Raw genomic sequence first — 57,671 nt, 5'->3', positions numbered from 1 at the left:
TGTACTGGTTGGCGTGCTTCTCCATCGCATTGACATCAATGTTCTGGATGTTGCCGTCATCGCTTTCTTCGGCGTAACGCATGATGTCGTTGGAGATCAGCATCATCGCGTTCCACGGGCGGATACGGCCCATGACGCTGGCTTCGCTGCTGTCTTCGTTGGCGAAGTTGTAGGAGAAGTCCCATTCCTCCGAAAGGTATTTGCACAGCAAACGCCCGGCGTTGATGTGCAGCGCCTCGGACATTTCGCTGCGGTGGTCAGAAATGTTCGGCAGCACGCAGATGCCGCTGGTGAAGATCGGTTCGAACACAAACGAATGGCCGCTCTTGCCGTCGTGTTCATCCATCGGCTTGGTGTCGAACGTCTTGTTCATGTACGAGTGCTGCTGGGCCAGGCCGAACTCGGAGGCCATGCCCGAACCGGTACCGCCGCCGGCACTGAAAATCGAAAAGTACAGGCGTGACTGGTTGGCTTTGATGCCGCAGCTGTCGATCAGGTACGAGTGGATCATTTTCCAGTCGGGGCTGGAGAAACGCTGGGTGTCCTTATTAAGGATGATCTTCGCCAGGTACTGGCCGAGGATCGGCGCGTTACCGGCGCCACCCGCGTGGACTTCGGACAAGTCCATGATTTTCATTTTGCTGTAGTCGCGCAGGAAGCCGCTTTTCTCGCCCTTGCGCGAAAAACGGATGCGTCCGGCGATGTCCTTGTCGAGGTCGCCGAGCATCACCAGCGGTTCGACCAGAAACACCGGTTTGGTCGATTTGCTGGTGCCGATGCGCAGGTTGTTCTTGATCCACTGCGCCGGGCTGTAGCCCTTGTCGGCCAGACGCCGATCCGCCGGGCGGTCTTCGTTGTTGAATTCGTTGAGGTAGAACTTGCGCGCGTTGTACACCAGCTCCGCAACATCCAGGGCGATGTTGGAGCCGCAGCGACCGAGGCCGATCAGGCACACCGACGGAAATTCCTGATCGTTGTGCTGCTCGTTGTCGCCTTCCTGGTGAGGTGGGCGCGGGAACACCGAATCGCGCAGGCCGTCGAGGTTGTCGAGGATGCGGTCGGTGTTGGTTTCAGTGAAATACAGGTATTGCTGGGTCGACAGCGGGCGCGAGGGAACCGATGGCCTGGACGGTGAAGCGCTGTTGGCGGCAGGGTTCAGCGTCAGATCGGATACCGCCGTGGCGGGCTTGTTGTTAGAAGTCATTGCGCCATGCACCTGGACTGGGTTGGTTCGCCGACCAGTGCCGGTGAACCTCACGGAATAGGATCTCGCGTCTTTTGCGCGAATTAGGCCCGAGCGCCAGGGTGTTGGCCTGGGGTGATCGCTGGGCGGAATCCTTTCCTGATCGTTGATGAATCGGCCATTATTCGGCGATCTTTAATGGAAAAGAGGCAAAATGATGTCAACGCTATCTTCGTTGGGATTTGCCGGAATCGGCCTGATGGGCTTGCCCATGTGCCGACGGTTGTTGGCCGCGGGTTACCCGCTGACCGTGTGGAATCGCAACCCGGACAAATGCGCGCCACTGGTTGAAGCTGGCGCCCGTCAAGTCGCGAGTCCCGCTGAACTGTGCGAGCACGCCGATATTGTCATGCTGTGTCTGGCCGATACCGCAGTGGTCCGTGAGGTGGTGTTTGGCGCTGGCGGTGTCGCTGAAGGGGCGAGAAAAGCTCAGTTACTGGTGGATTTTTCCAGCCTCGAACCGACCGCGACCCGGGAAATGGCCGCCGAGCTGGCCGAAAAAACCGGCATGCACTGGCTCGATTCGCCGGTGTCCGGCGGCGTGGTCGGTGCCGAAACCGGCAGCCTGGCGATCATGGTCGGCGGTGCGGCGGAGCATCTTGAACGGGTGCGCCCGGTGTTGCTCACTCTCGGTCAGCGCGTCACGCACATGGGCGGCATTGGTGCCGGCCAGGTGACCAAGGCCTGCAACCAGATGATCGTCGCCTGCAATGCGCTGGTGATTGCCGAAGTGGTGGCGCTGGCTGAACAGGCAGGCGTCGATGCGCGCCTGATCGCCGAGGCGCTGGCCGGTGGCTTTGCTGATTCGAAACCGTTGCAAATCCTCGCCCCGCAAATGGCCGAGAGCCGTTTTGAGCCGATCAAGTGGCACGTGCGCACACTGCTCAAGGATCTCGACACGGCGGTGAAATTCTCTCGCGAGCAAGGCTCGGCCACACCGATCAGCGGATTGGCCGCACAACTGATGCGCCTGCATGGGGCGCAGGGTTTTTTGGCGAAGGATCCAGCGACATTGGTGCGAATGTACCGTGCGCCAGACTCAACGGATTGACCGCGTGTGAAGGCTTGCGCTGATTGATTTCTTCCAGCACCGGGCGCAATTCATCCAGCGGCACCGGGCGGCTGAGCAGGTAGCCCTGAATGAAATCGCAACCCGAGCGCTCGAGGAATTCGTATTGCTCCAGGCTTTCCACGCCTTCGGTGACCACCTGCAAATGCAGGGTGTGAGCCATGACGATGATTGCCTGAACGATTTCCATGTCGGCGGTGGCGGTGGGAATGTCGAGGATGAAAGAGCGGTCAATCTTCAGCGTATTGAGCGGCAGGCGTTTAAGGTAGGCCAGCGACGAGTAACCGGTGCCGAAGTCATCAATCGACAGCGACACGCCGAGGGCGCGGATCTGGCGCAACAGCACCAGGGTGTTGGCGATATTGCCCATCAGGGCGTTCTCGGTGACTTCCAGTTCCAGCCGCTCCGGCGCGACGCCGGCAGTGCGCAACGCGCTTTCGATTTCGTCGGCCAGTTCCTCGCGGGCCAGGTTCAACGGTGAGCAGTTCCAGGCGATTTTCAGGTCTTCGCAGCCATGGCGCGACAGCTCGCCCAGATCCTTGCAGGCCCGGCGCAGCACCCAGTTGTCCAGTTCGGCGATCAGGCCGTTGTTTTCGGCAATGCCGATAAAACGGTCCGGGGTCAGCAAGCCGTGGGTCGGATGTTGCCAGCGGATCAAGGCTTCGAGCTTGGTGACGCGGCCGGTTTTCAGCTCAAAGATCGGCTGGTAATACAGCATCAGCGCGTGATCTTCACGCAAGGCGTTACGCAATTCCTCTTCCAGTTGCAGCTCGAAGCTGGCGCGAGTCTTGAGGCTGGGACTGAAAAAGTGCAAACCGTTGCGCCCGGCGCCCTTGGATTGGTAGAGCGCGAGGTCGGCATGCTTGAGCAACTCTTCGCAAGTACTGCCATCGTGCGGAAACAGGCTGATGCCGATGCTGGTGGTCATTACCATCCGGCGCCCGGCCAGTTCAACGGGCTCTTTCATCTTGAGCATGATGCGCTGGGCCATGTTGCGCGCTTCTTCGCGGTCACGCAGGCTGATGAGGATGCAGAACTCGTCACCGCCGAACCGCGCGACCACGTCTTCCTGGCTGCGCACCGAGCTTTTGATGTGACTGGCGATGACTTTGAGCAGCGCATCACCGGCATCGTGGCCGAGGCTGTCGTTGATGCGCTTGAAGTGGTCGATGTCGAGAAACATCACCGCCAGCATGCCGCCTTCGCTGGCTTTCTGGCTGAGCTTCTCGGCGAAGAGCTGATTGAAGCCACGGCGATTGATCAGGTTGGTCAGCGCGTCGTAGTTGGCTACTTGCTGCAACGACATGCGCGCCTGATCGAGCTGGCTGAGCAGGGCGTTGACCCGGCGCAGGTCGTGTTCCTTGTTCTGCAGTTTCTTGTCGGCCATGGCGGCGCTGATGGCGCTGCCCAGAATCAGCAAGATGATCAACGCGACCGTCAGGCCCAGTTGCAGATGGCTGGTTTCCACGGCCATCGTCGGTGCGGCGCCGTCGGGCAGCACCAGTTGCAAGGCGGCCATGCCGGTGAAGTGCATGCTGATAATGCCGGCGCCGAGCATCAGCGCGGCGACGTATTTGAGCACCTGATGCGCCACGCCGCTGCCTTCACGCAGGTAGCCGGCCACCCACAACGCCGCAAAACTGGCGCCGACGGCGATCACGATCGACAGTCCGAACAGACTCGGTTGGTAATACGCCGTGGCGCTCGATTGCATGGCGGCCATGCCGACGTAATGCATGCTGGCGATCCCCAGGCCGATGACCACGGCAGTCCTCAGGCAACGCGCCAGACTCGGCTGCGCCACGCTCAGGGTGTGCATGGCCAGCGCCGAGGCGAGCAGGGCGATCAGCAGGGAAAACAGGGTGGTCGGCAGGTGGTAGTGGATCTCGATGGGGGCCTGAAATGCCAGCATGCCAATGAAATGCATGGCCCAGATCCCGCCGGCCAGGCAGGCGCCGCCGATCCAGCGCCAGACGCGTCGCGCGCCCGGGTTTTCGGCATGGCCGACCCGCTCGGCCATGTCCAGCGTGGCAAAACTGGCCGCGCACGCGACCAGATACGCCACCAGCACCAGCACGGGATCGTGGGTGCAGTTGAGTATGACCTGTCCGCTCTCCGGCAGCTCGGTAACAAACTGCAAACCAAGCCACTCCATAGCGTGCCCCGTCTCGGATTCATCGGGCCGGTGCGTTCGTCAACGCCGGCGAATGCCTGGAGTATAGAGGCCGTTTCTGGGGTGCAAGGCGTAGTGGCACATTGGCGCGAATGATTTTGACATTAGCCTCATAGCGATTGGCGCTAAGGGTCAGGCAATGCGTTCCAGAGGCAGGTCATTCCAGTGCGGCGGCAAGGGTGGCAGGCCGTGGGCGGCGCGGGCTTTATCGCAGTCGCTGTTGTGTTCGCCGTTTTCCCATGAGGCCTCGAACTCGCGGCAGGGGCTGGAGCGCTGTTCATAGATCGTGCATTGCACGGCGCTGCCGACCTCGCCCGCCAGCGATATGCAGCGCGTCGGCTTGCGGTCAGTGCCGATCATCGCTACCCGGCTCGGCGTGACTTGGGTCACCAGTTCATCGGGAACCGTACCGCCTGAGGATGAACACTCACCCCAGAAAAAAGACACGCGAAAATGGGAACAGCAGGCACCGCAATTCAGACACGGACTGGCTTCGGACATGGGCGGGGGTATCAAAGGGATTGATCGGAAGATCCGGACGGATCCGGCGGCCATTCTAGGCTTTGCCATGGCCTTGGGAAGGGGGGCGCGAAACTTTTTTTTTGTGCCAGGGTTTTGCCGCAAAGTCCCCGGTTTTCGGGGGATTGCAGACTTATCAAGGGCTTACGTTTCGTTACAGTGCGATGGGCCGATATCAGGCTGACGAATGATGACAGACAGCCCTCGCGCGGCTGACTAGATTGCAGGTTCCGGGCTCGGATGCGTTGGCAGTGAAGCCCCATAACAAGAAAGAGACGGACCCATGCAGAACTCGACCCAAGCGGCGAATGCCTGGCGCATTCTGTTCCTGCTGTTCCTCGCCAACCTGTTCAATTTCTTCGACCGCACGATCCCTGCGATCATCATCGAACCGATCCGCATGGAATGGCACCTCAGCGACTTTCAGCTCGGTATCATCGGTACCGCGTTCACCGTCGTTTACGCCATCGCCGGCCTGCCGCTGGGGCGCATGGCCGACACCGGTTCGCGCAGCAAGCTGATGGGTTGGGGCCTGGCGACTTGGAGCGCGCTGACCGCCGTCAACGGTCTGGTCGGCAGTTTCTGGAGTTTTTTGATCGTGCGCATGGGCATCGGCATTGGCGAGGCCAGTTATGCGCCGGCGGCCAACTCACTGATCGGCGACTTGTTTCCAGCGCACCGTCGGGCGCGGGCCATGGGCATTTTCATGCTTGGCCTGCCGCTGGGGCTGCTGCTGGCGTTCTTCACCATCGGTGCGATGGTCAAGGCGTTCGACAGCTGGCGGGCGCCGTTTTTCATTGCTGCGGTGCCGGGGCTGGTCCTCGCCGTTTTCATGTTTTTCATCAAAGAGCCAAAGCGCGGCGCGGCGGAAGCCGTGCAGGTCTCGCAAGAGAAGGTCGACAGGCCGATTCGCCGGGTACTCGCCGTGCCGACTTTTCTGTGGCTGGTGATGGCCGGGCTGTGTTTCAACTTCGCCACCTACGCCTGCAACTCGTTTCTGGTGCCGATGCTGCAACGTTACTTCCTGATGCCTTTGCAGGACGCGGCCGTGGCGACCGGGGTTATCGTTGGCGTGACCGGGCTGGTTGGTCTGACCCTCGGCGGCTGGATCGCCGACAAGATTCACCAGCGTTTCGCCAGTGGCCGGCTGTTGTTTGCCGCGTTCAGCCTGATTATCTCGACGCTGTGCACGGCGTGGGCGTTGCATGCCGGGCGCATTGAGATCGGCGTGTTCGTCGCAGTGTTCAGCGTTGGCTGGCTGTTCGCGTACAACTTCTACACCTGCGTGTACACGGCGATCCAGGACGTGGTCGAACCGCGTTTGCGTGCCACGGCGATGGCGTTGTTCTTCGCCGGGCTGTATCTGCTCGGCGGTGGTCTGGGGCCGGTGGTGGTCGGTGGGCTGTCGGATCACTTCGCCCACACGGCGATGTTGTCGGCGGGGGCTGAGCAGATGACCGAGGCGTTCAAGGCTGTCGGGCTGCATGACGCGATGTACCTGATTCCGGTGGCGCTGTTTTTGACCATGGTCTTTCTGTTTCTGGCCTCGCGGTGTTTTGTTCGCGATGCGCAGCGGATGAGGGATGGGTTGGTGGCGGTGGTTGAGCCAGAGGTTTCGGCGGCGACTGCTTAACGGCTATCGCGAGCAGGCTCACTCCTACAGGGGGAATGCTTTCCAACTGTAGGAGTGAGCCTGCTCGCGATAGGGTTATCAGCATCAGCTGATAAATAACTGACTTACAAAAAGGCCCGCATCGCTGCGGGCCTCCTTGTTTTTCAACGGTGGGGCGGGGCGATCAACCCGCCACCAGCACCCGAATCGCTTCCAGGCGCAAAGCCGCTTTATCCAGCATCGCCAGACCCTGTTCACGCTGTGTACGCAGCGCTTCCAGTTCGCTGTCACGTACGCTCGGGTTGACCGCTTGCAACGCGGTCAGGCGCGCCAGTTCTTCGTCGGTGTCGGCGGCCAGGCGACGACGCGCTTCGGCCACGCGCTCGGCGTGACGCGGGGCGATCTTGTCTTCACCGGCGTTGATCCGTGGCGTCAGCTGATCGCGCTGGGCCTGGATGAACTTGTTGGCGCTGGCACGCGGCACGCTTTCAAGTTGATCGTTCAGGGTTTCAAACGACACCCGTGGCGACAGGTCATTGCCATTGGCATCGAGCAGGCAGCGCAGCGCCGCCGGTGGCAAGTAGCGGCCCAGTTGCAGCGAACGCGGCGCGACCACTTCACTGACGTAAAGCAGTTCCAGCAACACGGTGCCCGGTTTCAGCGCCTTGTTCTTGATCAGCGCGACGGCGGTGTTGCCCATCGAGCCGGACAGCACCAGGTCCATGCCGCCCTGCACCATCGGGTGTTCCCAGGTGATGAACTGCATGTCTTCGCGCGACAGCGCCTGGTTACGGTCGTAGGTGATGGTCACGCCTTCGTCGTCGCCCAGCGGGAAACTGGCGTCGAGCATCTTCTCGCTCGGCTTGAGGATCAGGGCGTTTTCAGAATGGTCTTCGCTGTCGATGCCAAACGCATCGAACAGGGTTTCCATATAGATCGGCAGGGCGAACTGGTCGTCCTGCTCGAGGATCGCCTCGACCAGCGCTTCACCTTCGCCAGCGCCGCCGGAGTTTAGTTCCAGCAAACGGTCGCGACCGGTGTGCAGCTCGGCTTCCAGGCGTTCACGCTCGGCGCGCGCTTCGTCGATCAGCGCTTGCCACTCGCCGTCGTCGGCTTCTTCGAGCAGCGGCAGCAGGCGCGGGCCGAACTGATGCTGCAAGGCGTTGCCGGTCGGGCAGGTGTTGAGGAACGCATTCAGCGCTTCGTGATACCACTGGAACAGGCGCGCTTGCGGGCTGGTTTCCAGGTACGGCACGTGCAGCTCGATGATGTGCTTCTGGCCAATCCGGTCGAGGCGACCAATGCGCTGCTCGAGCAGGTCCGGGTGCGATGGCAGATCGAACAGCACCAGGTGGTGAGCGAACTGGAAGTTGCGGCCTTCGCTGCCGATTTCCGAGCAGATCAGCACCTGCGCGCCAAACTCTTCGTCGGCGAAGTAGGCGGCGGCGCGGTCACGCTCGAGGATGTTCATGCCTTCGTGGAACACCGTGGCCGGGATGCCGGAACGCACGCGCAGGGCGTCTTCCAGGTCCATCGCGGTTTCGGCATGGGCGCAGATCACCAGCACTTTGGTGCGCTTGAGCATTTTCAACTGATCGATCAGCCACTCGACACGCGGGTCGAATTTCCACCAGCGCTCTTCTTCGCTGGCGTCCGGCTGGGCCTGGAAGCTGACTTCCGGGTACAGCTCGGCGTGTTCGCCCAGCGGCAGTTCGAGGTATTCGGCCGGGCACGGCAGCGGATACGGGTGCAGCTTGCGCTCCGGGAAACCCTGCACGGCGGCGCGGGTGTTGCGGAACAGCACGCGGCCGGTGCCGTGGCGGTCGAGCAGTTCACGCACCAGGCGCGCGCTGGCTTGCGTGTCGCCATCGTTGACGGCGGTCAGCAGGGCTTCGCCTTCGTTGCCGAGGAAACCGTGAATGGTCTTGTGCGCTTCGGCCGAGAGACGGCCCTTGTCGAGCAGCTCCTGAACGGCCTCGGCCACCGGGCGATAGTTGTCGCTCTCGGCGCGGAAGGCGGCCAGGTCATGGAAACGGTTCGGGTCAAGCAGGCGCAGACGGGCGAAGTGGCTGTCCTGACCCAGTTGCTCCGGGGTGGCGGTGAGCAGCAGCACGCCCGGGATCACTTCAGCCAGTTGTTCGACCAGCGAATATTCCGCGCTGGCTTTCTCTTCGTGCCAGACCAGGTGATGCGCTTCGTCGACCACCAGCAGATCCCAGCCGGCGGCGAACAGCGCGTCCTGGGCCTTCTCATCGTCGACCAGCCATTCCAGCGCGACCAGCGCCAGTTGCGTGTCTTCGAACGGGTTGGTGGCATCGCTTTCGATGAAGCGTTCTTCGTCGAACAGCGCGACTTGCAGATTGAAGCGGCGGCGCATTTCCACCAGCCACTGGTGCTGGAGGTTTTCCGGCACCAGGATCAGCACGCGGTTGGCGCGGCCCGAAAGCAGTTGGCGATGGATCACCAGACCGGCTTCGATGGTTTTCCCCAAGCCTACTTCGTCCGCCAGCAGTACCCGCGGCGCAATGCGGTCGGCGACTTCGCGGGCAATGTGCAACTGGTGCGCGATCGGTTGCGCACGCACGCCGCCCAGGCCCCACAGCGAGGACTGCAACTGGCGGCTGGTGTGTTCAAGGGTGTTGTAGCGCAGGGAAAACCACGGCAGTGGGTCGATCTGTCCGGCGAACAGACGGTCGCTGGCCAGACGGAACTGAATGAAGTTCGACAGCTGGGTTTCCGGCAGGGTAACGGCTTCGTTCTGGGCGTTGAGGCCGTGATAAACCATCAGTCCGTCGACGTCGTCGACTTGCTGCACGGTCATCTTCCAGCCTTCGAAATGAGTAATGCTGTCGCCGGGCGAGAACCGCACGCGGGTCAGGGGCGCATTCCGTAGCGCGTACTGGCGGGTTTCGCCAGTGGCCGGGTAAAGCACGGTCAACAAGCGGCCGTCCTGTGCCAGAACGGTGCCTAAACCAAGCTCTGCTTCGCTGTCACTGATCCAGCGTTGCCCCGGTTGATACTGCTGCGCCATGCTGCCTGACTCCCACCTTGAAAAAGCGGGCTATCTTAACGGAATGCGGGCTTCAGGGCCAAAGGAATAGGAGCAGCGGCAAGCTTTTAGCTTCGAGCTGCAAGCTGAAACCGAGGCGTCATGTGTCGCTTTTTTAAAGCGGCAGGGCACCAGTCAGTGTCAACCGGGTCACAAGTTTGCGACAGGCGGCTCAAGGCGCCTGCACCCCAGCCGATAGCCTGCACACAGGAGACCCTTTATATGTTGCCACCGATGCTGCCCTTGAGCGCTGTGCCGATCACCTCCCAGCAGGATCCGATCCGCCAGCGGCCGGACATCCCGCCAGTGGTGCCGGTGCAGGAGAGCTCCAATGAAAGCACGATCGATCTGCAAAAGCGCGATCCCGAAGAGGATGGACTGTTGCTGCGCGAGGAACAGCGCCGCCAGCAGGAGCGTGATCGCCGTCGTCGTGAGGCGGATGAAGACCCCGAAGAACACCTGGCCGTGCCCGGCACCGAGTTGAACGCTGACAACACCGTGCCGGTGGTGCCGCTGATGGAAGATCAGCCACGTCAGGGGTTGTGGGTCGATATCGAGATTTGACGGCCTGCCACGGGTGGCTGGTCAGCGCGGGCGTCAGGCGGCATGATTGGCGCAGTGCTGCCGGGTGATCGGCAGTTGTGATCTCTTTTGCGATGTGCCGGATGCCATGAGCCAAGACGACAAACTGATTGATCTGAGCACCGAACGCGCCAAGCGGGTGCACGACCTCAACGAGAAGCGGCTGAACGAAGTGCGCAAGGCCTTCGAGCAGGCGATGCCGTTGGGAAAAGCCAGGAAAAAGTCGAAGAACAAGCCGAAAAAGCGCTGATCTGCCCCTGCATCCATTGATGCAGGTCAGTTGTTTCCCCTCCTTTGTTTCCCTTCGTTGCGGATATTGATCCCGGTCAATGTGTGCGCCTGTGTGTTTGCTAACTTGGCCCCATCGCAGCAAAGCAGGGGCTAGGAGGCCAGTCATGTTTTTCGATAACGTGGTGTTTGCCGGGGTGTTGACTGTAGGCCTCATGGTTCTGTTTTTTGCAGGGTTTGGATTTTTTATCTGGAAGGATGCGCATAAGCGGCGCAAGTGATTGCTTCTGGATTGATGAGCACGCAAGGCATTTTGGGGCGACTTCGGTTGCCCCTTTTTTTTGGGGCCGTGGCGGCCTTTGGGCCGACCATGCTCTTGGGGTTTGGGGTGAATATCCGTTTTTTGCGGTGCTGCGGCTGGCGGTTTCGCCCTTACGGCGAGTCACCTTTTTCAAACGCCAAAAAGGTAACCGAAAAGGCTTTGCTCCTGCGTTCGGCCCTCGCAGGCTCGGGTTCCTTCGCTGCGGGATCGATCCGGGCGCAGCGTCTCCGGTTTGCTTCGCTGCACCTCCTCCCGCTGTGTACGACTGCGTCGTACGGTCGCTGCGCTCCCACGCCCGGATCAATCCCTCCACTCAGCCTTCCGAAGTCGCCCGTGGATCAAAAGCACTCGAGCTAACGCTCATTGTTGAGTGGGGCGGCTTTGCCGCGGGCAGCTGTGCTGCTTTGCTTTTCTGTGGGAGCGAGCCTGCTCGCGAAGGCGGCCTGACAGCCGACCTGTCTCTCACTGGTGTATGCATTCCAAATGTAGGAGCGAGCCTGCTCGCGAAGGCGGTCTGACAGCCGACCTGTCTCTCACTGGTGTATGCATCCCAAATGTAGGAGTGAGCCTGCTCGCGATGGCGGCCTGACAGCCGACCTGTCTCTCACTGGTGTATGCATTCCAAATGTAGGAGCGAGCCTGCTCGCGAAGGCGGCCTGGTGGCCGGCCAATTTCTATCAAATTCACGCGATCCAACTGTAGGAGCTGCCGAAGGCTGCGATCTTTTGATCTGGCTTCTGCTTCTGCTTTTGCTCTGGCTTTTGACCTTTAGCCCCTTCGGCAGGCTTCGTTAGGGGATCGATCCGGGCGTGGGAGCGCAGCGACCGTACGACGCAGTCGTACACAGCGGGAGGAGGTGCAGCGAAGCAAACCGGAGACGCTGCGCCCGGATCGATCCCGTAACGAAGGAACCCCGAGCCCCAGCGAGCGGGCCGTACGCCGGGGCAAAGCCTTTTGGGTTACCTTTTCGGCGTTTGGAAAAGGTGACTCGCTGTAAGAGCGAAACCATAAGAAGCCGTTACCGCAGCAACGGATATACACACACACCCTGAAAACCAAAAAAAAGGCGCGATCCCAAGAATCGCGCCTCTTTCAACAACAGCAATCGATCAACTACCCAAAGCCTTCGAAGCCAGCCAAAACAACCCAGCCGACAGCGCCACAGTCGCTGGCAGGGTCAACACCCAAGCCAGCAGAATAGTCTTCACCGTACCACCTTGCAGGCCGCTCTTATTGGCAACCATGGTCCCGGCCACACCCGAAGACAACACGTGAGTGGTCGAAACCGGCAGGCTGAAAATGTTGGCCATGCCAATCAAACTGGCGGTGGTGATCTGCGCCGACATGCCCTGTGAATAGGTCATGCCCTGCTTGCCGATCTTCTCGCCGATCGTCAGCACCACGCGCTTCCAGCCAACCATGGTGCCCAGGCCCAATGCCAGGGCGACCGCCAGAATCACCCAGAACGGTGCGTATTCGGTGGTGGTGGTCAGGTCTTTGCGCAGCTTGTCCAGGTCAGCCTTTTCACGGGCTTCCAGGCCAGGCAACTTGCCGACTTTCTTCGCCGTGTCATCCAGGCAGAGCAGGTAGCGACGCACTTCGATGCGGCTTTCCGACGACAGCGAATGGTAGTCCGCTACGCCTTTAAGGGTGTGCAGCAGGGCGGAAATGGTCGGTTCGGTCTGCTGCGGATTGCAGCGGAATTTCTCCGGCAGGTCGCCTTCCACGCTCTTGCCCAGGGCCAGGAACTCACCCAGCGAATCGGCGTTGCGCTGGTAGAACTGGCTCAGGTGCAGGGTCGCATCGCGGGTGCGTTCGATCTGGTAGGTGGTGCTGTTCAGGTCGAGGACGAACTGCGCAGGCACGATACCGATCAGCACGAGCATGATCAGGCCGATGCCTTTCTGGCCATCGTTGGAGCCGTGCACGAAGCTCACGGCCATGGCCGAGATGACCAGGACCAGGCGGTTCCAGAACGGTGGGTGCTTTTTGTCGTCGATCTTGCGGCGCTGTTCCGGCGTCTTGTGCATCTTCGACAGCGGGCGCCACCATTTCAGGCCGATCAGCACCAGCGCGGCGATCAAGAAGCCGGCCATTGGCGAGAACACCAGCGAGGCGCCGATATCCATTGCCTTGCGCCAGTTCACACCGTCGGCCAGCGGGATGTCGTTGATCAGGGCGTTGGCCAGGCCGACACCGAGGATCGAGCCGATCAGTGTGTGCGAGCTGGAAGCCGGGATACCGAAGTACCAGGTGCCCAGGTTCCAGGCGATTGCCGCGGCGAGCAACGAGAACACCATCGCCAGACCATGACCGGTGTTCACATTGATCAGCAGCTCAACCGGCAGCAGATGGACAATGGCATACGCCACGCCAACTCCGCCCAGCAACACGCCGAGGAAATTGAACACACCGGAGAAGAACACCGCCAGGTGCGGCGGCATGGCTTTGGTGTAGATAACAGTGGCTACCGCGTTAGCGGTGTCATGAAATCCATTGATGAACTCGAAGGCGAGGACAAACGTCAGGGCGAGCAAGAGGCTCACAAGCACCCAAGCATCCAGTCCGCTGAATAAATCGATCATGAAGGTTTTCTGACCCGGTCGTAAGGGGGCGCGATTATGCCAGAAAAGAGTGGAAATCGATGCCCTGTCTGCTCATCGGTCACACTCTTCTTCAATTTAATTTGTTGCAGGGCGTTAAAGCCAAGGGCGCTGCATGGTTTTCTAACTAATTGATAGAAAAGAGAAAAAATGTTTTTTATGAGGTTTTTTCAGGTGCGCTGACGCCTCAAACGCTTGTCTGAAATATCTCTGAAACCTGTAGGACGGTCGCTTTCAGTCTGCGCTGTGCAGAGATTGCCGCTGCCCGCGGGTAGCGGGCGCGCAAGGCATCGTCGTTGCACCGCGCTTGTAGCGGGTGTGGACGCCAACCTTCGAAAGATGCAAAAAGCCTGCTTCAAGGCTCTTCGGCTTTGAGTTCCTTTTCGATCTTTTCGATTTCCTGCTTGAAGACCTGATCCTGAACGGTGGGGCGTTTACGCCAGGCCTTGCGTTCCGGTTCGGGCTGAGCGGCGTAGGTGGTGACTTCCCCGCCGTAAACTTCCTTGTAACGTTGTTCCTGGCGCTCAAGTTCCGCGCGCAGTTCGTCTTTCGTCACAGTGCTACCTGTATGAGTTGGGATAAAGGTCCGGTGATACGCGCTGCAACGAATTGATTTGAGCGGCCTCGACGAACTCCCGACACCTGAACAGGCATTGGGGCAATCGGCGGGGCGATCAAGACTTCCGTGTTACAGGCGGCTACGACACCAGATTAAAACTGACGCAGCATCAGCTTCCAGTTTCGGCGAGCGTTGGCGTTGTGATGATCAAGAGTGCCAGGCGCTGGCCGGGGCCGACGGCGATTGAGATCGCCTCAGCGGGTGGCAACCGCACAGTAAGGCGTGGTTGCACTGAGGTGCATTATAGCGGTCGATTCAGGAATGACTATCTTTGCCAAGTTAAAAACGGTTCTGGATGTGTGATTGTTTTGTTACTCGCAAGTTTTACGGCGAGTTGAAACGCTAACAAACTGTTAGAGGACAGCGATCAGTTTTTGGCGCCATTTAGTCGAGCAACTAAGTCCAACATCCGTTTTCTCATTGAAGTTACACAAGCGCCCTGATCGGCGGCTTGGGCCCGCTACGGGCGATTGCGATTATCGGTCGGCGGTTCGATAATCGCCCAATGTTGGCGGCTCAAGGCTTGCGCATCGGTCTGTGAGCCGTTTGTATGGCCATTGATCCGCGCCGGGTATAGGGACAAGAAATGAACGATCAAATGCGCAACTCCTTCACCTCCGTGGCGCCGCCGATTGTGGCCTCGCCAGCCAAACGCATTCAGGCCCTGACCGGCGATCCTGATTTCATGACCTCGCTGGCACGGGGACTGGCGGTTGTTCAGGCGTTTCAGGAGCGCAAGCGTCACCTGACCATCGCGCAGATCAGCCATCGCACGGAAATTCCCCGCGCCGCCGTGCGCCGTTGCCTGCACACGCTGATCAAGCTCGGTTACGCCACCACCGACGGTCGCACTTATTCATTGCTGCCCAAGGTGCTGACCCTCGGCCACGCGTATCTGTCGTCAACGCCGCTGGCGGTGTCTGCCCAGCCCTACCTCGACCGCATGAGCGAGCAACTGCACGAAGCCTGCAACATGGCCACGCTTGAGGGCGACGACATTCTCTATATCGCCCGTTCGGCGACCACCCAGCGTCTGATTTCGGTGGACCTGTCGGTGGGCGGACGCCTGCCGGCCTATTGCACGTCGATGGGGCGGATCCTGCTGGCGGCGCTGGACGATACTTCGCTCGGTGAATACCTCGAGCACGCTGAACTCGTCGCCAAGACCAGCCGCACGATTCATACCCCCGATGCCTTGCTCGAATGCCTGCAGCAAGTGCGGCAGCAAGGCTGGTGCATCGTCGATCAGGAGCTGGAACAGGGCCTGCGCTCGATTGCCGTGCCCGTCTACGATGCCTCGGGGCAAGTGGTCGCGGCGCTCAACGTCAGTACCCATGCCGGCCGGGTCAGTCGTACCGAACTGGAGCAGCGCTTTCTGCCGGGCCTGTTGAGCGCCAGTCGCGACCTCAGCGCGCAGTTGTTCGCCTGATGAAGCTGTTCGATAAACGCACAGTGTTGCGTTTATCGAATTGACGCTAAAACCCTCGGATCATTAATGTCGCGGCAGCGTCATCCGGCGTTGACCGCCCGTGTCAGCCCGGACTGCCGACCCCGATAATAATGACAAGAGGCACCACCATGCGCATTCTCCCCGACTGTCTCTGCTCTGCGCCCTGTTGCCGGCTACAGCGCAACGCCTGACCGCAACCTTCTATTCTTGTGACCGTGCCGGGCTTCGGCCGGCCGCCGTTCGACTGCGTTTTTTGCGTGGAATAAAAATAATGAACCAGCCTCAGTCCGCTGTGGGTAACTGCCTCGACGTGCAGACCTTTATCAACGCCCAACCGATCTCGCGCTATCAGTGGCGGGTGGTGATTCTGTGTTTTCTGATTGTGTTTCTCGATGGACTCGATACCGCGGCGATGGGCTTTATTGCCCCGGCGCTGTCGCAGGACTGGGGCATTGACCGTGCCAGTTTGGGACCGGTGATGAGTGCCGCGCTGATCGGCATGGTCTTCGGTGCTCTCGGTTCCGGCCCGCTGGCTGACCGCTTCGGGCGCAAAGTGGTGCTCGTCGGCGCGGTGGTGCTGTTCGGCGCCTTCAGCCTGGCGTCGGCGTACAGCACCAACGTCGAACAATTACTGGTGCTGCGCTTTCTGACCGGCCTTGGCCTCGGAGCGGGGATGCCCAACGCAACAACGCTGTTGTCGGAATACACCCCGGAGCGCAAGAAATCCCTGCTGGTGACCAGCATGTTCTGCGGCTTCAACCTGGGCATGGCCGGCGGCGGGTTCATCTCGGCGAAGCTGATTCCAGCGTTCGGCTGGCACAGCCTGTTACTGATCGGCGGGGTGCTACCACTGATGCTCGCAGTGGTGCTGCTGTTCTGGCTGCCGGAGTCGGCGCGCTATCTGGTCGTGCGCAACCGCGGCACCGATAAAGTGCGCAAGACCCTGGCGCCCATTGATCCGCTTGTGGTCGCCCAAGCCTCCAGTTTCAGCGTGCCGGAACAGCAAACCGTGAAGGCGCGCAACGTCTTCGCAGTGATCTTCTCCGGTACTTACAGCGCCGGCACCTTGCTGTTGTGGCTGACCTATTTCATGGGCCTGGTGATCGTGTACCTGCTGACCAGTTGGCTGCCTACGCTGATGCGCGACAGTGGCGCCAGCATGGAACAGTCCGCGTTCATCGGAGCGCTGTTTCAGTTCGGCGGCGTATTGAGCGCGGTCGCGGTGGGCTGGGCAATGGATCGCTTCAATCCGCACAAGGTCATCGGCATTTTCTACCTGCTGGCCGGGGTGTTTGCCTACGCCGTGGGGCAGAGCCTGGGCAACATCACGCTGTTGGCGACCCTGGTGCTGGTGGCGGGCATGTGCGTCAACGGTGCGCAATCGGCGATGCCGTCGCTGGCGGCGCGGTTTTATCCGACCCAGGGGCGGGCGACCGGGGTGTCGTGGATGCTTGGGATAGGCCGCTTCGGCGCGATTCTCGGGGCGTGGATGGGCGCGACCCTGTTGGGTCTGGGCTGGAATTTCGAGCAGGTGCTGACGGCTTTGGTGATCCCGGCCGGTTTGGCGACGGCGGCGGTGTTGGTCAAGGGCATGGTCAGTCATGCGGATGCCACCTGAATCCCCCAGCATGATCGTTCCCACGCTCTGCGTGGGAATGCCTCAACGGACGCTCTGCGTTCGGCTCTTCAGGGACGCGGAGCGTCCCGGGCTGCATTCCCACGCGGAGCGTGGGAACGATCATTGTTAGGGGAACAACAATCCGTTCGATAAACGAACACTCAGTCGATTATCGGATTGTTTGGCCAATTTCCCGCGCTTAATCTTCAGTGACTCCGGCGCTGAACCTCGCGCCTTTTTATCACTGGCGATTCAATACCAAAACGGGAGCCCGCTCCATGGCTGAGATCCTTTCGCTGCACGACGCGGTGAAGCAATTCGTCAACGACGGCGACACCGTCGCCCTCGAAGGCTTTACTCACCTGATCCCTACGGCAGCGGGTCATGAAATCATTCGTCAAGGCAAGAAAGATCTGACCCTGGTGCGGATGACGCCTGACCTGATTTACGACCAACTGATCGGCGCCGGGTGCGCGCGCAAATTGATTTTCTCCTGGGGCGGCAACCCCGGCGTGGGTTCGCTGCACCGTCTGCGCGACGCGGTCGAGAAGCAATGGCCGCAGCCGCTGGAAATCGAAGAACACAGCCACGCCGACCTCGCCAACGCCTACGTCGCCGGCGCTTCCGGCCTGCCGTTCGCGGTACTGCGTGCTTATGCCGGCTCTGATCTGCCGAAGGTCAATCCGCTGATCAAAACCGTGACCTGCCCGTTCACTGGCGAAGTGCTGGCGGCGGTGCCGTCGGTGCGCCCGGACGTCACGGTGATTCATGCGCAGAAAGCCGACCGCAAAGGCAACGTGCTGCTCTGGGGCATTCTCGGCGTGCAGAAAGAAGCCGCGCTGGCGGCCAAGCGCTGCATCGTCACGGTTGAGGAAATCGTTGACGACCTCAACTCACCGATGAACGCATGTGTGCTGCCGACCTGGGCGCTGAGCGCAGTTTGCCACGTGCCGGGCGGCGCGCATCCGTCCTACGCCCACGGTTACACCGAGCGTGACAATCGGTTTTATCAGGCGTGGGACCCGATCGCTCGCGACCGTGAGACGTTTACTGCGTGGATCAACGAATACATCCATGGCTGCGCTGACTTCAGCGAGTTCCAGGCCAAGTTGGCCGCTGCCTCGGAGGCCAAGTAATGACTTATACCACCAACGAAATGATGACCGTCGCTGCGGCCCGCCGCCTGAAAAACGGCTCGGTGTGCTTCGTCGGCATCGGCCTGCCCTCGAAAGCTGCCAACCTTGCGCGACTGACCTCGTCGCCGGACGTGGTGTTGATCTACGAATCCGGCCCGATTGGCGCCAAGCCGAGCGTACTGCCGCTGTCCATCGGTGACGGCGAGCTGGCCGAGACCGCCGACACCGTGGTGCCGACCGGTGAGATTTTTCGCTACTGGCTGCAGGGCGGGCGCATCGACGTCGGTTTTCTCGGCGCCGCGCAGGTTGACCGTTTTGGCAACATCAACACCACCGTGGTCGGCGACTATCACGCGCCGAAAGTACGCCTGCCGGGCGCCGGTGGCGCGCCGGAGATTGCCGGTTCGGCGAAAAGCGTGTTGATCATCCTCAAACAGTCGGCGCGTTCGTTTGTCGACAAACTCGATTTCATCACCTCGGTCGGTCATGGCGAGGGCGGCGATTCGCGCAAGCGTCTGAGCCTGCCGGGCGCCGGTCCGGTGGGGATTATCACCGACCTGTGCATCATGGAGCCGGAGGAGGGCACTCACGAATTTGTCGTCACTGCGCTGCATCCGGGCGTGACCCGTGAGCACGTGGTGGCCGCCACCGGTTGGGCGATTCGCTTTGCCGACACGGTTGAAACCACCGCTGAGCCGACCGAAGTCGAGCTGACAGCGCTGCGTGATCTTGAAGCGCGTACCGCTGCCGCCCACGGTCAGGCACCGGGAGAAGCATGATGCGTGACGTGTATATCTGCGACGCGATTCGCACCCCCATCGGCCGTTTCGGCGGCGGACTGTCCGCCGTGCGCGCCGACGATTTGGCCGCCGTGCCGATCAAGGCGCTGATGGAACGTAATCCATCGGTGGACTGGACGGCCATCGACGAAGTCTTTCTTGGCTGCGCCAATCAGGCCGGTGAAGATAACCGCAACGTTGCGCGAATGGCGCTGTTGCTCGCCGGCCTGCCTGCCAGTGTGCCGGGTGTGACCCTCAATCGCCTCTGCGCTTCGGGCATGGATGCGATCGGCACGGCGTTTCGCGCCATCGCCAGCGGCGAGATGGAGCTGGCGATTGCCGGCGGCGTCGAGTCGATGTCCCGCGCGCCGTTCGTGATGGGCAAGGCCGATGCGGCGTTTTCGCGCAACATGAAACTGGAAGACACCACCATCGGCTGGCGTTTCATCAATCCGCTGATGAAGGCGCAGTACGGCGTCGATGCCATGCCGCAAACCGCTGACAACGTCGCCGACGACTACCAGGTATCACGCGAGGATCAGGACGCCTTTGCCCTGCGCAGTCAGCAGCGTACCGCCGCCGCCCAGGCCGCTGGCTACTTCGCTGAAGAAATCGTTGAAGTGCGCATCGCGCATAAGAAAGGCGAAACCGTGGTCAGCCAGGACGAACATCCGCGCGCTGACACCACCCTTGAAGCGCTGAGCAAACTGAAACCGGTCAACGGCGCCGACAAAACCGTCACCGCCGGCAACGCTTCCGGGGTCAACGATGGTGCTGCTGCACTGATTCTGGCGTCGGCCGAAGCAGTAAAAAAACACGGCCTGACCGCCCGTGCCAAAGTGCTCGGCATGGCCAGCGCCGGTGTGGCGCCGCGGGTGATGGGCATCGGCCCGGTGCCGGCGGTGCGCAAGTTGACCGAACGCCTTGGCGTGGCGGTCAGCGATTTCGACGTGATCGAACTCAACGAGGCGTTTGCCAGCCAGGGTCTGGCGGTGTTGCGCGAGTTGGGTCTGGCCGACGATGCGCCACAGGTCAACCCGAACGGTGGCGCGATTGCCTTGGGCCACCCGCTGGGCATGAGCGGGGCGCGGCTGGTGCTGACAGCCCTGCATCATCTGGAAAAAACCGGTGGCAAGAAAGGTCTGGCGACCATGTGCGTCGGTGTCGGCCAAGGTCTGGCCCTGGCCATCGAACGCGTCTGACGCGCTGCGACACTATAAGAACAGAGGAAAGCGAAATGACTGACAAGCCTGGTTACCGTCGCCCACAGGCAGGCACTCAGCCTGACTACCTGCACCCGACCTATCAATCCACCAACCTGCGCTCGCCGTCCAAGCCTTTGGTGTATCTGCCTCATTCACTCTCGGAAATCACCGGGCCGACCATTGGCGCCGAGCACGTCGCCGAGAAGGACAACGACCTGACCGCCCAGCACGACGGTGAGCCGTTGGGCGAGCGCATCATTATTCATGGCCGCGTACTCGACGAAAACGGTCTGCCGGTGCCGGGTATTCTGGTGGAGATCTGGCAGGCGAACGCCGCCGGCCGCTACAACCACGCGCGCGATCTGCACGACGCGCCGCTGGACCCGAATTTTACCGGCACCGGCCGAACCGTTACCGATGCCGACGGCTGGTATCAGTTCCAGACCATCAAGCCCGGCGCCTATCCGTGGGGCAATCACCACAATGCGTGGCGCCCGGCGCACATCCATTTTTCCCTGTTCGGGCCGAGCATCCTCACGCGTCTGGTCACGCAAATGTATTTCCCCGGTGATCCGTTGCTGGCCTATGACCCAATCTACAACTGCGTGCCGGACACTTCGGCCAAGGAACGCCTGATCGCCAGTTTCGATTTGGAAAAAACCATTCCGTCCTACGCCCTCGGTTACCGCTGGGACATCGTGCTGCGCGGCCGTGATGCCACGCCGATGGAGAAATAAGATGACCCTGACTGCGACTACCTCCCACACCGTCGGGCCGTATTACCACATCGGCCTGACCTGGCTGAATCGCGAAGCCCTCGCCAACGAGCTGACCCTGGGCGAGCGCGTGGCGATCACCGGCCAGGTGGTGGACGGCAACGGCGATATCGTCAGCGACGCCATGCTTGAAGTCTGGCAGGCCAACGCCGCCGGCAAATACGACCACCCGGAAGATCAGCAAGACAAACCGCTCGACCCGAATTTCGAAGGTTTTGGCCGGATCCCTGTGGACGCCGAAGGGCGCTTCCGTTTCACCACGATCAAACCCGGCACTGTGCAAGGGCTCAAAGGCTCGACCCAGGCGCCGCATCTGGTGGTGCTGGTGTTCGCCCGGGGCCTGGTCAAGCACCTGCTGACGCGGATCTACTTTGAGGGTGAGCCGGCGAACGTGGATGACCCGTTGCTGGAATGCGTGCCGGCAGAACGTCGCCAGACCTTGCTGGCCAAAGCGGATGCTTCGGGCGTTTACCAGTGGAATGTGATTCTGCAGGGCACCGATGCCGAGACGGTGTTCTTCGATTACTAAGGTGCGCATCAGACTCTGTGGCGAGGGAGCTTGCTCCCGCTGGCTTGCGCAGCAAGCCCAAACCCGGTGAACGCGGTCATTCAAATGGGTCGCGTTCACCGGTTTTACGACTGCTTCGCAGCCGATCGGGAGCAAGCTCCCTCGCCACAAGTGTGCGGCGCCCTAGAGGATGTATCTGTGGAACGGGACTGTTGCAAAGTGTGTCTAGACTGTGACCGTCCCTTTCGAGTGAAAAGACAATGACCACCACCACTTCCCATTACACCGGCGAAGAGCGCAGCAAGCGCATCTTCGCCATTGTCGGCGCCTCGTCCGGCAATCTGGTCGAATGGTTCGACTTCTACGTCTACGCCTTCTGCGCGATCTATTTCGCCCCGGCGTTTTTCCCCTCCGATAACCCGACCGTGCAACTGGTCAACACCGCCGGTGTGTTTGCCGCTGGCTTCCTGATGCGGCCGATTGGCGGCTGGATCTTCGGCCGGGTCGCCGACAAGCACGGGCGCAAGAATTCGATGCTCATCTCGATTCTGATGATGTGCTTTGGCTCGCTGTTGATCGCCTGCCTGCCGACCTACAAGGACATTGGGGTCTGGGCGCCGGTGCTGCTGCTTTTTGCGCGTCTTTTGCAAGGGCTATCGGTAGGCGGCGAATACGGCACCACCGCAACCTACATGAGTGAGGTGGCGCTCAAGGGCCAGCGCGGCTTCTTCGCCTCGTTCCAGTACGTGACGTTAATCGGCGGACAACTGCTGGCGGTGTCGCTGGTGGTGGTGCTGCAACAGTTCCTCACCGAAGAAGACCTGCGGGCCTACGGCTGGCGGATTCCGTTTGTGGTTGGTGCGGTGGCGGCGCTGATTTCGCTGTTCCTGCGTCGTTCGCTGAAAGAAACCACCAACAAGGAAACCCGCGAACACAAAGACGCCGGCAGCATCGCGGCACTGTTTCGCGATCACAAAGCCGCGTTCATCACGGTACTCGGCTACACCGCGGGCGGCTCGCTGATTTTCTACACCTTCACTACCTACATGCAGAAATACCTGGTCAACACCGCCGGCATGCACGCCAAGACCGCCAGCTACATCATGACCGGCGCGCTGTTTCTGTACATGTGCATGCAGCCGCTGTTTGGCATGCTCGCCGACAAGATCGGCCGACGTAATTCGATGCTCTGGTTCGGCGCCCTCGGCACGCTGTTCACCGTGCCGATTCTGCTCAGTTTGAAAAGCATCAGCAGTCCGTTTCTGGCGTTCGTGCTGATTACGCTGGCGCTGGCAATTGTCAGTTTCTACACCTCGATCAGCGGATTGGTGAAAGCCGAAATGTTCCCGCCCGAGGTGCGCGCCCTCGGTGTCGGTCTGGCCTATGCGGTGGCCAATGCGATCTTTGGCGGTTCGGCGGAATTCGTCGCTCTGAGCCTGAAAAATATCGGCATGGAAAACTCGTTCTATTGGTACGTCACGGCGATGATGGCGGTGGCGTTCCTGTTCAGCCTGCGCCTGCCGAAACAGGCGGCGTATTTGCACCACGATCTCTAACCTCCAGCGCGCGGGCCGGCTTGGCCCGCGCCGGCAAGGACTGTTTATGACTCAGCGACCGGGCAATCAATTGTTCGATGCCTACTTCACCGCCCGTGATATGCGCGAGGTGTTCTGCGATCAGGGCCGCGTGCAGGCGATGCTCGACTTCGAAGCAGCGCTGGCCCGGGCCGAGGCGCGTATTGGCCTGATTCCTTCATCAGCGGTGGCACCGATTGCGGTGGCGTGCGACGCCGGTCTGTATGACTTCTCGGCGCTGGGCGAGGCGATTGCCAGCGCCGGCAACTCGGCGATTCCGCTGGTCAAGGCGTTGGGCAGACAGATTGCGTCTAGCGACGCCGAAGCCGAGCGCTATGTGCATCTGGGCGCGACCAGTCAGGACGTGATGGATTCCGGGATGGTGCTGCAATTGCGTCAGGCGTTGGCGCTGATCGAAAGCGATCTGGCGCTACTGGCCGATTCGCTGGCCACCCAGGCACAACGGTTCGCCACCACACCGTTGGCCGGGCGCACCTGGCTGCAACACGCGACGCCAGTCACTCTTGGCATGAAAATCGCCGGCTGGCTGGGCGCTGTGACGCGCAGCCGTCAGCGTCTGCGGGAACTGAAACCGCGGCTGCTGGTGCTGCAATTCGGTGGCGCCTCCGGCACGCTCGCGGCGCTGGGTGAACAGGCCTTGCCAATCGCGCAAGCCTTGGCCGAAGAGCTGCAACTGAGCCTGCCGGAACAACCGTGGCACACCCAGCGCGATCGCATCGTCGAATTCGGCGCCGTGCTTGGCCTGATCGCCGGCAGCCTCGGCAAGCTCGGCCGCGACATCAGCCTGTTGATGCAGACCGAAGCGGCGGAAGTGTTCGAGCCGGCGGCGCCGGGCAAAGGCGGGTCATCGACCATGCCGCACAAACGCAACCCGGTGGGCGCGGCAGTATTGATCGGCGCGGCGACCCGGGTGCCGGGGCTGGTGTCGACGCTGTTCAGTGCGATGCCGCAGGAACACGAGCGCAGCCTCGGTCTGTGGCATGCCGAATGGGAAACCCTGCCGGAGATTTGCTGCCTGGTCTCGGGTTCGCTGCAACAGGCGCGCTTGCTTGCCGATGGCCTGGAAGTCGACGCCGCACGCATGACCCGTAACCTCGAATTGACTCAAGGGCTGGTGCTGGCCGAAGCGGTGAGCATTGTCCTCGCACAGCGGGTGGGTCGCGACACTGCGCATCATCTGCTGGAACAGTGCTGCAAACGCGCGGTGGCCGAGCAGCGTCACTTGCGCGCGGTGCTCGGTGACGAGCCGCAAGTCACCGCCGAACTCAGCGAGGCTGAACTCGACGATCTTCTCAACCCCGCGCACTACCTCGGCCAGGCCCACGTCTGGGTCGAGCGCGCGGTGGCCGAACACAACGCTTTGACTGTCTGAAGGAGAAGGCTGTGGCTTTCGTTCACCTCGCCGATGGCGAACTGCACTACCAAATCGATGGCCCGGACGATGCGCCGGTGCTGGTGCTGTCCAACTCGCTGGGCACCGACCTGCACATGTGGGACGCGCAGATGCCGGTATTCACCGAGCATTTTCGCGTGCTGCGTTTCGACACTCGCGGCCACGGCCGATCGCTGGTCACCGAAGGGCCGTACAGCATTGAGCAACTGGGCCACGACGTGCTCGGTCTGCTCGATGCGCTGCACATCGAGCGTGCACATTTCTGCGGACTGTCGATGGGCGGGCTGATCGGCCAGTGGCTGGGAATCAACGCTGGTCATCGTCTGCACAAGCTGATCGTCTGCAACACAGCGGCGAAAATCGGCGATCCGTCGGTGTGGAATCCGCGCATCGAAACGGTATTGCGCGACGGCCCGGCGGCGATGGTCGCGTTGCGTGACGCCTCGATTGCGCGCTGGTTTACCCCGGACTTCTCGGCAGCGCATCCCGAGGCGGCGAAGAAGATTACCGACATGCTTGCCGCGACCAATCCACAAGGTTATGCGGCCAACTGCGCAGCGGTGCGCGATGCCGATTTCCGAGAACAACTGGCTTCGATCAACGTGCCATTGCTGGTGATTGCCGGCAGCGAAGATTCGGTGACGCCGCCGTCCGGTGGGCATTTCATTCGTGACCATGTGCGCGGCGCCGAGTACGCCGAGTTCTACGCGGCGCACCTGTCCAACGTGCAGGCCGGCGCCGGGTTCAGCGACCGTGTGCTGGCGTTTTTGCAGGCTCAGTGAGGAATATTTTATGGACGAAAAACAACGCTACGACGAAGGCATGCAAGTGCGCCGCGCGGTATTGGGCGATGCCCATGTCGATCGCAGCCTTACCACCCTGACCGAGTTCAACTCCGAATTCCAGGAGATGATCACCCGCCACGCCTGGGGCGATATCTGGACCCGCCCGGGCCTGCCTCGGCACACGCGCAGCCTGATCACCATCGCCATGCTGATCGGCATGAATCGCGAGGGTGAACTGAAGCTGCACCTGCGCGCGGCGGCCAACAACGGCGTGAGCCGGGGCGAGATCAAGGAAGTGATCATGCAGAGCGCGATCTACTGCGGGATTCCGGCGGCGAATGCGACGTTTCATCTGGCCGAATCGGTGTGGGATGAATTGGGTGTTGAATCCCGGGATTGATGGTGTCTGAGCTGATGCTATCGCGAGCAGGCTCACTCCTACAGGGAAACGCATTCCAAATGTAGGAGTGAGCCTGCTCGCGATAGCGGTAGTGGATGCGACAAATCAAACCGTGGCGACAATAAATATCCGCTTGAACGCAAACAACGTGCAGCCATCGCCCTCTGGCGGATAATGCTCATGCACCCGCATCAGGTAGTGATAGATAAACCGCGCCTGTTGCGCTGAATCCAGCGCCTGCATCACCGGCCGCAGCGCCGAGACCTTGACCCAGTCATACACCGGCGACTTGCCGTTCACCACTTGCAACTGCTCGGTCTCCCAAATGTCCAGCGACATGGTCAGCGGGGCGAGCAACCGGTAGTAATTCTCCAATGTCAGCAACGTCCGCGAAGCCATGCGCTGGCGTAGTTCAGGCGTGCCCAACGGCGTGCCGCCGGGGCCTGCGTCTTCCAGTGTTTCGAGCATCAAGCGATACCACAACGCGTCGCGCCAGTCCGGCATGTGCGCTGCGAGGCAACCGCCAGGATTCAGATGCCCGAGCAGGCGCGGCAGCAACGTTTCATGGCCATCGAGGAAATGCAGCACCGCGGCGGCAAACAGCAAATCCGCCGGCTGCTCCGGTTGCCAGGCCAGCAGATCGCATTGTTTCCACAGCGCCTTGATCGGCAGACCGCGGGCTTCGTCGAGCATTTGCGGCGAGCTGTCGATGCCCTGCAATTGCGCACGCGGCCAGCGCTTGGCCAATAACTGCGTGGCGATGCCTGTGCCACAGCCCAGATCGTAGATGCGCTTGGGGTTTTGCAGATCGACACGCTCGAGCAATTCGTTGACCGGGCGTTGCCTGAGTCGGGAAAACTGTTGGTACGCCTTGGCGTCCCAGTCGGGTGCTGAGGTGAGTCGGTTGATCATGAGGTGGTCCTCCAGTGATCAATGGTGTCTTCCGATGACAACCTGGTGCACAGCAGGGGGACCGACTACGAAACGGAAGCGGGAAGGGTGGGGCGCCTGAGTCCTTCAGGTCTTGGAACTCTATACGGCGCCCTGTGAGGCGCAACAAATCCAGACCAATGGCACAAATCCCCTGTAGGAGTGAGCCTGCTCGCGATAGCGTTAGGTCAATCATTGCGAATGTGACGGATCTACCGCTATCGCGAGCAGGCTCACTCCTACAGATGAAATCGTGGTTTACAGGAGGCTGATCGGGTAGCTGACGATCAACCGGTTTTCATCAAACTCGTTATTGCTGAAATCCCGGCGCAGGGTCGAGTTGCGCCATTTGACGTTGAGGTTCTTCAGCGTGCCGCTCTGCACGGTATAGCCCAGTTCTGACTCGCGGCCCCATTCCTTGCCGTCGGTGAGGGTCCCGGTGTGCACGTTGTCGCCGCTGATGTAGCGGTTCATCAGCGTCAGGCCGGGAATGCCCATGGCGGCAAAGTTGTAGTCGTGGCGCAACTGCCAGGAACGTTCCTGCGCATTGTCATAGCTGGCGTTGTAGCTATCGTTGGCCAGCGTGCCGCCGCTGGTGCCGTTGACGCGCATCCACGCGCTGTCGCCGGTGAGTTTCTGCAGGCCGACGTAGAAGGTGTTGCCGCCGTACCTGGCCGAGAACATCCCGGACCAGGTCTTGTTGTCGAGATCGCCGGCGCGGGCACTGCCATCTTCCTTGCCGTAAAAGAAGCCGAGGTTGGCGCCCAGCGTCCAGTCGCCAAGCGGCTGGCTGTGGATCAGGTTGATGTACTGCTGGCTGTAGATGTCTTTGAGTTCGGCGTTCCACAGGCCGATCTGCGTGCGTTTGTCATTGAAGACATATTCGCCGCCCTGAAAGTTGAACCGGTCAGAGGTGAACGCGGCTTTGCCGGTCATCGACATGTCGCTCATGCTGCTGTCGTCGCGCGGGCTGTTGGCGCGGAACTGGCCGCCATAAAGGGTCAGCCCGTCGATTTCCTTCGAGGTGATCTGGCCGCCGCGAAAGGTCTGCGGCAATGAACGGCCGTCGTCGGAGCGCAGAATCGGCAACACCGGCATCCACTCACCGACCTTGATTTCGGTTTCGGACAACTTTGCCTTGAAGGCAACGTTGGTGCGACCGAAGTTGTCCGCCGGACGGCCGTCGCGGTCCAGCGGCAGCAGCTGCGTGCCGCCGGTGCCCTTGCCGCCATCAAGCTTCACCGAATACAGCCCCAACACATCCATGCCGAAACCGACGGTGCCCTGGGTGAACCCGGATTTGGCGTCAAGGATGAAACTCTGCGTCCATTCCTCAGCCTTGCCTTGGGCTTTGGTCGGATTGGTGAAATTGCGGTTGATGTAGAAGTTGCGCAAGTTGAGGTTGACCTTGGCGCCTTCAACGAAACCGGCTTCTTCGGCGCTCGCTGGCAGGGCCAGACCGGCGATGGCCAATGCAACCAGGCCGGGCAATGCATAAGGCACAGGGAAAACTGTCATGGACGTGGTCTCTCTTGTTTTTCTAGGGCGAACGGCTGCGCTGTCATCGTTTTCAAGGGCGTTGACAGGGATTGCTATTAAGAGTGAAGCGGCGGCAGTCAGCCGGGCGGGGCAGGGCGCTGGAGCATGGTGTCGAACCTTGTTGTTATTGGTTTTCTGAGGCGAATGGTGCGGGGCGCGGCGATGGGGATTCAATTGGTAAAAGCGGGTTTTGGGCGGTTATCGAACGCAAGATTCAACGGAGTTTTTAGCGACTGAGATGGCCTCATCGCGAGCAGGCTCACTCCTACATTTGAAATGCGTTCCCTTGTAGGAGTGAGCCTGCTCGCGATGGCGCCGGTGCAGGCGCCATATCTTTTTTGCCAGCCAACAAAAAGCCCACCAAAAGGTGGGCTTGATGCTTTCAACCGATGATCAGAACAACTTCATCTTCGGCGCTTCTTCTTTCACCGGCTCGTTCTGCGCGGTCTGCGCATTCCAGCCGCCACCAAGAGCCTTGTACAGGTTGACCGCACTGGTCAGCTGCGCGAGGCGGTCGGTGATCAGCGCCTGTTGCGCGCTGAACAACTGACGCTGGGCATCGAGGAAGGTCAGGTTGCTGTCGACGCCGATGCGGTAGCGACGTTCGGCCAGGCGGTAGTAATCCTGGTTGGCCTGAACGAAGTCACGCTGCGCTTGCAATTGCTCGGTGTAGGTCTGACGTGCGGCCAGGCCGTCGGCGACTTCCTGGAAGGCCGTTTGGATGGACTTCTCGTAGTTCGCCACGCCGATGTCCTTCTGGATCTTGGCGTAGTCGAGGCTGGCGCGCAGGCTGCCGGCGTTGAAAATCGGCAGGTTGATCTGCGGCTGGAACAGCCACGTTCCCGAGCCACCCTTGAACAGACCGGACAGGTCCGGGCTCAGCGTGCCCGCGTTGGCGGTCAGGCTGATGCTCGGGAAAAACGCGGCACGGGCTGCGCCGATATTGGCGTTAGCCGCTTTCAGGTTGTGCTCGGCTTGCAGAATGTCCGGACGACGTTGCAGCAGATCCGAAGGCAGACCGGCCGGCACGTCGCTGAGCAGATCGTCCGACAACGGTTTGGCCGCTTGCAGGTTGGCTGGAATGCCGGTGCCGAGCAGCAGGGTCAGGCTGTTTTCGTCTTGCGCCACCTGGCGGGTATACCGCGCCAGTTGCGCCCGGGCGTTTTCCACCGAGGTTCGCGATTGCGCCAGATCCAGCGCCGAGGCCACACCGACTTCGTTGCTGCGGCTGGTCAGCTTGTAGCTTTCTTCGAAGGCACCGAGGGTGTCCTGGGTCAGCTTGAGCAGTTCCTTGTCCGCTTGCCAGGTCAGGTAAGCGTTGGCGACGCTGGCGACCAGACTGATCTGGGTGCTGCGCCGCGCTTCTTCGGTGGCGAAGTATTGCTGCAGCGCTTGCTCGCTCAGGCTACGAACGCGACCGAACAGGTCGAGCTCGTAGGCGCTGACACCCACGGTCGCCGAGTAGGAACTGCTGATGCTCGACTCGCCGGTTTGCGAGGCGCGGGCCGGCAGGCGCTGGCGGCTGCCGGAACCGTTCGCCGACACCGCCGGGAACAGGTCGGCACGCTGGATGCGGTACTGCGCCGCGTAGGCGTCGATGTTCAGCGCCGCGACACGCAGGTCGCGGTTGTTTTCCAGTGCGACCTGAATCAATTGCTGCAGCGCCGGGTCATGGAAAAACTGCTGCCAGCCCTGTTCGGCAGCGGCTTGTGCCGGTGCCTGGGTCGGCGAATACGCCGGCCCTTGTGGGTACTGGCCTGCGACCGGAGCCTCAGGCTGCTGATAATCAGGTATCAGCGAGCAACCGCTCAGCACGAAGGCGGCGACTGCGATGGAGAGTAGCGACTTGCTCATTGGCCAGCCTCTTTAGGAGTTTCTTGAGTGTCATCCACGTGGGCGTTTTTACGTTGGCCCATGGACGAAACCGTGACAAAGAACAGTGGGACCCAGAAGATCGCCAGGATCGTGGCCGTGAGCATACCGCCAATCACGCCCGTACCGATCGCATGTTGACTGCCTGAGCCGGCGCCGGTGGAGATCGCCAGCGGTACAACACCGAGGACGAAGGCCAGCGACGTCATGATGATCGGACGCAGACGCATGCGGCAGGCTTCGATAGCCGCCTCACGCAGGGTGCGTCCCTGCTCGTGCAATTCCTTGGCGAATTCGACAATCAGAATGGCGTTTTTAGCCGCCAGACCGATGGTCGTCAACAGGCCCACCTGGAAGTACACGTCGTTGGACAGGCCGCGCAGACTGGTGGCCATCAAGGCACCGATGATCCCCAGCGGTACCACGAGCATGACCGCGATCGGAATCGACCAGCTCTCGTACAGCGCCGCCAGGCACAGGAACACCATCAGCAGCGACAGGGCGTACAGCGCTGGCGCTTGCGAGCCGGACAGACGCTCCTCGTAGGACAGACCGGTCCAGGAGATACCGACACCGGCCGGCAGCTTCTTGGCAATCGCCTCGACTTCGGCCATCGCTTCACCGGTGGAGTAGCCCGGCGCCGGAGCCCCGAGAATCTCGACTGCTTCTACACCGTTGTAGCGCGCCAGTTTCGGTGAGCCGTAGACCCATTCGCCCTTGGCAAACGCCGAGAACGGAACCATGGTGCCGTCGGCGTTACGCACGTACCACTTCTTCAGGTCTTCGGGGCTCATGCGCGAGTCCGGCTGGCCCTGCACGTACACTTTCTTCACGCGACCACGGTCGATGAAGTCGTTGACGTAGCTACTGCCCAGCGCGATCGACAGGGTGTTGTTGATATCGCTGATGGTGATGCCGAGGGCGCTGGCCTTCTCGTCGTCGATTTCCAGCTGGAACTGCGGCTCGTCGTTCAGGCCGTTCGGCCGCACCTGCGTCAGCACCTTGCTCTGTGCTGCCATGCCGAGGAACTGGTTGCGTGCCTCCATCAGTTTTTCGTGGCCGATACCGGCGCGGTCCTGCAGGAACACGTCGAAACCGGTGGCGTTACCCAATTCCAGTACCGCTGGCGGGGCGAAGGCAAACACCATCGCATCGCGGAAACTGAAGAAGTGTTGCTGGGCACGGGCCGCGAGCTTGAACACGCTGTTGTCAGCGTTACGCTCGCCCCACGGCTTGAGCATGATGAACGCCATACCCGAACTCTGACCACGGCCGGCGAAGTTGAAGCCGGTCACGGTGAACACCGACGCCACCGCGTCCGCCTCACCGCCGTCCTTGTTGGGACGCAGCAGATACTCACGCATTTCATCCACGACCACCTGCGTGCGCTCGGCACTCGAACCTGCCGGGGTCTGCACCTGAGCGAACAGAACGCCCTGGTCCTCTTCTGGAAGGAACGCGGTCGGGATGCGGGTGAACAGCCAGATCATGCCGACCACGATCAACAGATAAGCCAGCAGGTACGGCACCTTGCGGGTCAGCATGTTGCCGACGCCACGCTCGTAACTCTGCACGCCACGGTCGAAGTTGCGGTTGAACCAGCCGAAGAAACCTTTCTTCGGGGTGCCATGTTCGCCTTTCGGAATCGGCTTGAGCATGGTCGCGCACAGCGCCGGGGTGAAGATCAGGGCAACCAGTACCGACAGGGCCATGGCCGAAACGATGGTGATCGAGAACTGCTTGTAAATCACCCCGGTGGAGCCGCTGAAGAACGCCATCGGCAGCAGTACCGCCGACAGCACCAGGGCGATACCGACCAGGGCTCCCTGGATCTGGCCCATGGATTTTTTCGTGGCTTCCTTCGGTGACAAGCCTTCTTCGCTCATCACCCGTTCGACGTTTTCCACCACAACGATGGCGTCGTCCACCAGCAGACCGATGGCCAGCACCATGCCGAACATGGTCAGGGTGTTGATGCTGAAACCGGCGGCGGCGAGGATGCCGAACGTACCGAGCAATACCACCGGCACGGTCATCGTGGTGATGACGGTGGCGCGGAAGTTCTGCAGGAACAGGAACATCACCAGGAACACCAGTGCGATCGCTTCGACCAGCGTGTGCACCACGCCTTTGATCGACTCGGTCACCACTGGCGTGGTGTCGTACGGGAACACCACTTCCATGCCTTGCGGGAAGAACGGCTTGAGGCTGTCGATGGTGTTACGCAGGGCCTTGGCCGTGTCGAGAGCGTTGGCGCCGTTGGCCAGTTTCACCGCCAGACCGGACGCCGGGCTGCCGTTGAACTGGGCGCTGATCGCGTAGTTTTCACCACCGAGACCGACCTCAGCCACGTCTTTGAGGCGAACCTGCGAGCCGTCCTTGTTGACCTTGAGCAGGATTTCCTTGAACTGCTCGGCTGTCTGCAGACGGGTCTTGCCGATGATCGTCGCGTTCAGTTGCTGGCCCTTGACGGCAGGCAAGCCACCGAGCTGACCGGATGAAACCTGAACGTTCTGCGCCGCGATGGCGGTTCTGACGTCGACCGGGGTCAGGTTGAAGTTGTTCAACTTGGCCGGGTCCAGCCAGATGCGCATCGCGTACTGGGCACCGAAGACCTGGAAGTCACCGACACCGGCGGTGCGCGAGATCGGGTCCTGCATGTTCGACACGATGTAGTTGGACAGGTCGTCCTTGGTCATGCTGCCGTCACGCGATACCACGCCGATCACCAGCAGGAAGTTTTTCACTGCCTTGGTCACGCGGATACCTTGCTGCTGCACTTCCTGGGGCAACAGCGGGGTGGCCAGGTTCAGCTTGTTCTGGACCTGGACCTGCGCGGTGTCGGAGTTGGTACCTTGCTCGAAGGTCGCGGTGATGGTCATGCTGCCGTCGGAGTTACTTTCCGAGGACACATAACGCAGGTTGTCGATACCGTTGAGTTGCTGCTCGATCACTTGCACCACGGTGTCCTGCACGGTTTGCGCGGACGCACCCGGGTAGGTCACGGAGATCGCAATGGCCGGCGGTGCAATGCTCGGGTATTGGTTGATCGGCAATTTCAGGATCGAAAGCGCGCCGACCAGCATGATCACCAGGGCTATTACCCAGGCGAAAATCGGACGGTCGATGAAGAATTTTGACATGAGTTACTCCCCTTGGCCGCCGGCGGCTTTATCAGCTGCCTGAGCGGGGGCCGGGTTCTTGGTGCCGACGTTGGTCGCTTCGGTCGCTTTGACCTCAACGCCCGGTTTGACGTACTGCAAGCCCTCGGTGATCAGACGATCGCCGGCCTTCAGGCCGTCTTCGATCAGCCACTGGCTACCGACGGTGCGGCTGGCCTTGAGCTGACGCAACTCGACCTTGTTGTCGGCGCCGACGACCAGTGCGGTCGGGGTGCCTTTGAGGTCGCGGGTCACGCCTTGCTGAGGCGCGAGGATCGCGGCGCTGTTAACACCGGCCTGCAACTGGGCGTGCACAAACATGCCCGGCAGCAGGGTGTGATCCGGGTTCGGGAACACCGCGCGCAAAGTCACCGAACCGGTGGTCTGGTCAACCGAGACTTCGGAGAACTCCAGCTTGCCGTCGAGCTTGTACTGACTGCCGTCTTCCAGAGTCAGCTTGACCTTGGCGGCGTTGTCGCCAGCCTTTTGCAGACGGCCGCTTTCCAGTTCACGGCGCAGTTCCAGCAATTCGACCGACGACTGGGTGACGTCGACGTAGATCGGATCGAGCTGCTGGATCACGGCCATGGCATCGGCCTGGCCGTTGCTGACCAGCGCGCCTTCGGTCACCGAAGAGCGGCCGATACGACCGGAAATCGGCGCATAAACCTTGGTGTAACGGACATTGATCTGCGCACTCTGCAGTGACGCTTCCGACTCCATCCGATTGGCCACGGCAGTGTCGTATTCCTGACGGCTGACGGCTTGTTCATCGACCAGTTGCTTATAGCGGTCGGAAATCGACTTGGTCGAACGCAGGTTGGCTTCGGCGCTTTTCAGGGTCGCTTCATAGACCGACGGATCGATCTGATACAGCTGCTGGCCGGCTTTGACGTCGCCGCCTTCCTTGAACAGACGCTTGAGAATGATGCCGTTGACCTGCGGACGCACTTCGGCGATGCGGAACGCACTGGTGCGGCCCGGCAGTTGCGAGGTGAGCGTGAAAGCTTGTGGTTGCAGAGTGACGACGCCGACCTGAGGAGGCGGAGCGGCCGGGGCCGCTTCTTCCTTTTTACATCCGCTGAGCAGCGATGCCAGGGCGACGGCAGTGACCAGGGCGGTAACAGCTGGCTTGAATTGCATGTAGATCCTCGGGTCAGGCGCGCGAAAAGCGCACAAGAAGTGTGGAAAAGTAAAAATCGGGCACCGGGTGGATAAGTAGCTTGCTAAGGAATATACTTACGTTCATGGTTGTTTGTAAATACCTGCGCCGCGTACCCACCCTGTTACAAAAGTCGTCGCAAGGTTTGAAATTGTAGGCCGGGGAGTCGATTCATGAGAGATCGCCCCCTCTTTATTCAGCGGATATTCAGCCATCCCTGAAACGTCCTGTTTGAGGTTTTACTGCCATGGTCCGTCGTACCAAAGAGGAAGCTCAAGAAACCCGCAGCCAGATTCTGGAAGCGGCTGAGAAGGCCTTTTATGAAAGGGGGGTCGCCCGCACCACCCTGGCGGACATCGCGACCCTGGCCGGTGTCACGCGTGGTGCCATCTACTGGCATTTCAGCAACAAGGCCGATCTGGTTCAGGCCATGCTCGACAGTCTGCATGAGCCGCTGGATGAATTGGCCAAGGCCAGTGAAAGCGAGGACGAACTCGATCCATTGGGCTGTATGCGCAAATTGCTGATTCATTTGTTTCATCAAGTTGCGCTGGACCCGAAAACCCGGCGCATCAACGAAATTCTGTTTCATAAATGCGAGTTCACCGATGAAATGTGCGATCTGCGCCAGCAGCGCCGGACAGCCAGCCTCGACTGCAATGTGCGCATCGGCCTGACCCTGCGCAATGCGGTGAATCGCGGCCAGTTGCCGGCAGATCTCGACACCGCCCGCGCGGCCATCAGTATTCACGCCTACATCGATGGCCTTCTATATGGCTGGCTGCTGGCACCGGACGGCTTTGACCTGCATGCAGAAGCTGAACGCTGGGTCGACACCGGGCTGGACATGCTGCGCCTGAGCCCCAGCCTGCGCAAATGAAACAAAATGCGCAATTGGCCATGGGGATGTCAATCAGCCGGCATGGCCATTGATCGCGGCGCAGAGTTTAAACGTAGCGAGCCAGGCATTTTGTAGGGAAATTGTGTCGTTGTTGTGAAGCCGTGTTTCGCCGCTTGCCCTCATCCTCCGGCAACAACAAAAAGCCCCCGACTCTCACAAGTCGGGGGCTTTGGCGTTTCCAGGGTATGGCTTACAGCGTCGGATAGTCGATATAACCCACCGGACCCTTGCCGTAGAAGGTTTCCGGATGCGGCTCATTGAGCGGCGCATCAGCCTTCAGGCGTGCCGGCAGATCCGGGTTGGCAATGAACGGCACGCCGAACGCCACTGCGTCAGCCTTGCCTGCGGCCAGCCAGGCGTTGGCGCTTTCTTTGGTGAATTTTTCGTTGGCGATGTAAGGGCCACCGAACGCTTCTTTCAGCTGTGGGCCGAGGCTGTCGGCGCCTTCTTTCTCGCGCGAGCAGATGAAGGCGATACCGCGCTTGCCCAGTTCACGGGCGACGTAAGTGAAGGTCTCGGCGATGTTGTCATCGCCCATGTCGTGGGAATCGGCACGCGGTGCCAGGTGCACACCGACGCGGCCGGCGCCCCAGACTTCAATGGCGGCATCCGTCACTTCCAGCAGCAGGCGCGCACGGTTTTCCAGCGAGCCGCCGTAGTGGTCGGTGCGCTGGTTAGTGCTGCTTTGCAGGAACTGATCGAGCAGATAACCGTTGGCGCCGTGGATTTCCACGCCGTCGAAACCGGCGGCCTTGGCGTTCTCTGCACCGGTGCGGTAGGCGTCGACGATGTCGGCGATTTCAGCGGTTTCCAGGGCGCGCGGCGTCGGATAGTCGGCCAGTGGGCGCACCAGGCTGACGTGGCCCTTTGGCTGGATGGCGCTCGGCGCGACTGGTGTTTCACCGTTGAGATACGACGGGTGGGAGATGCGGCCGACATGCCACAGTTGCAGGAAGATCTTGCCGCCGGCAGCGTGAATCGCCTTGGTGACGTTGGCCCAGCCACGCACTTGATCGTTGGACCAGATGCCCGGGGTGTCCGGGTAGCCGACGCCCATCGGCGTTACCGATGTGGCTTCGCTGAGGATCAGACCGGCCGAGGCGCGTTGTACGTAGTATTCAGCCATCAGCGCGTTGGGAACGCGGCCTTCGTCGGCGCGGCAGCGGGTCAGCGGGGCCATGATGATGCGGTTGCTCAGCTCGATGTCGCCGAGTTTGATGGGATCGAAAATAGTCGCCATGTCTATAAGCCTCTTGAAGGGAAGTTGATCAGTTGGAAGCAGGGGCCAGCTCGGCATTGCCGTTCTGGCGGAAGGTAATCAGGGTCACCAGCAGCGCGAGCACGGCCAGCGCGGCGGCTGCGAGCGGCACGCGGGTCAGGCCGTAGCCGTGGGCGATGACGCTGCCACCGACCCAAGCGCCGAGGGCGTTGCCGACGTTGAAAGCGCCGATGTTCAGGGTCGAGACCAGATTGGGTGCAGCTTTGCCGAAGGTCACCACGTTGACTTGCAGCGCCGGCACGGCGGCGAAACACGCGGTGGCCCAGAGGAACAGGGTGATTTCAGTCGGGATCAGCGCAACGCTGGTCCAGCTCAGCACGGTGGAGACCACGGCCATGGCAATGAACACGCCGATCAGCGTGGCGGCCATGCCTTTGTCCGCGAGCTTGCCGCCGATGATGTTGCCGACGGTCAGGCCCAGGCCGATCAGCATCAGCGTCCAGGTCACGCCACTCGGCGAGACGCCGGTGACTTCGCCGAGCAGCGGCGCAACGTAAGTGAACAGGGTGAACACCGAGGCGGCGAACAGCGCGGTCATGCTCAGCGACAGCCAGATGCCGGCGCCTTTGAGTGCGGCGAGTTCGGCGCGCATGTCGAGCTTTTCTTCGTCACGCTTGGCCGGCAGGAAACGGATCAGGCCGATCAGCGCGATCACGCCGATAACGGTGACTGCCCAGAAGGTCGAGCGCCAACCGGCTTCCTGACCCAACGCCGTGCCCAGCGGTACGCCCAACACGTTGGCCAGAGTCAGGCCGGTGAACATCAAGGCCACCGCCGAAGCACGTTTGTTCGGCGCGACCAGACCGGCCGCCACCACTGAACCGATGCCGAAGAACGCGCCGTGACACAGTGCGGTGACCACGCGAGCGAACATCAGCACGTTGTAATCGCTGGCGATGGCGCAGAGCAGGTTGCCAACAATAAAGATGCCCATCAACGCCACCAGCGCGGCCTTGCGCGGCAGCTTCGCAGTGGCCAGCGCCATGAACGGTGCGCCGATGGCCACGCCAAGGGCGTAACCGGTAACCAGCCAGCCGGCACCGGGAATCGACACACCGAGGTCGGTCGCCACATCGGGCAGCAGGCCCATGATGACGAATTCGGTGGTGCCGATGGCGAAGGCGCTCAGGGCCAGGATGAGGAGCGAGAGGGGCATGCGGGTTTCCTTGTCGGCTGGCTGACGTTAAGGGTCAGAGCTCTTTACTGAGGGTGGTGAGAAACGCCTGGATAACGTCCTCGTTACGTCTGAAAAAATGCCACTGCCCGGCCTTCTGGCTGCTGATCAGCCCGGCCCGTTGCAGCGTTGCCAAGTGCGCCGACACGGTCGATTGCGACAGGCCGCAGCGTTGATCGATCTGTCCGGCGCAGATGCCGTATTCGTGGTTGTGCAACTGCTCGGGAAATTCGGCTTTGGGATTCTTCAGCCAGTTGAGGATGTCTCGCCGTACTGGGTGCGCCAGGGCTTTTATTATTTCGTCGAGGTCGAGGTTCATGGCTTGGGCTCGTGTTGGCAGTGGCGATATATCGCGATGAGGCGAACTTTAAATCGTTAGATCGCGATATACCAATATGAAATCGGTCTGACGAGCTTATAAATCGCTATATCGGGTTATAACGATATTGAGGTGATAGCGGGGCGGACGCAGTGCTAAGCTGCGCCCCATGAACTATCTCGCACATTTGCACCTCGGTGGCCAGCGCCCCGGCCAGCTGCTCGGCAGCCTGTATGGCGACTTCGTCAAAGGGCGCCTGCAAGGGCAGTTTGCCCCGGAGATCGAGGCAGCGATTCAACTGCATCGGCGCATTGACGTGTTCACCGACCGTCACCCGTTGGTGGACATCGCCCTGGGACGTTTTTCGCAGACCCGGCGACGCTACGCCGGGATCGTCCTCGATGTGTTTTTCGATCACTGCCTGGCGCGGGATTGGTCGAGCTATGCCGATCGGCCACTGGAGCTGTTCACCGCTGACGTGTATCAGGTGCTGTCCCGCGAACGGCAACTGCCCGAACGGCTGGCGAAGATCGCGCCGCACATGGTTGCCAACGACTGGCTGGGGTCGTATCGCGAATTTGAAGTGCTGGAACAGGTGCTGCGTGGAATCTCGCGACGGTTGACCAGGCCTGAAGAGCTGGCGGGCGCGATGGAGGAATTGCGGCGCTTGTATGAACCGCTGAGCGAAGACTTCAGTTTGTTCTACCCGCAGCTACAGGATTTCGCACAAAACGCGAAACCACCGAAAATCTAATTGTAGGAGTGAGCCTGCTCGCGATAGCGGTCTGTCAGTCACAGTTGCATCGACTGATAGACCGCTATCGCGAGCAGGCTCACTCCCACAAGGGATCTGTGTTTCAGGCAGCGATTGCCGGGCGTATCGGCGCTTGTCGGGTGTCGGGAACCGATCCAAACAACGCCTTCTGCACCGCCTGCTGCGCCTCGAACGCCAGCGCTGCACGCTCACGACCCTGACACGCGATCGGTTTGAGCAAATGTACTTCGACATCGCCGCAATCGTTGCTGAACAACCGCATCAAATGCGAGAGCAAATCATCGTCGCCAATGAACGGCGCCAGCCCATCGATTTCGCCATCACGCAGATAACGGATCGCTACCGGTTGCAGCAACACCTCTGAATCAATCGCGGCCGACAGCAAGCGACCATGAAAAGTGCGCAGCGAGCGGCCGTCGGTGGTGGTGCCTTCGGGGAACATCAGCAAGGCGTGATCGGTTTGCAGGTGACGGGTCATCTGTTTGCGGATCAACTGGCTGTCGCCGGCGCCGCGACGGATGAACAGGCTGCCGGCCTTGGCCGCGAGCCAGCCGGCCACCGGCCAGGTGCGCACTTCGGCCTTGGACAGAAACGACAGCGGCGTGAGCATGCCCAGCAGCGGAATGTCGGTCCACGACACGTGATTGCTGACCCACAGCATCGGCTGTTTCGGCAGCTCGCCATGCACCGTCACGCGAAAGGGCAGGGCGTTGCTCAGGCGTGCCATGAAGAAGCGCGACCAGCGCTGGCGACGTTCCATCGAGTGTGCCAGACCGATCCGTTCGAACACACCGAAGACGCTGGCCATGGTCAGCCCCAGCGTCACCACCAGCAGCACTCGCGCGATTCGCGCGTACACCCGCAGCCGGCTCATCACACGGCCGCCTTGAAGTGCTTGGCGTAGCGCGGGCAGAGTTCGTCGCGCTTGAGCAGGATGAACACGTCGGCGACCTGGAAGTCTTCGTCCCAGCACGGCTCGCCGCAGATCTTCGCGCCCAGGCGCATGTAGGCCTTGAGCAGCGGCGGCATTTCCGCGATCACGTTCGATGGAATATCCAGTGTCGGCAGCGGTTTTTTTGGCTCGGCACGCAGGTGTTCGGTGCACAGATAACGCTCGCGCAGACGCTGCATGATCGCGTGGGCCTGAATGCCGCCGTCCTGCATCGGAATGCTCGCGCAGCCCATCAAATAGCTGTAGCCACCTTGATTGAGCACTTCGGCCAATTCGCCCCAGAGCACAGCGATAGTGCCGCCGTTGCGATAGGCCGGGTCGACGCAGGTGCGGCCGATCTCCAGGATCGGGCCTTGCAGATGCGCGAGGCCGTGCAGGCTGAATTCCTCTTCGCTGTAAAACTTGCCGAGGCTGCTGGCGGCGGTGTGATCGAGCAGACGCGTGGTCGCCACCAGGCGCCCGGTATTCAGGTCACGCACGCCGATGTGGCTGCAGTGAACATCATAATCATCCATGTCCAGACCCAGCTCCGCGCCTTTGAGTTTGGCGTTGAACTCGCCGCTAAAGACGTTGAAGCGCAGGGCCTGGGCTTGCTGCAAAGCCTGGGCGCCGATCAGGCGTTCGGCTTGCAGGCGGCGTTCATTGCCGGTGTCGCTGATGCGGGCGATTTGCGTCATGTGAATCTCCGTACGGGCCTTGAACCCGTCGTGGGTTGCAGCCGATCGACTTTCTTTATGCAGCCGTGTTGTGCAAAGTCAGGCTATGTAGCCCCGGTGTCATCGCCATGAACGTTCGGTGATGCTTATATGACAGCCCAAAAGGAGCCGCTTATGCCCTGGCCAGATTTGCTGCACAGCCGTGAACGCTTGCCCGCTGTTGCTGACTTGGCGGAGGGTTTTGCGACGTTGTTGCAGACGTTGGGCAGCGTCACGCCTTTCGAATTGGCGGTCGCGGGCGGACGGCGCATGGCGACGCCAGGGCTGGCGTTTCTGGTCGGTTATCAGGCAGCGTTGCGCATGTTGTGGCCGAGCGCGCCGCTGAGCCTGGGTGCCTTGTGTGCGACCGAACAGCGCAGCCTGCGCCCGGCGGACATGCAGACGCGGTTGAGCGATTTGCGCTTGAGCGGGCGCAAGGATTTCGTCACCGCTGGCGATGCGGCGGACTGGCTGCTGATTGCAGCGCGCAGCGAATCACCCGGCGAAGCGCCGCGCCTGAGTCTGGCGGTGGTCTATCCCGGCGAGCCTGGCGTGAAGGTGGAAAAGCTGCCGGCGTTGCCGTTGATGCCCGACATCAGCCATGGGCGGCTGCACCTCGATGGCGCGCTGTGCGAATTGCTCGCCGGCGATGGCTGGGACGCTTACGTCAAACCGTTTCGAACCCTTGAGGATGTTTACGTGCTCAGTGCCATGACCGCGTGGTTGTACGGTGTCGGCCAGGACAGCGACTGGCCGCAGACGCTGCAACTGCGTTTGCTGGCGCTGCTGGCCGGGTGTGCCGAGGCCAGTCGGCAACCGCCGAACAATCCGGCCGGGCATGTGCTTTTGGGTGGGTTGTTTGCGCAGTTCGAAGCGCTCAAGGGCGAAGTTGATCAGGCGCTGGCCGAGGGCCCGGCGGAGTGGGCGCAGATGTGGCAGCGGGACGAGGGGGTGATGCAGTTGGCGGCGGGGGCTCGGGCCAAGCGGTTGGCCAAGGCCTTGGCGGTGATCTGAAGGGCCGCATCGCGAGCAGGCTCACTCCTACAGGGGACCGCATTTCTTCAGTTGAAATGCGATGAACCGTAGGAGTGAGCCTGCTCGCGATAGCAATATATGAAACGCCACCAACCTGTCATGAATCCCGCCTAATCTCAGCAGACCCACCCCCGAGCCCCCACCATGTTCAAAGGCCTGTCGCTGTTCCTGCTGCTGATCAGCCTCACCGCCCAGGCCGAACAATGGCCCGGCAAGCAATGGTCGGCCGGTCCGCAGATCACTGCCGTTACCGATCTGGAAAACTACGCCTTCCCAACCCGTGACGAATCCACCCGCCAAGGCATCCGCACTGACGCCTTGCTGATCATCCGCGACGGCCAGATTATCTACGAACGCTACGCCGGCCCGACCACCGAACAGACCCCGCACCTGACCTGGTCGATCAGCAAAAGCCTGTTGGCTACCGTCCTCGGTATGGCTTACGGCGAAGGCCTGTTCAAACTCGACGATCCTGCGCTGAAATTCTACCCGGCGCTGGAAAAACACCCGGCGATTACCCTCGGCCATCTGCTGAATTGGGCCTCTGGTCTGGACTGGCAGGAAGACTACGAATACGCCCCGCTAAAATCCTCGGTGGTGGCGATGCTCTACACCCGCGGCCATCGCGACATGGCCGGATTTACCGCCGAGCACGACGCCTACGCGGCGCCAGGGCAAGCTTTCCGTTATTCCAGCGGCGACAGCAATTTGCTCGCCGCCGCGCTGAAAACCATGGTTGGCCCGCAGCGTTATCCGGACTATCTGTGGACAGCGCTGTTTGAGCCGCTGGGCATTCGCCACGCCGTTTGGGAAACCGATGCAAACGGCACTTTTGTCGCTTCGTCCTATGCCTATCTAACTGCACGTGATCTGGCGCGGGTCGGTCTGTTGATGGCGCGAGGCGGACGCTGGAACGAGCGACAATTGCTGCCCAAGGATTGGGTCGCGCTAAACCTCAAACCTTTTGCCGGTTACAAGGCGCATCAGGACGAAGCCGTGCCCGGCGGCCATTGGTGGCTCAATCGTCCTGTCGAGGGCGCATCATCACCGTGGCCCGACGCACCGCCCGACGCCTTCGCCGCCCTCGGCCATTGGGGCCAGGCGCTGTATGTGATTCCCAGCGAGAAACTGGTAGTTGTGCGTTACGGCGATGATCGTGACGGCAGCTATAACCACAACGAACTGCTCAAACGCGTGTTGCAGGCGGTGCGGCCATGAAGCGGTTTCTGTTGCTGCTGCTGGTGGCGCTGCTCGGCTGGAGCTTTTATGAGCGCGAGAACCTTTGGGCCTTCCCGGACATCATCAGCGCCTACACCGCCAAGGAATATTGCTCGTGCCGTTATGTGATGAACAACGACGCCGAGTATTGCCGTGGCTACGTGAAGCAATGGCTGCCCATCAGCAGCTTCAGCGATGAAGCGTCCAGCAAAACCGTCAGCGTCAGTGGCATGGGCCGCAGCAACAACGCGCAGTGGCTGAGCGAACGGCAAGGCTGCCGCCTTAATCCGTGATTGGGAAAGTACCCTCCCCTGTGGCGAGGGAGCTTGCTCCCGCTGGACTGCGAAGCGGGCCCGAAACCATACAACTCGGCGTGTCAGATAAAACCTTTGCATAAGCTTTTCGACTGCTGCGCAGCCGAGCGGGAGCAAGCTCCCTCGCCACAGGGAAATCACCAGAAGATCTGAAAGTTTGCAATAACGCTTCAGGCGGTTAAGGTTCGTGCAGGTTTATCACCCCCACGAGTCTTCAATGTTCAACCGCTCCCTCGATAAGATTTGCGCCAGTCTGCTGCTGGCCGCCGCTGCCTTACCGGCACACGCCAATTGGTATCTGGACGGCGAGTCTTCACGGCTGTCATTCGTCAGCACGAAAAACGCCAACGTGTCCGAAGTGCAGCGCTTTCTGGTGCTGCACGGCAAAGTCGACCCCAACGGTCGCGCCGAAGTCGAAGTCGAGCTGGACTCGATCAACAGCGGCATCCCGTTGCGCGATGAGCGCATGCGCAAGGAGCTGTTCCAGATCGAGCAATTCCCCGACGCAACCATCACCACCCAGATCGACCTGCGTCCGATCAACGATCTGGCCCCCGGTGCGCAGCTGGAATTGCGCCTGCCGCTGACCGTCAATCTGCACGGCAAACAGCACGAGTACCCGGCCGAGTTGCTGGCTACGCGCCTGGATGATCGGCGCTTTCAAGTGGTGACGCTGGAGCCGCTGGTGATCAATGCCGAGGATTTCGACCTCGCGCCAGGTTTGGAGAGTCTGCGTAAACTGGCCGGGCTGTCGGCCATCAGTCTGTCGGTGCCGGTGGGTGCGGTGCTGATCTTCACGGCGCGCTGACGTGCGCGGTGCAGTGTTCCCTTGGCGCGACGGCAACCGTTTCGAATTGCTGATCGACGGCCCGCAGTTTTTTCCGCGAATGCTCGAGCACATCGCGGGCGCCAAAGAGCAGATCGAACTGGAGCTGTACCTGGTCGAGGCCGGCGCCTGTGCCGACACCATTGTCCAGGCGCTGGTGCTGGCGGCCGAGCGCGGTGTGCGCGTGCGTTGCCTGTTCGATGATTACGGCAGCCTGGCGTTCACCCTCACATTGCGTCAGCGCTTGATGCAGGCAGGGGTGGAGCTGCGTTTCTACAATCGCTTGAGCTGGCGGCGCTGGGTCGGCAACTTCTATCGTGACCACCGCAAGTTGTTGCTGGTCGATCAATGCCTGGCGGTGGTGGGCGGCACGGGTGTCACTGACGAGTTCTGGACGCCGGGCTTTGATGTCAGCGAGTGGCACGAAGTGATGGTCGAGATCCGCGGCCCGTTGGTGATCGACTGGCAATTGCTGTTTGATCGGCAATGGATCGCCAACCGTTATCGCCGCGCCTGGCGCCCGGCCGCGCATTTCGGCTTGCCGCGTCTGCCGCGCGTGCCGGAAAAGGGCGAGGGCATGGGCCGTGTTGCCTACGCCGACGCCCGCCAGCACCGTGACATTCTGCAATCGCTGTCGCGTGCCTTGAACAGCGGCCAGCAGCGCATCTGGATGGCCACGCCGTATTTCCTGCCGACCTGGAACGTCCGCCGCTCCCTGCGCAAAGCGGCTGCGCGCGGTGTCGATGTGCGGCTGCTGCTGACCGGGCCGCGCACCGATCATCCGTCGGTGCGTTACGCCGGCCATCGTTATTACCCGCGCTTGCTCAAGGCCGGAGTGCAGATCTTTGAATACCAGCCGTGCTTTCTGCACTTGAAAATGGTGTTGGTGGACGATTGGGTGAGCATCGGTTCCTGCAACTTCGATCACTGGAACCTGCGCTTCAATCTGGAGGCGAATCTGGAGGCGCTGGACCCGGCGTTGACGTCAGCGGTCGAGGCGAGCTTTGTGAAGGATTTCGGCTTGAGTCAGCTGGTGAGTCTGGAGGAATGGCAACGCCGGCCGTTGTGGCGGCGGGTCAAGCAGCGCCTGTGGGGGTGGGTGGATCGGTTGGTGGTGAATATCCTCGACCGCCGCGGTTAGAGCAAGATCAAAAGATCGCAGCCTTCGGCAGCTCCTACAATGGCATGGTGTTCACCCTGTAGGGGCTGCCGAAGGCTGCGATCTTGATCGTTCCCATGCTCCGCGTGGGAATGCCTCTAGGGACGCTCCGCGTCCAGTGACGCGGAGCGTCACGGGCTGCATTCCCACGCAGAGCGTGGGGAACGATCAACGTGGGAGCAGGGTTACAGCAGTTCGAAGCTCTGCTGCGTCACCGCCTGCGAATCCAGGCCGATCTGCACGTTGAACTTGCCAGGCTCGGCCGCGTACTTGAGCTGAGCGTTGTAGAACTTCAGGTCATCCTCGGTGATGGTGAAGTGCACGACTTTCTGTTCGCCGGCCTTGAGCATGATTTTCTGGAAGTTCTTCAGTTCCTTGACCGGGCGGATCATCGAACCGGTAACGTCCTGAATGTACAACTGCACCACGGTTTCGCCATCACGCTTGCCGGTGTTCTTGACCATGACGCTGGCGTCGAGCTTGCCGGTGGCGTTCAGGGTGGTCGACGACAGCGCCATGTCGCTCAGGGTGAAGGTGGTGTAGCTCAAGCCATAACCGAATGGAAACAGCGGGCCGGTCGTGTCATCGAAATACTGTGAGGTGTAGTTGCCCGGCTTGCCCGGGGTGAACGGCCGGCCAATGCTCAGGTGATTGTAGTAAGTCGGAATCTGGCCCACGGAGCGCGGGAAGGTCACCGGCAGTTTGCCCGACGGGTTGTAGTCACCGAACAGCACATCGGCAATGGCGTTGCCGCCCTCGGTGCCGCTGAACCAGGTTTCCAGAATGGCGTCGGCGGACTGGTTCTCTTCAAGAATGGTCAGCGGGCGGCCATTCATCAACACCAGCACCAGCGGCTTGCCGGTGGCTTTCAGCGCGCGGATCAGCTCGCGCTGAGTTTCCGGAATGTTCAGGTCGGTGCGGCTGGAGGATTCGTGGGACATGCCACGGGACTCGCCAACGGCAGCCACGATCACGTCAGCGTCTTTCGCGGCTTTCACTGCTTCGTCGATCAGCACGCTGGCCGGGCGCGGGTCATCGACGACTTCCGGCGCGTCGAAATTGAGGAAGTTCAGGTAGTCGAGGACCTTCTTGTCGCCGGTGATGTTGGCGCCACGGGCGTAGATCAGGTTGGCCTTGTCGCCGATCAGCGAACGCATGCCATCAAACAGCGTGACCGATTGTGCCGGGCGACCGGCGGCCGCCCAACTGCCCATCATGTCGATCGGCGCTTTGGCCAACGGGCCGACCAGCGCGACTTTCGCGGTTTTCTTCAGCGGCAGGGTTTCATTCTGGTTCTTCAGCAAGACCATGCTGCGACGCGCTACCTCGCGCGCTTCGGCGCGGTGCAGGCGGCTTTCGGCGTAGGTGTCGGCCGGATCATCCGCAGCCTTGCCGATGCGCAGGTACGGGTCCTTGAACAGGCCCATGTCGTACTTGGCTGCGAGCACCTCGCGCACGGCGTTGTCGATGTCCTTCTGCTCGATGTCACCGGACTTGAGCAGCCCCGGCAATTCTTTGCCATAGAGGGTGTCGTTCATGCTCATGTCGATGCCGGCCTTGATCGCCAGCTTCGCCGCTTCCCGACCGTCGCGCGCTACGCCGTGCTTGATCAGTTCAAAGATGGCGCCGTGGTCGCTGACCGCCAGGCCCTTGAAGCCCCAATCCCTGCGCAACAGGTCGTTCATCAGCCAGGTGTTTGCCGTGGCCGGAATGCCGTTGATCGAGTTCAACGCCACCATCACGCCACCGGCGCCGGCATCGATCGCGGCGCGGTAGGGCGGCAGATAATCCTGGTACATCTTCACCGGGCTCATGTCGACGGTGTTGTAGTCGCGACCGCCTTCAACCGCGCCGTACAGGGCGAAGTGCTTGACGCTGGCCATGATGCTGTCGGCCGCGCTCGGGGTCTGGCCCTGATAGGCCTTGACCATGACGCTGGCAATGCGCGAGGTCAGGTAGGTGTCTTCACCAAAACCTTCGGAACTGCGGCCCCAGCGCGGATCGCGGGATATATCGACCATCGGCGCAAAGGTGATGTCGAGGCTGTCGGCGGCGGCTTCTTTGGCGGCAACACGACCGGACTGGCCGATGGCGTCCATGTCCCAGCTCGACGCGAGGGCCAGCGGAATCGGGAAAATCGTACGGTGACCGTGGATCACGTCGTACGCAAAAAACATCGGGATCTTCAGGCGACTGCGCATGGCAGCGTCCTGCATCGGACGGTTTTCGGCACGGGTGATCGAGTTGAAGGTACCGCCGATGTTGCCGGCGGCAATTTCCTTGCGGATCAGCTCGCGGGGCATTTCCGGGCCGATGCTGATCAGGCGCAACTGGCCGATTTTTTCATCGAGGGTCATCTGCTTCATCAAGTTGCTGATGAAGGCGTCCTTGTTTTCCAGAGGAACCGGGGTCGTGGCGGCCAGTACCTGATGACTGGCCAGGCTGACGAGCAGGCCCAGCAAACACAGCTTCTTCATGAATTTCTTCTCAAGGGCCCAAACGGTGATGTAACACCGGCCAGCCAAAATGTAGGGAGCGACTATTGTTGTTCGGGTGCCGGCGCAAAATAGCCGAGCCAAAAACCACCGCCGACAGCGGCGGGGTGAACGTGAAGGGCACTTTTTAGCCCATTCACCCGTCGCATGCCAGTGGCGGCGCCGATTATGCCCCAACCGCCGGCCGGGAATGTCCAGCGCTCGGTTTTTAAATCAAATGTGCCATGGAGCATTACTGCAATGACTATCAGTCCAACCAATCGTTCACGGTTACAGATCGCGACTTTGCTGGTGTTCGCCACGCTGTTGACCGCGTGCGGCATCAACAATATCCCGACCCTCGACGAACAGGCGAAAGCCGCGTGGGGCCAGGTGCAGAACCAGTATCAGCGCCGTGCCGACCTGATCCCCAATCTGGTGGAAACCGTGAAAGGCTATGCGGCACATGAGCAGGAGACCCTGACCGCAGTGATCGAAGCCCGGGCCAAGGCGACCTCGATTCAGGTCGATGCCAGCACCCTCGACAATCCCGAGAAGCTCAAGCAGTTCCAGCAGGCCCAGGATCAACTGACCGGCGCCTTGAGCCGCTTGATGGTGGTCTCCGAGCGTTATCCGGACCTGAAGGCCAACCAGAACTTCCTGGCCCTGCAGTCGCAACTCGAAGGCACGGAAAACCGCATTGCCGTGGCGCGTCGCGATTTCATTCTGGCAGTGCAGAAATACAACACCGAGATCCGCACCTTCCCCGGTCGCCTGTGGCACAGCGTGATGTACAGCGATCTGCCGATGCGCGAAACCTTCGAAGCCACCACGCCCGGCGCGGAAAAGGCCCCGGAAGTGAAGTTCTGACTCGAGGTTGCCCATGCGTGTGTTGAAACTGGGCCTGGTGCTGATGCTGTGGCTGTTCGCCGTCAGCGCCCGGGCCGAATTGACGTTCCCGGCGCTGAGCGGGCGCGTGGTCGATCAGGCGCAGATGCTCGAGCCGTCGGTGCGCGCGCAACTGAGCCAACAATTGCAGGCCCACGAACAGGCCACTGGCGAGCAACTGGTGGTGGTCACGGTGCCGGACCTGCAAGGCACCACCATCGAGGATTTTGGCGTTCAACTGGGGCGGCATTGGGGCATCGGCCAAAAGGACAAAAACAACGGCGCCCTGCTGATTGTCGCCCGTGACGAGCGCAAACTGCGCATCGAAGTCGGTTATGGTCTGGAGGACCGGCTGACCGATGCGCAATCGTCGGTGATCATTCATCAGGTCATCACGCCGGCGTTCAAGGCCGGCAATTTCAACAAAGGCATCAGCGACGGCGTCGCGGCAATGCTGGTGGTGCTGGGCGGCAATCCACTCGATGAGCCGTCGACCGTTTATGAATCCAGCGGCGACCCGGCCGATGATTTCATCTCGCGGCACCCGGCGCTGTTCATGTTTTTGGTGATGTTGTTCATCCTGACGGTGTTTGTCTGCCAGATGCTCGGTATCCTGCCTGCCGGTCGTGGCGGCTCCGGGGGAGGGGGTGGTTTTGGCGGTGGCGGTTTTGGCGGCGGAGGCGGCGGGGGCTTCAGCGGCGGCGGGGGCAGTTTTGGCGGCGGCGGTTCGTCCGGCGGCTGGTGACATCAAAAGAATAATGAGCAGGCACTTTTCGACATGGCATTACTGACTGAACACGAACAACGCAAAGTCGCCGAGGCGATTGCCCGGGTCGAGCGCGACACCGACGCCGAACTGGTCACGGTGCTCGCCGCCCGCGCCGACGACTACGCGTACATTCCGCTGCTGTGGGCCAGCCTGCTGGCGCTGGTGCTGCCCGGTATCGTCCATTACCTCACGGGCTGGCTGACCCTGCGCAGCTTGCTGCTGGTGCAGTGGGGCATGTTCATCGTGCTGTGCCTGTTGTTTCGCCTGCCCAGGATCACCACTCACCTGGTCCCGCGCCGCGTACGCCATTGGCGTGCGTCGAACCTGGCGCGGCGGCAGTTCCTTGAACAGAACCTGCACCACACCGCTGGCGGCACCGGCATGCTGATTTTTGTCTGCGAGGCTGAGCGGTATGTCGAGATTCTGGTGGATGAGGGGATTTCCAAGCGGCTGGATAACAGCAACTGGGACGCGATTGTCGCAGCGTTTACCGAACAGGTCCGGCAGGGTCGCACGCTGGAAGGGTTTGTGACGTGTGTGGAGGCGTGTGGAGAGTTGTTGAAGGTGCACGTGCCGGTGACGCAGATGCGCAATGAATTGCCGAATCGGTTGGTGGTGCTGGGTTGACACCCTGTGGCGAGGGAGCTTGCTCCCGCTCGGCTGCGCAGCAGTCGGCAATTTTGCTGTCTCGGTTTGCCTGAATGAATGCCGGGGGGCCGCTTCGCGCCCCAGCGGGAGCAAGCTCCCTCGCCACATAAATTCATTGCCCATCCGGAATGCGTTTGCGCAAGTTTAAGCCGTTGGGTAAATAAGCACGTGTCCCGCGCTCTCATCCCCCCTAAAATACCCGCCATTCCCGATCCCGCCCGTCCGAGGCCGCTTGTCCATGCCCGTTTCCGCTTCTTCCGCGCCGTCCGCCAAACCGGCCGCCGATCACCACGCCCAGTTCATCGAGCTGCTGCAGACCAGCCTCGACGACAACGGCTTCATCAAACTGGTGCTGGCCAAGTACGTCGGTGCAGAGGCGGATCTGCAGCGGATCATCATCAAGCCGGTGACGGTCAAGGCGCAGCCGTGCCTGTCCTTCGTTTACCGCTACAAGACCCGCGACATCACCAAGAATCTGGCGTTGAGCGAAGGCGTGGCGACGATTGCCGGGCTGGTGCCGGAGGCCTTTAAAAATGCGCATTTACTGGCCGTGAGCGATGAAGCCCAGCTCGAATACAGCAAAAAGGGCAAATCTTCGCTGTTCAAAAGCAAACCTCAGCAATTGCGCGAAGCACCGTCCGCCGAGCACAACCGCGAGAAGAACCGTTTCCTCGAACTGAGCCGCCCCTTCCTCAAAGACCTCGGCGTGACCAATGCGCAGCACGAGCTGATCCCGGCGATGTCGCGCAAATGGAAGCAGATCAACAAATTCATCGAAGTGTTCAGCCACGCGCTGACCTCGTCGCCACTGGCGCTGGACAAACCGGTGCGAGTTGCGGATTTCGGCTCGGGCAAGGGCTATCTGACGTTCGCCATTCATGACTATCTGCGCAACACCCTCAAGGCCGATGGCGAAGTCACCGGTGTCGAGCTGCGTGAAGAAATGGTCAATCTGTGCAACGCGGCGGCGGCGAAGCTGGAGCATCCGGGCCTGGTGTTCAAGTGTGGCGATGTGCGCACGGTGGCGCCGAGTCAACTGGACGTGATGATCGCACTGCACGCCTGCGATATCGCCACGGACTACGCGATCCACACGGGCATCCGTTCGGGCGCGTCGATCATCATGTGCTCGCCGTGCTGCCACAAGCAGATCCGCTTGCAGATCCAGAGCCCGGCGCTGCTCAAGCCGATGCTGCAATACGGCCTGCACCTGGGCCAGCAGGCGGAAATGGTCACCGACAGCCTGCGCGCACTGTTCCTTGAAGCCTGCGGTTACGAGACCAAGGTGTTCGAGTTCATCTCGCTGGAACACACCAACAAGAACAAGATGATTCTCGCCGTGAAACGCGCCGATCCGGTCGATCCGACGCAGCTGCTGACGAAAATCGAAGAACTCAAGGCGTTTTACCAGATCAGCGAACATTGCCTGGAAACCCTTCTGCGCGCCGACGGCTATCTGGCCTGATTCACCGCCGAACCTTGTGGGAGGAGGCTTGCTTGCGAATGCAGCATGTCAGCCAACGAAGATGCTGGATGTGATGCCGCCTTCGGGAGCAAGCCCCCTCCCACATTCTGAAATGCAACTCTCTGTGGGAGCGAGCCTGCTCGCGAAGAGGCCGGTACAGGCGACAGATAGCCCGGACTGGTCTTTACTCTGAAGCGCGAAACCTCTCATTCGCCAGGAGAAACCAGCATGTCCGGATGGTACGAAGTGAGTAAAAGCGGCAACGGCCAATTCAGGTTTGTGTTGAAAGCGGCCAATGCCGAAACGATTCTGACCAGCGAGCTGTACACCACGCGCGCCGGGGCCGATGGCGGTATTGCCTCGGTGCAGACCAACAGCGCGGTCGATGAACGTTACGAGAAAAAGTCGACCAAGGATGGCCATCCTTACTTCAATCTTAAGGCGGCCAACCACGAGGTCATCGGCAGCAGCGAGGCGTATTCATCGCAGGCGGCGTGCGATAAAGGCATCGCCAGCGTGAAGGCGAACGGTGCAACGAAGACGATCAAGGACAAGACGCTGCTGGTGCTCTGAGTCCACCACTTCCCTTGTAGGAGTGAGCCTGCTCGCGATAAAGCCATCAGATCCAGCACAGATGTCGCCTGCCGGACCGCTATCGCGAGCAGGCTCACTCCTACAGTTGCAATGCACTCCATTGTGGGAGCGAGCCTGCTCGCGAAGGCGCCAGAGGCTTCGCCACTAGACCTCGACCGGCACCGACAACTTCGGATTGCCCAACGCATGGCTCTTGGCATCAAAGAACCGCAACTCGACCCCGGTACCGTCGAACACGTTGCTGTAATGGCGCTTCTGATGCTGAATAAACGCCGCACTGCGCGGATAAATCGAGATCGCCACGGTTGCAGGTTTCGCCAACCGCAGTGCCCGCACCAGATGCGCATCCTGCTCGCCAAGCGCATGGCCGAAGACGCACAGGTTGCCGCCGTGTCCCAACAACTGCTCATAACAGAACGACAGATAATCCGAGCTGCGGATGGTCTTGAGCTTGTCGGCACTGGGCCCTTCGGTGACGAACAGCGGCACGTCATCCAGCGTCTTGAGGGTGTTGTTGATCGCAAAGCTGCCGAGCAGCGTGCCCTCGGTGGAAGTCAGTTTGCGCGCGGTGCCATCCTGATTGCGTACCAGATGCAGGCCGCCGTGCAGGTACAGCAGCCGCGGTTTGTTCGTGGCCGTCTGGGTTAAATCGAAACTCGCGTTCGCACCGTTGAACAGGTCGTCGATGGCCTCGCTCTGGTGTTGCAGCGCCCAGTAGTTGAGCAAGTCGTAATTGGTGGTGAACACCGTGCGATAGCGCGCCAGTTCTTCATTCAGCGTCGCCAATGTCGAAGCTTTCACCAGTCGCCACGGAATGTGCACCGCGTGCACGGTGTTGATCAGTGCTTCCTTGATCGCGTAGTAACGGTTGCGCGGTGCCGCCGAGCTGACGGCGAGGGCCTTGTTGACCCGACTGGTGGTTTTCAGCGCGCCCAGTACTTGCTCGAAGCTACGCGTCTGCAGTGCATCGAATACCGCCAGTTCCGACGGGCTCAGGGGTTTCTCTTCAACAGTGCGGGCGTTTTCGAACAGCGAGTCGTAGCCGAAGTCATCCCACACCGCGCGGCTGGCGCCGTTGCCCACCAGCAAAGCGCTGAAGTCGGTTGCTGTGCGCAGGGCGTTCCAGTCTTCGAGGGTGGCGTCGACATTGAGGAAATCGGTCATTACGTGGGCGGTCTCAAAACGAAGGGCAGATGGACGGCGACTTTATCACGAGCCGCCATTGAGCCAGATCAACATCCGTCGTGACTGATCGGTCGATGCTGTGCCTGTCCGCCGGCTAGCAGCAGTCGAACCGGCCCCCCGTCAGGAGATGCGCGCATGACCAGCACCTTTTTTATCCCGGCCGTCAACATCATGGGCAACGGCTGCCTCGACGAAGCCATGATTGCGATCCGTAACTACGGTTTTCACAAGGCGCTGATCGTGACCGACGTCGGCCTGGCGAAAGCCGGAGTCGCCGCCAGGATCGCGGAGAAACTGGCGATGCAGGACATCGACTCGGTGATTTTTGACGGTGCCAAACCGAACCCGAGCATCGCCAATGTCGAGATGGGGCTGGGGCTGCTCAAGGAGAGTCGCTGCGATTTCGTCGTGTCGCTGGGCGGCGGCTCGCCCCACGATTGCGCCAAAGGCATCGCCCTCTGTGCGACCAATGGTGGGCAGATTCGCGATTACGAGGGCGTTGATCAGTCGAGCCAACCGCAGCTGCCGCTGATCGCCATCAACACCACCGCCGGCACCGCCAGCGAGATGACCCGCTTCTGCATCATCACCGACGAATCGCGCCACGTGAAAATGGCCATCGTCGACCGCAATGTCACGCCGCTGCTGTCAGTCAACGACCCGCAATTGATGGTCGCCATGCCCAAGGGCCTGACCGCCGCCACCGGTATGGACGCCCTGACGCACGCCATCGAAGCCTACGTCTCGACCGCCGCCAACCCCATCACCGATGCCTGCGCCTTGAAGGCCATGACGCTGATCAGCAACAACCTGCGCCTGGCCGTGCGCGACGGCAGCGACCTCGCAGCGCGAGAGAACATGGCCTATGCGCAGTTCCTCGCGGGCATGGCGTTCAACAACGCATCCCTCGGATTTGTCCACGCGATGGCGCACCAGTTGGGCGGCTTTTATGACTTGCCTCACGGCGTGTGCAACGCCGTGCTGCTGCCCCATGTCCAAACGTTCAACGCGTTGGTCTGTGCCGACCGGCTGACCGACGTCGCCCACGCCATGGGCGCTGACATCCGCGGCTTCAGCGCCGAAGAGGGTGCCCAAGCGGCGATCAACGCCATCCGCAGCCTGGCCAAAGACGTCGAGATCCCCGGCGGCTTGCGTGAACTGGGCGCCAAGCTCAGCGACATCCCGGTGCTCGCCGCCAATGCCTTGAAGGACGCCTGCGGACTGACCAATCCACGGGCGGCGGATCAGCGCCAGATCGAGGAGATTTTCCGCAACGCGTTTTGAGACCGGCACAGCGCGAGCGAACGGCGTTATCCTCGCCGTTCGTTCGCGCCACTACCGCTGAGTCTTCCATGTTGCAAAAAAGCCTGATCCGCCGCCTCGACCTGATCACTCTGCAACTGTTCGTCGCCGTCCACGAAGAAGGCACGCTGACCCGTGCGGCTGCGCGCGAAGCCATCGCCGTGTCGGCAGCGAGCAAGCGCCTGATGGAATTGGAGCAGGCGTTGGGCATCGCTCTGTTCGTGCGTCAGGCCAAAGGCATGCTCCTCACGCCGGCCGGTGAAACGCTGCTACACCATGCGCGACAGATGCTTTTCAACGTGGAGAAGATGGGCCTGGAACTGGGCGAACACAGCCACGGTGTGCGCGGTTATGTGCGCATGCTGGCCAATCTTTCAGCGATCATTCAGTTTCTGCCCGAAGACTTGCGCGACTTCTCGGCGCAGCATCCGCAGGTCAAGACCGACCTTGAAGAGCGTCCCAGTGCCGGGGTGATTCAGGGTGTACTTGATGGCGTCGCGGACCTCGGCATCTGCTCCGACGACAGCGATACCAAAGGCCTGCACAGCGCGTTGTATCGCCAGGACAAACTGGTGGTGGTGATGCTGCCCGAGCATCCGTTGGCTACGCGCGAATCGGTGGCCTTCGGCGAAACCCTCGGCAGCGACTACGTCGGTTTGCACGCGGCCAGTTCGATCAACATGCGCACCCACGCGGCGGCGCGGCAGGCCGGCAAGGTCCTGCGCATTCGCATTCATGTGCCGGGATTCGACGCGGTCTGCCGGATGGTTCAGGCGAACATGGGCATCGGCATTCTGCCGCAGCGTGCCTACGAGTTGTTCGGTCAGGCGCTGGGGTTGCGGGCGGTGCCGCTGACGGATGCCTGGGCGGATCGAACCTTGATCATAGTGGTGCGCGATGAGGCGGGGTTGTCGCCGGTGAGCCGGATGTTGTTTGAGCATTTGCGAGCACAAGGCTCTTGATCTCGATTGATTGAGCCGTCCTCTTCGCGGGCAAGCCCGCTCCCACAGTTTCCAGCGAGAATGCAAATTGTGCGGCTGACTTTGAACCCTGTGGGAGCGGGCTTGCCCGCGAAGGCGGCTTCGAATTCACCACAGCACTCTGATGCATTCGCATTTCGCGAACGCCCATTGCCGAGAGACGGCTGGATTCGCCGATCATCGTTCCTCTAGCCTTGGCGACATATTCCAAGAACAAGAGGTACCCCGCGATGACTGCCCCTTTGAGTGCAATCAAAGTGATCGAGATCGGCACCCTGATCGCCGCGCCGTTTGCCGCGCGCATGCTTGCCGAGTTCGGCGCCGAGGTGATCAAGATCGAAGCCATGGGCCAGGGCGACCCGTTGCGCAAATGGCGCAAGCTGCACGAAGGTACGTCGCTGTGGTGGTACCTGCAATCGCGCAACAAGAAATCCCTCGCACTCAATCTCAAATCTGCTGAAGGCATCGAACTGGTCAAGCAACTCGCCGGCGACGCCGACGTGATCATCGAAAATCTGCGCCCTGGCGCGTTGGAAAAGCTCGGTCTGGGCTGGGACGTGCTGCATGCCTTGAATCCGAACCTGACCCTCGTGCGTATCTCTGGCTACGGCCAGACCGGCCCGTACCGCGACCGTCCCGGTTTCGGCGCCATTGGCGAGGCCATGGGCGGCATTCGCTACACCACCGGCAACCCCGGTTCGCCACCGGCACGGGTCGGCGTCAGCCTCGGCGATTCGCTGGCCTCGCTGCACGCGGTGATCGGTGCGTTGATGTCGCTGTTGCGGGTCAAGACCGGGCAGGGCGGCGGACAGATTGTCGATGTATCGCTGGCCGAAAGCGTATTTAACGTCATGGAAAGTCTGGTCCCGGAATACGACATGCTCGGCCATGTCCGCGAACGCAGCGGCGGCGCTTTGCCGGGCATCGCGCCCTCCAATACTTACCTCACTGCTGACGGCGCCTACGTGGTGATCGCCGGCAACAGTGACCCGATCTACAAGCGTCTGATGCACGCCATTGGCCGCGCTGACCTGGCCGAGGCAGAAGAATTCGCCCATAACGACGGTCGTGCGGCGAAGAGCGGCTTGCTCGATGCGGCCATCACCCACTGGACCAGCAGCCTGCCGATCGACGAGGTACTGGCCGCCCTCGAAGCCGCTGAGGTGCCGGCCGGGCGCATCTACTCGGTGGCTGACATCGTCGCCGATCCGCACTATCAGGCGCGGGACATGCTGCTCAATGCAGAGTTGCCTGGCGGCGCAACGGTGAAAATGCCCGGCATCGTTCCCAAGCTCTCGCAAACCCCCGGCGCAGTGAACTGGTCCGGGCCGACACTGGGCCAGCACACTGACGCCATTCTCGCCAATCTTGGCCTGACTGAACGCGACATCGAACGCCTGAAAAGCCAAGGGGTGGTGCAATGATCACAGACTATTCGCACAAACTCATCGTCCAGGAGGTCTCACCGCGCGATGGCTTGCAGATCGAGCCGACGTGGGTTGAAACCGCTGACAAGATCGCCTTGATCAATCAGCTGTCACAGGCCGGATTCAGCCGCATCGAAGCCGGCTCGTTCGTCTCGCCCAAAGCCATCCCGGCCCTGCGTGACGGTGAGCAGGTGTTCAACGGCATTCAGCGCCAGCCGGGGGTGATTTACGTGGCGTTGATCCCCAACCTCAGTGGCGCGCAACGGGCATTGGCGGCGAATGCCGATGAGCTGAATCTGGTGATGTCCGCCAGCCAGACCCACAACCTGGCCAATATGCGCATGCGATGCGAGGATTCGCTGGCCGCGTTTGCTGACATCGTCGCGTTTGTCAGCGGCTCGGGTACGCGCCTCAACGGCAGCATCGCCACCACGTTCGGTTGTCCGTTCGAAGGCAGGATTGCCGAGGATCGCGTGCTGCAAATCGTCGACGCGTATCAGGAGCTCGGCATTCAGGGCATCAGCCTCGCCGACACCACCGGCATGGCCAATCCGCGGCAGGTCGATCGCCTGGTGCGGCGGGTGCTGCAGCGGGTTTCGCCGGCCGATCTGACCCTGCATTTCCATAACACCCGCGGCCTCGGCCTGTGCAATGTACTGGCCGCATACGAGGCCGGCGCGCGGCGCTTCGATGCAGCGCTCGGTGGCCTCGGTGGCTGTCCGTTTGCGCCGGGGGCGTCGGGCAATATCTGCACTGAGGACTTGGTGAATCTGTGCGATGAAGTCGGCATTGTCACCGGTATCGACTTGCCGCTGCTGCTGAAACTTTCGCGCGGCTTGCCAGATCTTTTGGGGCATGAGGTTCCCGGCCAATTGGCCAAGGCCGGGCGTAACTGCGACCTGCATCCGATGCCGACCTGAGACACATCAATCCCTTGTAGGAGTGAGCCTGCTCGCGATGGCGG

50 protein-coding genes (1 of these 50 running past the window's edge) are annotated in these 57,671 nt (G+C 61.1%); 32 read left to right on the top strand and 18 right to left on the bottom strand.

Going from position 1 to position 57,671, the window contains the following annotated elements; all coding sequences use genetic code 11:
• Positions 1–1,204 carry the 5' portion of a hypothetical protein gene (locus tag HU743_RS19950; protein ID WP_186650754.1) on the bottom strand. Its footprint begins 995 nt before the window's first position, so 1,204 of the gene's 2,199 nt are visible here — the first part of the coding sequence; it begins with the start codon at positions 1,202–1,204; the stop codon falls past the left edge of the window.
• Positions 1,205–1,397: 193 nt separating this feature from the next.
• Between HU743_RS19950 and HU743_RS19945 the strand changes: the two genes are divergently transcribed.
• Positions 1,398–2,294, top strand: a complete 897-nt coding sequence (locus HU743_RS19945; protein ID WP_186650752.1) for an NAD(P)-dependent oxidoreductase — start codon at positions 1,398–1,400, stop codon at positions 2,292–2,294.
• Here the strand turns inward: HU743_RS19945 and HU743_RS19940 are convergent.
• On the bottom strand, positions 2,185–4,467 hold the full coding sequence (locus HU743_RS19940; protein ID WP_186650750.1) for a bifunctional diguanylate cyclase/phosphodiesterase: 2,283 nt from the start codon (positions 4,465–4,467) through the stop codon (positions 2,185–2,187). The two genes, HU743_RS19945 and HU743_RS19940, sit on opposite strands and share 110 nt — an antisense overlap.
• Before the next feature lie 150 nt (positions 4,468–4,617).
• Positions 4,618–4,986, bottom strand: coding sequence for a YkgJ family cysteine cluster protein (locus HU743_RS19935; protein WP_186551998.1), 369 nt, complete (start codon positions 4,984–4,986; stop codon positions 4,618–4,620).
• Positions 4,987–5,287: 301 nt separating this feature from the next.
• Here HU743_RS19935 and HU743_RS19930 point away from each other — a divergent pair, with 301 nt between their 5' ends.
• Positions 5,288–6,637 (top strand): MFS transporter, encoded by a 1,350-nt coding sequence (locus HU743_RS19930; protein ID WP_186650748.1) that lies wholly within the window; start codon positions 5,288–5,290, stop codon positions 6,635–6,637.
• Between the two features lie 163 nt (positions 6,638–6,800).
• Here the strand turns inward: HU743_RS19930 and rapA are convergent, their stop codons facing one another.
• Positions 6,801–9,647 carry an RNA polymerase-associated protein RapA gene (gene rapA / locus HU743_RS19925; protein ID WP_186636760.1) on the bottom strand — a complete coding sequence of 949 codons (2,847 nt, stop codon included), beginning with the start codon at positions 9,645–9,647 and terminating at the stop codon, positions 6,801–6,803.
• 240 nt (positions 9,648–9,887) lie between these two features.
• Between rapA and HU743_RS19920 the strand changes: the two genes are divergently transcribed.
• From HU743_RS19920 to ccoM, 3 genes are all read left to right on the top strand, one after another.
• Positions 9,888–10,229, top strand: coding sequence for an aspartate-semialdehyde dehydrogenase (locus HU743_RS19920; protein ID WP_085581675.1), 342 nt, complete (start codon positions 9,888–9,890; stop codon positions 10,227–10,229).
• A 106-nt stretch (positions 10,230–10,335) separates the two neighbouring features.
• Positions 10,336–10,497, top strand: coding sequence for a hypothetical protein (locus tag HU743_RS19915; RefSeq protein WP_185022068.1), 162 nt, complete (start codon positions 10,336–10,338; stop codon positions 10,495–10,497).
• A 145-nt stretch (positions 10,498–10,642) separates the two neighbouring features.
• Entirely contained in the window at positions 10,643–10,756 is a 114-nt protein-coding gene (ccoM, locus tag HU743_RS27415) for a cytochrome c oxidase subunit CcoM (RefSeq protein ID WP_016771346.1), read from the top strand.
• A 1,150-nt stretch (positions 10,757–11,906) separates the two neighbouring features.
• On the opposite strand, the gene HU743_RS19910 is transcribed toward ccoM, so the two are convergent.
• Both HU743_RS19910 and HU743_RS19905 read right to left on the bottom strand, forming a co-directional pair.
• On the bottom strand, positions 11,907–13,382 hold the full coding sequence (locus HU743_RS19910; protein WP_186552071.1) for an inorganic phosphate transporter: 1,476 nt from the start codon (positions 13,380–13,382) through the stop codon (positions 11,907–11,909).
• Between the two features lie 373 nt (positions 13,383–13,755).
• Complete coding sequence (locus tag HU743_RS19905; RefSeq protein WP_008080067.1) at positions 13,756–13,956, bottom strand: hypothetical protein; 201 nt, start codon at positions 13,954–13,956, stop codon at positions 13,756–13,758.
• 649 nt (positions 13,957–14,605) lie between these two features.
• Between HU743_RS19905 and pcaR the strand changes: the two genes are divergently transcribed.
• The 11 genes from pcaR (at position 14,606) to pcaC (ending at position 25,664) form a co-directional block, all read left to right on the top strand.
• Positions 14,606–15,448 (top strand): pca regulon transcriptional regulator PcaR, encoded by an 843-nt coding sequence (gene pcaR, locus HU743_RS19900; RefSeq protein WP_186552072.1) that lies wholly within the window; start codon positions 14,606–14,608, stop codon positions 15,446–15,448.
• A gap of 292 nt (positions 15,449–15,740) precedes the next feature.
• Positions 15,741–17,087: an MFS transporter gene (locus HU743_RS19895; RefSeq protein WP_186621122.1), complete on the top strand. Its 1,347-nt coding sequence runs from the start codon at positions 15,741–15,743 to the stop codon at positions 17,085–17,087.
• Positions 17,088–17,365: 278 nt separating this feature from the next.
• Positions 17,366–18,223 carry a CoA transferase subunit A gene (locus HU743_RS19890; RefSeq protein WP_186650746.1) on the top strand — a complete coding sequence of 286 codons (858 nt, stop codon included), beginning with the start codon at positions 17,366–17,368 and terminating at the stop codon, positions 18,221–18,223.
• Positions 18,223–19,002 carry a CoA-transferase subunit beta gene (locus tag HU743_RS19885; RefSeq protein ID WP_186650744.1) on the top strand — a complete coding sequence of 260 codons (780 nt, stop codon included), beginning with the start codon at positions 18,223–18,225 and terminating at the stop codon, positions 19,000–19,002. The genes HU743_RS19890 and HU743_RS19885 overlap by 1 nt, the downstream gene beginning before the upstream one ends.
• Positions 18,999–20,204: a 3-oxoadipyl-CoA thiolase gene (gene pcaF, locus HU743_RS19880; RefSeq protein ID WP_186650743.1), complete on the top strand. Its 1,206-nt coding sequence runs from the start codon at positions 18,999–19,001 to the stop codon at positions 20,202–20,204. Before HU743_RS19885 ends, pcaF begins: the two co-directional genes overlap by 4 nt.
• Before the next feature lie 35 nt (positions 20,205–20,239).
• Positions 20,240–20,944, top strand: coding sequence for a protocatechuate 3,4-dioxygenase subunit beta (pcaH, locus tag HU743_RS19875; protein WP_186621116.1), 705 nt, complete (start codon positions 20,240–20,242; stop codon positions 20,942–20,944).
• Between the two features lies 1 nt (position 20,945).
• Positions 20,946–21,512: a protocatechuate 3,4-dioxygenase subunit alpha gene (gene pcaG, locus HU743_RS19870; RefSeq protein WP_186621114.1), complete on the top strand. Its 567-nt coding sequence runs from the start codon at positions 20,946–20,948 to the stop codon at positions 21,510–21,512.
• A 239-nt stretch (positions 21,513–21,751) separates the two neighbouring features.
• Positions 21,752–23,047, top strand: a complete 1,296-nt coding sequence (locus HU743_RS19865) for an MFS family transporter (RefSeq protein WP_186552079.1) — start codon at positions 21,752–21,754, stop codon at positions 23,045–23,047.
• Positions 23,048–23,093: 46 nt separating this feature from the next.
• Positions 23,094–24,458 carry a 3-carboxy-cis,cis-muconate cycloisomerase gene (locus tag HU743_RS19860; protein ID WP_186650741.1) on the top strand — a complete coding sequence of 455 codons (1,365 nt, stop codon included), beginning with the start codon at positions 23,094–23,096 and terminating at the stop codon, positions 24,456–24,458.
• An 11-nt stretch (positions 24,459–24,469) separates the two neighbouring features.
• Entirely contained in the window at positions 24,470–25,261 is a 792-nt protein-coding gene (gene pcaD, locus HU743_RS19855) for a 3-oxoadipate enol-lactonase (protein WP_186650739.1), read from the top strand.
• A gap of 10 nt (positions 25,262–25,271) precedes the next feature.
• On the top strand, positions 25,272–25,664 hold the full coding sequence (gene pcaC, locus HU743_RS19850) for a 4-carboxymuconolactone decarboxylase (protein ID WP_024011942.1): 393 nt from the start codon (positions 25,272–25,274) through the stop codon (positions 25,662–25,664).
• Between the two features lie 105 nt (positions 25,665–25,769).
• Here pcaC and HU743_RS19845 read toward each other — a convergent pair whose 3' ends face one another.
• The 5 genes from HU743_RS19845 to emhA form a co-directional block, all read right to left on the bottom strand.
• Positions 25,770–26,576 (bottom strand): methyltransferase domain-containing protein, encoded by an 807-nt coding sequence (locus HU743_RS19845; RefSeq protein WP_186650737.1) that lies wholly within the window; start codon positions 26,574–26,576, stop codon positions 25,770–25,772.
• A 276-nt stretch (positions 26,577–26,852) separates the two neighbouring features.
• Positions 26,853–28,112, bottom strand: coding sequence for an OprD family porin (locus HU743_RS19840; protein WP_186650735.1), 1,260 nt, complete (start codon positions 28,110–28,112; stop codon positions 26,853–26,855).
• 414 nt (positions 28,113–28,526) lie between these two features.
• Entirely contained in the window at positions 28,527–29,987 is a 1,461-nt protein-coding gene (gene emhC / locus HU743_RS19835) for an efflux RND transporter outer membrane subunit EmhC (RefSeq protein ID WP_186638217.1), read from the bottom strand.
• A complete protein-coding gene (gene emhB, locus HU743_RS19830) occupies positions 29,984–33,148 on the bottom strand; it encodes an efflux RND transporter permease subunit EmhB (protein ID WP_186650733.1) in 3,165 nt (1,054 codons plus the stop codon). Before emhB ends, emhC begins: the two co-directional genes overlap by 4 nt.
• Before the next feature lie 3 nt (positions 33,149–33,151).
• Positions 33,152–34,309 carry an efflux RND transporter periplasmic adaptor subunit EmhA gene (gene emhA, locus HU743_RS19825; RefSeq protein ID WP_186650731.1) on the bottom strand — a complete coding sequence of 386 codons (1,158 nt, stop codon included), beginning with the start codon at positions 34,307–34,309 and terminating at the stop codon, positions 33,152–33,154.
• Positions 34,310–34,575: 266 nt separating this feature from the next.
• Between emhA and emhR the strand changes: the two genes are divergently transcribed.
• On the top strand, positions 34,576–35,208 hold the full coding sequence (gene emhR, locus HU743_RS19820; protein WP_186650729.1) for an efflux system transcriptional repressor EmhR: 633 nt from the start codon (positions 34,576–34,578) through the stop codon (positions 35,206–35,208).
• A gap of 211 nt (positions 35,209–35,419) precedes the next feature.
• Here emhR and HU743_RS19815 read toward each other — a convergent pair whose 3' ends face one another.
• The 3 genes from HU743_RS19815 to HU743_RS19805 are packed head-to-tail and all read right to left on the bottom strand — an operon-like array spanning position 35,420 to position 38,001.
• Positions 35,420–36,469, bottom strand: coding sequence for an alkene reductase (locus HU743_RS19815; protein ID WP_186650727.1), 1,050 nt, complete (start codon positions 36,467–36,469; stop codon positions 35,420–35,422).
• A 28-nt stretch (positions 36,470–36,497) separates the two neighbouring features.
• Positions 36,498–37,664, bottom strand: a complete 1,167-nt coding sequence (locus tag HU743_RS19810; RefSeq protein WP_186650725.1) for an MFS transporter — start codon at positions 37,662–37,664, stop codon at positions 36,498–36,500.
• A 34-nt stretch (positions 37,665–37,698) separates the two neighbouring features.
• Positions 37,699–38,001 carry a metalloregulator ArsR/SmtB family transcription factor gene (locus HU743_RS19805; protein ID WP_186650723.1) on the bottom strand — a complete coding sequence of 101 codons (303 nt, stop codon included), beginning with the start codon at positions 37,999–38,001 and terminating at the stop codon, positions 37,699–37,701.
• Between the two features lie 169 nt (positions 38,002–38,170).
• Between HU743_RS19805 and HU743_RS19800 the strand changes: the two genes are divergently transcribed.
• Positions 38,171–38,755, top strand: coding sequence for an ACP phosphodiesterase (locus tag HU743_RS19800; protein ID WP_186552092.1), 585 nt, complete (start codon positions 38,171–38,173; stop codon positions 38,753–38,755).
• A 103-nt stretch (positions 38,756–38,858) separates the two neighbouring features.
• Here the strand turns inward: HU743_RS19800 and HU743_RS19795 are convergent, their stop codons facing one another.
• Together HU743_RS19795 and olsB are read right to left on the bottom strand one after the other, a co-directional pair.
• Complete coding sequence (locus HU743_RS19795) at positions 38,859–39,650, bottom strand: lysophospholipid acyltransferase family protein (protein ID WP_186650721.1); 792 nt, start codon at positions 39,648–39,650, stop codon at positions 38,859–38,861.
• Complete coding sequence (gene olsB / locus HU743_RS19790; RefSeq protein ID WP_186621092.1) at positions 39,650–40,405, bottom strand: L-ornithine N(alpha)-acyltransferase; 756 nt, start codon at positions 40,403–40,405, stop codon at positions 39,650–39,652. Before olsB ends, HU743_RS19795 begins: the two co-directional genes overlap by 1 nt.
• 153 nt (positions 40,406–40,558) lie before the next feature.
• Between olsB and HU743_RS19785 the strand changes: the two genes are divergently transcribed.
• The 5 genes from HU743_RS19785 (at position 40,559) to HU743_RS19765 (ending at position 44,957) form a co-directional block, all read left to right on the top strand.
• On the top strand, positions 40,559–41,437 hold the full coding sequence (locus HU743_RS19785) for an acyl-CoA dehydrogenase family protein (RefSeq protein ID WP_186650719.1): 879 nt from the start codon (positions 40,559–40,561) through the stop codon (positions 41,435–41,437).
• 165 nt (positions 41,438–41,602) lie between these two features.
• Entirely contained in the window at positions 41,603–42,676 is a 1,074-nt protein-coding gene (locus tag HU743_RS19780) for a serine hydrolase (RefSeq protein ID WP_186650718.1), read from the top strand.
• Positions 42,673–42,969, top strand: a complete 297-nt coding sequence (locus tag HU743_RS19775) for an amidase (protein ID WP_186621086.1) — start codon at positions 42,673–42,675, stop codon at positions 42,967–42,969. The genes HU743_RS19780 and HU743_RS19775 overlap by 4 nt, the downstream gene beginning before the upstream one ends.
• A 238-nt stretch (positions 42,970–43,207) precedes the next feature.
• Complete coding sequence (locus tag HU743_RS19770) at positions 43,208–43,798, top strand: YceI family protein (RefSeq protein WP_186552098.1); 591 nt, start codon at positions 43,208–43,210, stop codon at positions 43,796–43,798.
• A gap of 1 nt (position 43,799) precedes the next feature.
• Positions 43,800–44,957, top strand: coding sequence for a phospholipase D-like domain-containing protein (locus HU743_RS19765; protein WP_186650716.1), 1,158 nt, complete (start codon positions 43,800–43,802; stop codon positions 44,955–44,957).
• Positions 44,958–45,160: 203 nt separating this feature from the next.
• On the opposite strand, the gene bglX is transcribed toward HU743_RS19765, so the two are convergent.
• On the bottom strand, positions 45,161–47,452 hold the full coding sequence (gene bglX / locus HU743_RS19760; protein ID WP_186650714.1) for a beta-glucosidase BglX: 2,292 nt from the start codon (positions 47,450–47,452) through the stop codon (positions 45,161–45,163).
• A gap of 258 nt (positions 47,453–47,710) precedes the next feature.
• On the opposite strand from bglX, the gene HU743_RS19755 reads away from it, so the two are divergent.
• From HU743_RS19755 to HU743_RS19735, 5 genes are all read left to right on the top strand, one after another.
• Positions 47,711–48,319 (top strand): LemA family protein, encoded by a 609-nt coding sequence (locus tag HU743_RS19755; RefSeq protein ID WP_186552101.1) that lies wholly within the window; start codon positions 47,711–47,713, stop codon positions 48,317–48,319.
• Positions 48,320–48,332: 13 nt separating this feature from the next.
• Positions 48,333–49,082, top strand: coding sequence for a YgcG family protein (locus tag HU743_RS19750; protein WP_186650712.1), 750 nt, complete (start codon positions 48,333–48,335; stop codon positions 49,080–49,082).
• A gap of 33 nt (positions 49,083–49,115) precedes the next feature.
• Complete coding sequence (locus tag HU743_RS19745; RefSeq protein ID WP_186621076.1) at positions 49,116–49,733, top strand: TPM domain-containing protein; 618 nt, start codon at positions 49,116–49,118, stop codon at positions 49,731–49,733.
• Positions 49,734–49,992: 259 nt separating this feature from the next.
• Positions 49,993–51,219: an SAM-dependent methyltransferase gene (locus tag HU743_RS19740; protein WP_186650710.1), complete on the top strand. Its 1,227-nt coding sequence runs from the start codon at positions 49,993–49,995 to the stop codon at positions 51,217–51,219.
• A gap of 228 nt (positions 51,220–51,447) precedes the next feature.
• Positions 51,448–51,792, top strand: a complete 345-nt coding sequence (locus tag HU743_RS19735) for a YegP family protein (protein ID WP_186650708.1) — start codon at positions 51,448–51,450, stop codon at positions 51,790–51,792.
• Between the two features lie 165 nt (positions 51,793–51,957).
• Here HU743_RS19735 and HU743_RS19730 read toward each other — a convergent pair whose 3' ends face one another.
• Complete coding sequence (locus tag HU743_RS19730) at positions 51,958–52,977, bottom strand: DUF4917 family protein (RefSeq protein ID WP_186650706.1); 1,020 nt, start codon at positions 52,975–52,977, stop codon at positions 51,958–51,960.
• Between the two features lie 156 nt (positions 52,978–53,133).
• Here HU743_RS19730 and yiaY point away from each other — a divergent pair, with 156 nt between their 5' ends.
• The 4 genes from yiaY (at position 53,134) to HU743_RS19710 (ending at position 57,627) form a co-directional block, all read left to right on the top strand.
• Positions 53,134–54,282, top strand: coding sequence for an L-threonine dehydrogenase (yiaY, locus tag HU743_RS19725; protein WP_186650704.1), 1,149 nt, complete (start codon positions 53,134–53,136; stop codon positions 54,280–54,282).
• A gap of 68 nt (positions 54,283–54,350) precedes the next feature.
• On the top strand, positions 54,351–55,262 hold the full coding sequence (locus tag HU743_RS19720) for a LysR family transcriptional regulator (RefSeq protein WP_186650702.1): 912 nt from the start codon (positions 54,351–54,353) through the stop codon (positions 55,260–55,262).
• Between the two features lie 248 nt (positions 55,263–55,510).
• The gene (locus HU743_RS19715) at positions 55,511–56,704 is read left to right on the top strand and encodes a CaiB/BaiF CoA-transferase family protein (RefSeq protein ID WP_186634362.1); all 1,194 of its coding nucleotides are present in this window, start codon (positions 55,511–55,513) and stop codon (positions 56,702–56,704) included.
• Positions 56,701–57,627, top strand: coding sequence for a hydroxymethylglutaryl-CoA lyase (locus tag HU743_RS19710; RefSeq protein WP_186650700.1), 927 nt, complete (start codon positions 56,701–56,703; stop codon positions 57,625–57,627). The genes HU743_RS19715 and HU743_RS19710 overlap by 4 nt, the downstream gene beginning before the upstream one ends.
• The last annotated feature ends 44 nt before the right edge of the window (positions 57,628–57,671 follow it).

It is taken from the genome of Pseudomonas sp. SWRI99 (genome assembly GCF_014270125.1).
Lineage (GTDB): Bacteria > Pseudomonadota > Gammaproteobacteria > Pseudomonadales > Pseudomonadaceae > Aquipseudomonas > Aquipseudomonas hamedanensis.
The sequence above is the reverse complement of the archived record's forward strand: the minus strand, read 5'-3'. Positions and strand labels throughout refer to the sequence as shown.

Bases quoted from the DNA above. Each gene is read 5' to 3' on its own strand.
- HU743_RS19710 (WP_186650700.1), top strand. From the start codon at position 56,701: ATGATCACAGACTATTCGCACAAACTCATCGTCCAGGAGGTCTCACCG.
- HU743_RS19745 (WP_186621076.1), top strand. From the start codon at position 49,116: ATGGCATTACTGACTGAACACGAACAACGCAAAGTCGCCGAGGCGATT.
- pcaC (WP_024011942.1), top strand. From the start codon at position 25,272: ATGGACGAAAAACAACGCTACGACGAAGGCATGCAAGTGCGCCGCGCG.
- HU743_RS19885 (WP_186650744.1), top strand. From the start codon at position 18,223: ATGACTTATACCACCAACGAAATGATGACCGTCGCTGCGGCCCGCCGC.
- pcaR (WP_186552072.1), top strand. From the start codon at position 14,606: ATGAACGATCAAATGCGCAACTCCTTCACCTCCGTGGCGCCGCCGATT.
- pcaH (WP_186621116.1), top strand. From the start codon at position 20,240: ATGACTGACAAGCCTGGTTACCGTCGCCCACAGGCAGGCACTCAGCCT.
- HU743_RS19740 (WP_186650710.1), top strand. From the start codon at position 49,993: ATGCCCGTTTCCGCTTCTTCCGCGCCGTCCGCCAAACCGGCCGCCGAT.
- HU743_RS19715 (WP_186634362.1), top strand. From the start codon at position 55,511: ATGACTGCCCCTTTGAGTGCAATCAAAGTGATCGAGATCGGCACCCTG.
- HU743_RS19845 (WP_186650737.1), bottom strand. From the start codon at position 26,576: ATGATCAACCGACTCACCTCAGCACCCGACTGGGACGCCAAGGCGTAC.
- HU743_RS19755 (WP_186552101.1), top strand. From the start codon at position 47,711: ATGACTATCAGTCCAACCAATCGTTCACGGTTACAGATCGCGACTTTG.
- HU743_RS19805 (WP_186650723.1), bottom strand. From the start codon at position 38,001: ATGAACCTCGACCTCGACGAAATAATAAAAGCCCTGGCGCACCCAGTA.
- HU743_RS19775 (WP_186621086.1), top strand. From the start codon at position 42,673: ATGAAGCGGTTTCTGTTGCTGCTGCTGGTGGCGCTGCTCGGCTGGAGC.
- HU743_RS19915 (WP_185022068.1), top strand. From the start codon at position 10,336: ATGAGCCAAGACGACAAACTGATTGATCTGAGCACCGAACGCGCCAAG.
- olsB (WP_186621092.1), bottom strand. From the start codon at position 40,405: ATGACGCAAATCGCCCGCATCAGCGACACCGGCAATGAACGCCGCCTG.
- emhR (WP_186650729.1), top strand. From the start codon at position 34,576: ATGGTCCGTCGTACCAAAGAGGAAGCTCAAGAAACCCGCAGCCAGATT.
- emhA (WP_186650731.1), bottom strand. From the start codon at position 34,309: ATGCAATTCAAGCCAGCTGTTACCGCCCTGGTCACTGCCGTCGCCCTG.
- pcaG (WP_186621114.1), top strand. From the start codon at position 20,946: ATGACCCTGACTGCGACTACCTCCCACACCGTCGGGCCGTATTACCAC.
- yiaY (WP_186650704.1), top strand. From the start codon at position 53,134: ATGACCAGCACCTTTTTTATCCCGGCCGTCAACATCATGGGCAACGGC.
- HU743_RS19935 (WP_186551998.1), bottom strand. From the start codon at position 4,986: ATGTCCGAAGCCAGTCCGTGTCTGAATTGCGGTGCCTGCTGTTCCCAT.
- bglX (WP_186650714.1), bottom strand. From the start codon at position 47,452: ATGAAGAAGCTGTGTTTGCTGGGCCTGCTCGTCAGCCTGGCCAGTCAT.
- HU743_RS19735 (WP_186650708.1), top strand. From the start codon at position 51,448: ATGTCCGGATGGTACGAAGTGAGTAAAAGCGGCAACGGCCAATTCAGG.
- HU743_RS19810 (WP_186650725.1), bottom strand. From the start codon at position 37,664: ATGCCCCTCTCGCTCCTCATCCTGGCCCTGAGCGCCTTCGCCATCGGC.
- HU743_RS19945 (WP_186650752.1), top strand. From the start codon at position 1,398: ATGATGTCAACGCTATCTTCGTTGGGATTTGCCGGAATCGGCCTGATG.
- ccoM (WP_016771346.1), top strand. From the start codon at position 10,643: ATGTTTTTCGATAACGTGGTGTTTGCCGGGGTGTTGACTGTAGGCCTC.
- HU743_RS19860 (WP_186650741.1), top strand. From the start codon at position 23,094: ATGACTCAGCGACCGGGCAATCAATTGTTCGATGCCTACTTCACCGCC.
- HU743_RS19795 (WP_186650721.1), bottom strand. From the start codon at position 39,650: ATGAGCCGGCTGCGGGTGTACGCGCGAATCGCGCGAGTGCTGCTGGTG.
- HU743_RS19720 (WP_186650702.1), top strand. From the start codon at position 54,351: ATGTTGCAAAAAAGCCTGATCCGCCGCCTCGACCTGATCACTCTGCAA.
- HU743_RS19780 (WP_186650718.1), top strand. From the start codon at position 41,603: ATGTTCAAAGGCCTGTCGCTGTTCCTGCTGCTGATCAGCCTCACCGCC.
- rapA (WP_186636760.1), bottom strand. From the start codon at position 9,647: ATGGCGCAGCAGTATCAACCGGGGCAACGCTGGATCAGTGACAGCGAA.
- HU743_RS19890 (WP_186650746.1), top strand. From the start codon at position 17,366: ATGGCTGAGATCCTTTCGCTGCACGACGCGGTGAAGCAATTCGTCAAC.
- emhB (WP_186650733.1), bottom strand. From the start codon at position 33,148: ATGTCAAAATTCTTCATCGACCGTCCGATTTTCGCCTGGGTAATAGCC.
- HU743_RS19940 (WP_186650750.1), bottom strand. From the start codon at position 4,467: ATGGAGTGGCTTGGTTTGCAGTTTGTTACCGAGCTGCCGGAGAGCGGA.
- HU743_RS19800 (WP_186552092.1), top strand. From the start codon at position 38,171: ATGAACTATCTCGCACATTTGCACCTCGGTGGCCAGCGCCCCGGCCAG.
- HU743_RS19815 (WP_186650727.1), bottom strand. From the start codon at position 36,469: ATGGCGACTATTTTCGATCCCATCAAACTCGGCGACATCGAGCTGAGC.
- HU743_RS19785 (WP_186650719.1), top strand. From the start codon at position 40,559: ATGCCCTGGCCAGATTTGCTGCACAGCCGTGAACGCTTGCCCGCTGTT.
- HU743_RS19840 (WP_186650735.1), bottom strand. From the start codon at position 28,112: ATGACAGTTTTCCCTGTGCCTTATGCATTGCCCGGCCTGGTTGCATTG.
- HU743_RS19895 (WP_186621122.1), top strand. From the start codon at position 15,741: ATGAACCAGCCTCAGTCCGCTGTGGGTAACTGCCTCGACGTGCAGACC.
- HU743_RS19750 (WP_186650712.1), top strand. From the start codon at position 48,333: ATGCGTGTGTTGAAACTGGGCCTGGTGCTGATGCTGTGGCTGTTCGCC.
- HU743_RS19770 (WP_186552098.1), top strand. From the start codon at position 43,208: ATGTTCAACCGCTCCCTCGATAAGATTTGCGCCAGTCTGCTGCTGGCC.
- HU743_RS19730 (WP_186650706.1), bottom strand. From the start codon at position 52,977: ATGACCGATTTCCTCAATGTCGACGCCACCCTCGAAGACTGGAACGCC.
- emhC (WP_186638217.1), bottom strand. From the start codon at position 29,987: ATGAGCAAGTCGCTACTCTCCATCGCAGTCGCCGCCTTCGTGCTGAGC.
- pcaF (WP_186650743.1), top strand. From the start codon at position 18,999: ATGATGCGTGACGTGTATATCTGCGACGCGATTCGCACCCCCATCGGC.
- HU743_RS19910 (WP_186552071.1), bottom strand. From the start codon at position 13,382: ATGATCGATTTATTCAGCGGACTGGATGCTTGGGTGCTTGTGAGCCTC.
- HU743_RS19930 (WP_186650748.1), top strand. From the start codon at position 5,288: ATGCAGAACTCGACCCAAGCGGCGAATGCCTGGCGCATTCTGTTCCTG.
- HU743_RS19920 (WP_085581675.1), top strand. From the start codon at position 9,888: ATGTTGCCACCGATGCTGCCCTTGAGCGCTGTGCCGATCACCTCCCAG.
- HU743_RS19865 (WP_186552079.1), top strand. From the start codon at position 21,752: ATGACCACCACCACTTCCCATTACACCGGCGAAGAGCGCAGCAAGCGC.